We start from the raw sequence: 57,671 nt of genomic DNA, 5'->3' as shown, positions 1-57,671 counted from the left end.
AACGTCGAACATAAGGATGCCGGGGTCGTGATGTGCGCGAATGGCTTCGAAGTCCTGATCGCGAACGGCCTTTGCCCACCGCTGGATGATTTCGAGAAGCTCTGATTCCTCTGTCGCGGTGATGCTTTGATCCGCATTGGACATGAAGAAGATCCCTCACCTTGAAATGACCAACAGCTCGACTGTAGTTCGAAATGCTTTCATGGTGTGAAGGGCAAAGAAAAGAGGCAGCTGATTCGTGACCAACTGCCCTTAGACGCTAAAAGTGATAGGTGACATCGCCGGCGACGATGAATTGTGTCTTCTTCGTTCCAAGGTCGTAAGCGGCACGGTTGTAAGAGTGTTCCAGGCGGAGTTCTGGGCGAAAGAGGACTGTAGAACCGATCCAGTGGCCGTAGCCGATCAGGTGCTCGGTGTATTTCGTCGCATAGCCGGTGCGCTGGCCACGAATATCGTCCACGAATTCGTTGCGAATGGAGACGTAGTTATGGGAGTCAATCTTGTCTTCAACGTAATTTACGACTGCGTCAGCAGGTGCAAAGCAGGTGAGTCTTCCTGCAGAGCAATAGGCTCCATTCGCGCCAGTTTCCGTTGGCAAAGGGTTGGCGACATTTCCCGCTATGTTCGGAACGTCCCGCTCGTACATGTACCAGAACTCTGTGTCGGTGTGCCACTTTGAATTGATCTTGTGATACCAGGTCGTGTAGTAGGGCTGGACGTTGTTATAGGCATACTTTCCTTTGTTGAACGAGTTCGCGCAGACATACAACGCATCTCCGCCGGTTCTCCATGTGTAATTTACGCAGGCGGTTCCGGTAGGAGTTGCATCTTTCGTCCACGGAGCTACATCATTCCCGCTCGAGATGCCCGCCTGAAGCAGCCAGTGGCCGGAGAGTTTAATACTGGCGATAAGGCCGGTCTGCGTGTAGGGGTCGATGGCGTAGAGGATTGAGTGTGAGTAGGTGTAGTTGTTGGGCGCGAGCTGTGCTTCGATATCGGGAGGGGAGATATACCGTCCTATGCGGATGTTCATTCCTTTCGCAACGTTCGGCACGTAGATGTCCAGGTAGAACATTACAGGGTCAAAGCCGTATTCGTGATTACGCGCCAGAAGTTGTTGCGAGAAGACCCCTTTGCTTGTGGTGAATCGATAGTCCTGACCATAAATAGTAGCCAAGCGAAAACCATAGTCAATGTGCTCGCTCCCAACACTGTTGGGAAGACGTTCGATGTAGAGCACCTCCTGATCAGGAGTGACGCGGTCGGGGTTGTAGTAATACGCTGCGGGGGCGTTTGCACCATCTCCCTTATTTGAAGTGCTGACATTGAATCCCCCATTGAACCATCCGTAGACTTTTGTGCGGCTACGATTGCCGTTGATGGCTTGCATGAGCATGTAGGACTGTGTGTCTGGGGCGCCAATGATTGGCGTGCCGCCAACGGAATAGTCTGTGCTGGGAAAAGGAGGGGAGTCGAGTGGAGCCGGGAAGCCACGACGCTCTGGAGCCTCTGAAGAGGAAGCGGCTGATGGTGACCAATCTTCGCGATAGGCTGCCGCCAATCGACGGAAGAAAGATGGAGAGGTGGGGGAGGGCTGCACAACTTCAGGTGCGGCAGGCGATGGTGGATCCGGCAAATTCTGTGCGGATAGATGGGCGGCTAAGGAAAAAAAGATTAGAGCAGCAAATGGAAGACGGACCATCAATCCTCGCGTCAATTAGGTGTGCTTACCAGTTGAATCGCAAAGGGCGTTAAAAGTCCGTAAAAGAAGAATGGGCAGCTAGTTAAAACCAGCTGCCCATTCCCTTATTAGAGTAAGTTTACGCATTCATGCTGACGGATTCCTGCGCCTTGAGTGCGTTCTCTTCTTTCTTTGCGCGTGCAGCTTTGTTGCGCTGGGCACGCAGCTTCATGAAGGATTTTGCTTCGACGTAGAGACGGGGAACGTCGCGGTTGACTATCGCCTTCCAGACGACGCGGGCCGCAGCCTTGGGACGGAAATAATATTCGTCATAGAACTTGTGCACCATCTCCATCACGTACTCGGTGGGTAGGCCGGGGTACTCGATGTGCGCCATCTGATGACCGCCGCCGTCTTCCATGTTCTCGTTGGTGATGAAGTTGTTCTTCGCGGCGAAGTCATAAAACTCGGTGCCCGGGTAGGCATGGGCGACGGAGACCTGGATGGTCTCGCAGTCGAGCGTCTTGGCGAAGTTGATCGTGTTCCAGATCGACTCCTTGGTCTCGCCGGGAAGTCCAAGGATGAAGTCGGCATGGATGATGAGGCCAAGGTCGTGGCAGTCCTTGACGAAGTCACGGGCGCGCTCGACGGTTGCGCCCTTCTTGATGTTTTTGAGGATCTGCGGGTCGCCGGACTCAAAGCCGACGATCAGAAGGCGGCAGCCGGCTTCCTTCATGGCCTTGAGGGTGTCGCGGTCGGTGGTGACGCGCGAGGTGCAGGACCAGGTGATGCCGAGGGGCTTGAGCTTGGCGCAGAGCTCGATGGTGCGGGCCTTCTGGATGTTGAAGGTGTCGTCGTCGAAGAAGAACTCCTTGACGTGCGGGAAGTTCTCCTTGGCCCACTTCATCTCAGCGGCAACGTCGTCGCTGGAGCGTTTGCGCCACGCGTGACCTGAGAGTGTCTGCGGCCAGAGGCAGAAGGTGCACTGCGCTGGGCAGCCGCGGGTGGAGTAGAGCGCGATGTAGGGGTGCAGCAGGAACGGCACGTTGTAGCGGGTGACGTCCATGTCGCGCTTGTAGATCTTGGTGGCCCAGGGCATGGCGTCCAGATCCTCGACTTGTGGACGGTCGGGGTTGTGCTGGATGACGCCGGATGCGTCCTTGTAACTGATACCGAGGATCTCGTTCAGCGGCTTGCCGTTGGCGTACTCGACGACGGAGAAGTCGAACTCGCGGCGGCAGACGAAGTCGATGACATTGCACTCGTTGAGGGCGCGGTCGGGATCGGTCGTGACAGGCGGGCCTACGAAGGCGATCCGAATGGATGGATTGACCTTCTTGATGGCCTGAGCAAGGGCATGATCGCCGCTCCAGCCCACCGTCGAGGTGAAGAGTACGAGGAACTCATACCCCTTAGCGATCTCGATGGTCTCCTCGGCTGAAACATGATGCGGCGGAGCATCGAGCAGCTTTGAGCCCTCGAGCATGCCGGCGGGATAGGCGAGCCATACCGGGTACCAGTAGGATTCGATCTCGCGGGTCGCGGGCCAGCGTGAGCTGGCGCCGCCGTCAAAGTTCTCAAAGGAGGGCGGGTTTAGGAACAGTGTCTTGAGGGGCATGATCTTAGGTTCAATTTTACCATTCGGTAACCACCCTGGGGAACCTGTTTGCGGGGTTTCTCCCGTGGTTACTGCTGGCTCGATGTGGCTGTAACCTGATTGTTTTCATCGAAGAAGACGAGCCAGTATTTGTTGCGGAGAGGGTAGAAGATGGAGCGGTAGATAAAGACGTGGTTACAGTCCGGCGTGACAGCGGTCCCATAGGCATCGCAGGAATGTTGAATCTCCTTCGGATCCCCCATGATTCGGCGTACATCGGCTTCGGAAGATTTGGCGCGGATGGCCGGAAAGTCGGTCTCTACACGCGAGTCGCGCACGAATCCCGCAGCAGTGATCACGAGGAGAAGCATGATGACGACGACGGCGATCGCCTTCCAGTTCATTAGGGCTTAGATGCAGTCGGGGCCGTGGATTGTGATGCCGATTTCAACCAGTCTTCGAGCTGGCCATTTGTGCGCAAAAGGTTAATTTGCGTTTGACGGAGCTGGAGATCGGCGTCCAGATAATCAAGATAGCGGGCGCGCTCCTGGATGCGTGCGTTCTGCTCTTCTTTGGGGGTCGTCGGCGGGCCGCCAGAAGTTCCGTCTCGAAGCTGAATGCGAACTACGTCAATCTGGTTCTCCGCAAGTTCCCGCTGTAGAGAAGCGACCTCCGTGCGCGCCTGAAGCATTCGGATGGAATTGTTACTCCTGCGGCGGCCCTCGAGGAACTGATTGCGCGCCTGGTCTGCCTCATAGAGGCTACGACGCGCTTCGGCGAGGGATTCGCGAGCCTTAGCGCGCTTGGACTTGTCGAAGAGGGGAAGAGTGAACTGGAGACCAATCTGGAGATTGTTGTAGTTGTTGAAACTTCCTTCTCGATAGTAGTCCGCATAATTGTTGAAGCTGGCCAGGCGGCTGTACTGCACTCCGAGGCCAATCTGCGGGCGATACATCTTGCGCGAGTCGCCAAATGCCATCTGCAATTTAGATTGGGCGATCGAGTACGCACCCTGAATCGATTCAGGCAGAACGGTGTCCGGGGTGGATTTCCGATCGAACGATTGAAACGCCGGAATGCTGGCATGATCCGTTGTCAGACCATCGGCAGGGAGGCCGGTCAGGACGGCGAGGTGATCGCGCTGGTTGTTGAAATCATCTTCAAGTTGAATTCCGCGAAGTCGAAGGTTCGCGGCAGTGAGCTTCGCCCGTGTGAGTTCGATCTGGGTGTCTTGTCCTGCATCGAATCGCTGCTGAACGATCCTGATAAGTTCAGTAGCGAAGCTTGACTCCTCTCCACCAGCTCGCGTGCGCTCAAAGTCGGCGTCCAGAGAGATGTAGGTTGTCGCAGCATCTTCCATGATTTGCTGCCGTACATTCTGAAGATTGTGATTTGCGGCTTCAAGTCCTGCGCGCGCAGCGTGAATGTAATTCTTTTGAGACTGATCGTAGAGGAGTGACTGAATGGTGATGTTGAAGAGAGAGGGCGCTCCAAAGGGAAAGCCATAGGTGTAACCCAAACCGGAGCCTAAGCTTAGGGAGGGCACATAGACATCTTTTGTCTCAATAAGCACCTCGCGCGCCTTGTCGACCTCAGCCTGTGCCCCCAATACCCTTGGGCTGTTCTTGAGGGCAAGATCGATCGCGGTCGCGAACGAGATCTGGGCCGTCGCCGGTGAAGATACACCGAAGGTACAAAGCGCGGCGATCAGAAGGCTTCGTAGAAAGGTCATGCGTTGCGGGAGACTCCTGCCATATCGAATTATGGTAACGCGCCTCGCCTCATTCACCCTGGACCGCCTTGTGGGCGGGAGCAAAGTTAGATGCCAGGGCCAGGGCCGCAGCATACTCCTGCTGGGCTCCGGCGGTGTCGCCGCGTTTCTTCAGGATATCGCCAAGCTGCAGATGCACCTTAAAGGCCGGGGCATCGTCGGTCTTCGCAGGAGAAGCAAGATACTCGCGCAGAGCTTTTTCGGCCATATCGGGCCGGCGATGAATGTCCGTGAGGATGCTGGCGACATCGACGAGCGCGGAGTTCCTGGTTCGGTTGGCTTGCACACTGGATTCCAGCGCAGTAACGGCTTTGTCCGGCTGTGACTGCTCCTGGTAGAACTGGCCGAGATCGACCCATGCTTCGGCAGTCTTTCCAGCCGAGATTGCATTTTTGTACTCAGCCTCGGCGGTTGCCATATCGTTCTTCTTTTTTGCGATCAATGCCAGCAGGCGATGCGCTTTTTGGGCTGAGCGGGGCATGATCTGCGGAACCAGCGCCTCGGCCTTGTCTACTCCTCCACCGACGATGCCCGGAGCCGCGACATAGAACTGGCCCAGGTCGCTCATCGCCTGCACATTGGCCGGATTCAGCTGCACAGCGCGCTCGAACGCGGTGTGGACCTTCTTTGCAACCCGAAAGGCGCTCAGCATGTTGATCTGAGATGCCTTCAGGCCGTAGGCACGTCCCAGCCAAACCTGAGAGTCGCTGCTGGAAGGATCGTCATGGACCGCCTGCTCGCACTCGTGTATCGCCGAATCGGCCATATCCTGGGCGTAGAAGACCCGGCACAAAAGTTGATGCGCCCGGGCATCCTGAGCTTGGGCGGCAAGGACCTGGTCCAGCATGGTGGCGGCATCATCCACGCGTCCCTGCTTGAGCAGGGCATCGGCCTGCGCGTCGTCTGCCCGCATGGGGATTGCACAAAAGCACAACGTGACCAGCAGAACAGCGAGACGGGCATGGAGCGAGGGGAGGGGAAAGGCCATAGGCTATTCGACGATCTTTACACCCAGACCGTTCGAAAGATCGCGGTTGCTGGTCGCATTCAGAGCTACCGTATCCTTTTCGGTCAATCCGCTTACGATCTCCACGCGGTTCAAATTCTGCACGCCGACCTGCACGGGAGTGCGCACCAGTTTTCCCTGGATGATGCGATAGACATAGTCACTGGTTCCCTCGGTATGCAGGGATTCGCGTGGAACGCTCAGCACGTTGAAACGCTGCGAGATTGTTACCGTGACGATTACGTTAGTGTTGGGCAGCAGGTCACCTTGGGCGTCATCCACCGTAATAATGCACTCGCCGACATTTCTCGTTCCGTACACGATGACTGTCGAGGGCGCACGGCTGATGTGCCCGTGCCAGGTCTCATTGGGCTTGGCATCCCAGGTAATCTTTACTGCCTGCCCCACCGCAAGCTTGCCGATCTCCGGTTCATCGAAGTAGGCCCGAACCTGGATGCGATTCAGGTCCGCGACATCCATCAAGGGCTCGCCTGCATTGACAAAATCATAGGCCGTGACCGGGATGGAATAGACCGTTCCTGCCAGGGGGGAGCGGATGTTGACATTGCCGTAAGCGCTCTCCGCCGAAGCTACTGTGGCGCGAGCATCGTTCATCTGAGCCTGGACCTTGCTTCGATCGGTGGCGCTGTAGCGATCGGTCTGGCGTTGCTGAATGTTTTTGAGGCTTGCATCGGCGGTTTGCAGCCTTTGTTCCGCGGAGGCCACTTCGCTGACGGAGGCCGCGCCTTTCTGCTGGAGCTGGCGGAGCGCCGCCAGGCTCTTCGTTGCGTCTGCCTGCTGCCGCTGGGCACGGCTCAGATCGGCCGCCATGGAGAGCCGCTCCTCTTGTGTTCCACCCTGCTGGATGTCATGGAGAGTGGCCTGGGCACTGCTCAAGCTGGCATGAGCTGTCGCAAGCTTGGAGACTGCATCCGCATCCTCCATCTTGATCAAGGGGTCGCCTTTTTTGACCTTCTCCCCTACCTGGACGTAGATCTTAGAAACTACCCCGGGAGCCAGCGCGTGAGCCTGAAACGGGTCTATAGGCTCGACCCGACCATTGGTGGGCAGAGTGCTTAACAAATTTTGATGGGTTACCGCTGCCGCGCGCACGTCGACTACATCGCGCGTGAATATGCGGATTCCAAGAATCGCCATAGCAACGAGGGCAAGAATGATTCCCGCCACCGCGTAAGGGTTGAGCCGTCTTGTCTCTGTCGTTGGCATTACGAAGGGTCAGTATATAAGACGCTTTGCGCTCCTAAGGCGATGCAAAGGAATTACTTCTGTGCAATGAACCATGGCACATACCGTCGATTCCATCATTCTGATGGTTCTGCGCGACGAAGATCGACCAGCTCCAGCTCAAGACCGGTGTGCCAGGAATTGCTTTTGGACTTGAGCCTGTAGGCGATATCGATCCGTGACTCCGCGGCGAGTTCCATGCGCTGGCAGAGCTCTGTCCACAGCGTGCCCGACCGGCTCCAGCCCAGCACACTGAGCCGTACACTGCTAGAGATTACTTCCAGGCACACGTGTCGTTCTTTAATAACGCGAACGGCCGAAGCGAGCGTAACCGAACGAGTGACAAATGTTGGCTCACGGTTGCCCACACCAAAGGGACCGCATTTTTCCACCCATTCGTAGAAATGCGCATTCAGGTCTTCCAGCTCTATTTCGGCATCGAACTCAAGCGGAGGAATCAGCATCCCCTGCACGAGTGCGGAAGAGCTGTGTTGTTCCATCTTTTGCCGTAATAAAGGCACCCGGTCCGAAGGGAGCGAAAATCCCACAGCGTGGGCATGGCCGCCAAAGCGTTCAAACAGGTCACTCTCTTCGTGCACGAAGGTGAGCGCATCGAGCAGATGGTATCCCGCGATGGACCGACCTGAACCGTGAGCCTGCCCGTCGTTGTGCGTTAAAACCAGTGCGGGGCGGCCCGTACGATCGACGATCCGCGAGGCAAGAATCCCCAGGACGCCTCGATGCCACTCCGGATCGTCCATCACGAAGCACAGGGCGGGGAAGTGACCGTCCTGGTTTCGCATTGCAGCAAGTCTTTCGTCGATCGCTTCGAGAGCTTTGGCTTCTGTTGCCCTGCGATCGTCATTCAAACGGTTAAGTTTGGAGGCAAGGGCGCGTGCCTGTTCGCGATCGCGCGTCAGGAACAACTCGACGACATCGTCAGCGATATCCATCCTTCCAGCGGCGTTGATGCGAGGCGCGATGCGAAAACCGACCTCTGCAGCCGTGGGCGGCCGATCTGTGGGAATCTGCGCGACTTCCATCAGGGCACGAAGCCCCGCTTGTACCGGATTGCGAAGCTCTCGCAGGCCCAAAGCTGCGATCACCCGGTTTTCACCCTCCAGCGGGACGGAGTCGGCGATGGTCGCGATCGCCGCCAGCTTGAGGAACGACGGGATGAGGGTGCGTTCCAGGCGCTCCTGGTCGGCATCGTTGCCACAGGCCGCGCGCAGAATGGCGTGTGCCAGCTTGAACGCCACCGCGGCTCCACAGAGTGACTTGAATGGATACTCACAGCCGGGTTGCGCGGGATTAATGACAGCGAGTGCGTGGGGAATGCCTTGCGCGTCATCCGGCAGATGATGGTCGGTTACGATCAGGTCCAGGCCCAGTGCCTGGGCTTCCGTAGCGGCGGCAAAGGCGCGGATTCCTGTGTCCACGCTGATGACCAGGCGAATTCCTGCCGCAGCCGCATCGGCTAACACTGCTGTGCGCATCCCATATCCCTCTCGGATGCGATGGGGTACGTGATACCTGACAATGGCGGGGGTCTCTTTGGGGGCGCTGCGCTCAATCGCGGTCTTCAGCAGGACGGTCGCGGTGGTGCCGTCCACGTCATAGTCGCCATAGATCAGGATGGGTTCGGAATTCTGCACCGCACGCCGAATGCGTTCGATCGCCGGCTGCATGCCAAGCATCTTCATCGGATCGATCAGGTCGCTGAGGGAGGGCGCAAAAAACGTCTTGACCGATGCTTCATCCACGAGACCGCGTGTGACCAGTATCTTTGCGATGCCACGAGGACAGCCGGCCACCGACATCACGTGCCTGATATCGGCCTCATCGGCACCGCGCGCCACCCACTCCCGTTGTGCCTCAGCCTGGCTGATGACCACTCTTACGCCTGCCTCGTCCTACTCGTCGTTCTCGTGGTCGTCTACTACGATCCTGCCAAGGTCCGTTATTGTCTCCATCAGGTCCTGGAAGGTGTCGTACCAGTCCGTAGCCACCTCAAAGAGAAACATCACACCCTGGTGCGCAAAGCCCATTTGCAGGTAACCGATCTTGCCTACATGACGAACCAGCCGTTCGGCGTCTTCGATCTCCGCGGATTCATCGTCCGGATACATCTGGTCGCGAATCTGTTCGATCAGGGTGGCAATGTCCGATTTTTCGAGCACAACCTCGCTCATGGTCACAAACGGAGCTCCTGAGGCCTTGGCCAGCTCCACGAAATCCTTCCAGCCGTCGGGGTCCTCCTCCTCAAAGAGAACCGTCGGAACTTCGTCGGAGACGTAGCCGTTCATTCTTCGCATACCGTGTCCGGAGATAAAGGCCACCATGTCGTCTTTGAGCGAGATGAGATTGTCAGGATGCATCGAAAGGCTATTGTCTCAAAAACCATGCCGGGACGACACTCTTTCAAAAGGAGCCCTTGTGCATCCTTCGACACACCATGGAATCCAACCAGCATGCCTCTTTTTGAGCACCACTTGTTTATCTGCACCAACGAGCGAGACGATTCCGCTTCACGGCCAAGCTGTCTTCCACAGGGAAGCAAAAAGTTGAAGTCAGCGTTCAAAGACGCCATAAAAGATGCCGGACTCAAGCACAAAGTCCGGGCGAATGAGGCAGGCTGTCTGGATCAATGCGAGCATGGCCCGGTGGTCGTTGTTTATCCCCAAGCCGTCTGGTACGGCAACGTGCACCCCCGCGATGTTGAGGAGATCGTTCGAGAGCACCTCGTCGGGGGACGCCCAGTGGAACGGCTGCGACTGGCTGAATCCTGCGTCAACAGCGACCAGTGCCCCCATAGGAAGTAGGGAACCCCCGTCGCCTCATCGACATCCGCATGTTATATTCGACTTAAAGTCAAATGATTTTCTCTAAAGATTACGTAGGCTATCTGGCGCGCCAGACCATAAAGCATCTTATTGCGCAGAAGATGATTCAGACCGAGAAGCCGGCCATCCTGGACGAACGCGTCGCAGCCGCCATGGTCGATGAACTCTCGCTTGAGGATCGTATCAACGACGAAGTCCGGGTCATCCTCGAGGCTTTTCAGGAAGACATGCGCAAGTCCGGGGCGAGCTATCCGGAGATGTTCAAAAAGGTCAAAAACGAGTTGGCTCGCAAGTACAAGGCGGTGTTGTGAGAATCTCCCGCGATAAGGTCAACAAACTCGCCCATACCGTCGCCGATACTCTGGCGGAGATTAAGGAGTGCGACTTCCTCGAGGATCGCAACACGATCCGCCAGGAGGCGCGCAAGGCCCTCGAAAAGCTTCTTACGGAGGAGACGAAGATCGACGCTGCTGCCCGCCAAAAGATCGCCTCGCAGCGCAAGATCATCCTCGAAGGCTCCCAGGAGTGGGACATCCTCTACCGCAAGTACTACAACGATGAGGTCAAGAAGCTGGGCCTCTAACGCGTTAAGCTCATTGATTCAACAATATGCTGCGGTAAGTTAATAGCTTTCATGAGCTGCTGATCTCCAAAAAAGCGCTTCCCGCTTATCTAAAGAACTGCTGCTAAAAGAGAACACCCACAGAAATTCTGTGTGTTCTCTTTTAGTGGGGCAAAGATTCAGTGGCTTCCGCGGAACTGGCCTGGGGGAAGATTTATTCTCCGGGAGCGAGGCGTCCTGCGCCTACAGGAGGAGCGTCGCGTTCGACCGGATCGAGGACCTCGCCCGCCAACTGGGCGCGAAGAGTGGTGTCGTCGGTGCGGTCGAAGTAGGAGCGGAGATCTTCCCCTTTCGTACGGGCGTCGAGGTAGCCGGTGAGGAGGCGCTCGATGGCCGCTGGGACGTCGGTAGCGGCGGCGCGGTACCCGAGCTGGCGTGCGGGCCGGGCGTACTTGCCGATGGAGCCTCCGACGCAGAAGAAGAAGGCGTCGACCAGCTGGCCATCCTTCTTGATCTTCTTGCCTTCGAGGCCGATGTCGGCGATCCAGTGCTGGCCGCAGGAGTTAGTGCAGCCGGTGACGTGGAGGCGAATCTGTTGGTCAAAGCCGGGGAGCCGGTCTTCAAGGTCGGCAACGAGCCACTTGTTGAAGGCCTTGGTCTCGGCGATGGCGAGTTTGCAGAACTCGGTTCCAGTGCAGGCGATGGCTCCGCGCCAGAAGGGAGAGACGTCGACGTTGAGGCCAAGAGTATTGAGTTCGACGACGAGCGCGGCGGTCTCGCGGTTGGGAACGTTGACGATGAGGATATTCTGCCCGATGGTCGCACGGAGAGAGCCGTTGCCGTACTTGTCGGCCAGATCCGCAAGCGTTATGAGCTGCTGGCCAGTGAGGCGGCCGTTAAGCACCGAGGCTCCTACCGAGGAGAGGCCGGGCTGGCGCTGTGGGGTGATTCCGATGTGGTCGCGATAGATGTCGGCGGGAATGTCTTCGAGGGCGACGGGGTTGGGATCGAGCTTGTAGCCGAGCTTCTCCTCGATGGCAGCCAGCATCGATTCGGCGGTCCAACCGTGACGCATGAAGAGATACTTGATGCGGGCGCGGGTGCGGTTCTCGCGGAGATCCGTCTGCTCTTTGAAGATGCGCACGACGGCGGTGACGACGTCGAGGGCTTTGTCCTGCGGAATGAAGGCGGGGATGCGGGTGGCGATGTGGGGCTCGGTGGAGAGGCCGCCGCCAACGCGAAGGGTGTAGCCGATCTCTTCGACTCCACCGATCGTGCGCTTGATGGCAGTGAGGGCAACGTCGTTGATCTCGGGGAAGGTGCACCAGACGGGGCAGCCGGAGACGGTGATCTTGAATTTGCGGGGGAGGTTATAAAACTCGGGATTCGCAGTGAGGTGATGCGCGATCTCGACCGCGAGGGGCGAGGCGTCGAGCAGCTCGTGCGAATCGATGCCGGCGAGAGGGCATCCGGTTACGTTGCGGACGACGTCGCCGCAGGCTCCCTTGGGGGAGAGACCGACGGAGGTGAGGGAATCGACGACATCGACCAGTCCAGAGAGGGTGAGCCAGTGGAGCTGGATATTCTGGCGGGTGGTGATGTCGGCGAGATTGTTGGCGTATTTGATGGCAAGCTGGCCGATGACGCGGGTCTGCTGACTGGTGAGCAGGCCGTTGGGCAAGCCGACACGCATCATGAAGTACTCGGTGGCCTTGCCTTCACCGTTTGCACCGCCGGTGACTCCCTTACCGTCGCCCTGGGTGTAGACCCCCCACCACTTGAAGTAGAGCCCGGTCCACTCGGGTAGAACGGAGTCGCGACCCTGGCTGGCGAACTGGCGGACCTCATCCCACGCTTCCCACGGATTCTTGGCGAGCTTAAGTCGTTCAGATCGCTGGGCTTTGGTTTCTTTGACGGCGGCGGGGGCCGGGGTGGTGGACATGGTGAAAATCCTTTGGGCTGAATTTAGCTTGGATAATAAAAATCCCACTCGGAGGAGTGGGCGTCGGCAGCGGCTTTGCTTGGGGTTCGAGGACTCAGGAAAGGTCTACGAAACTGTGCAAAGGCGACAGCACACCCGGTCACAACAACACATACGACAGGTGCGGAGGACGAGGCTGCTGCCAAATACCATATTTATAAGGTTAATCCGCAATGAGTTAGGCGTCAAGGGAATGGGCGATTTCGTGTTCTTTGGTCTCGGTATTCCGGGATGAGCCCGGCGGCTAAAGCCGCCTTTTCTGAGTAACTTTCTACAGCCGTGCCCTCAACCAGATGATTCGCGCTTTCGCGTAAGTGTCCCATTTCTATGGGATCAGCAATGGGGTTCGGAAAGTTTATTCCGCCTGGGCGAGAGAGTATATGTGGCGAACGTCCGAGCCTCGGACCCAGAAGATGACGTCTTCAGCGATATTGGTGGCGTGGTCGGCAGAGCGCTCGAGGTTGCGGGAGACGATGATGGCGTTGAGCGCCTGCGCACTGATTTCGGGCTGACGCTGCATCAACTCGGTGAGGTCGGCCTGGACGAGATGGTTGATCTCGTCGACTTCATCGTCCATAGCTAGAACCTTTTCGGCGAGGCGAGCGTCGGCTTCAAGGAGCGATTGGAGGGCGCTGCGGATCATGACGCCTACCTTTTCGCCCATGTCGGGGATGTCGATAGGGAGCTCGATGTGGGGGCTGCCGACGAGGGTGGTGGTTCGTTGAGCGATGTTGGAGGCCTGGTCGCCGATGCGCTCTAGATCGCCATTGATTTTGATGACAGCGAGGATGAAGCGCAGGTCGATGGCCATGGGCTGTTCCTTGGCCAGAAGGTCGTAGGCCATCTCGTCGACGTCGCGCTCGGCGGCGTTGATGGCGGCTTCGATCTCCTTGACGTGCTCGCAAAGACTGAGATTGCCGGTCAGATAGGCCTCAAGGGCGAGCGAAAGCGCCTGCTGGGAGAGAGCAGCCATGGCGAGGAGCTTATCTTTGAGAGCGACAAGTTGCAGATGAAAATTAATGCGCGGCATAAGACATCTTCCCTCTTATTTTGAAGGTCTTTCTATTGTGATGCAGGAATGGCCGAGATGTGGTGAATTTGTGCGTCTTGAGTAGCGAACTGGATACATCTTTTGATGGATAGAAAGGTTGATCAGTAGAGAAGATATCGAGCGCGACGCTGACGGAAGGCGTCCAGATCGCGCTCCCATGACTTCGCGATGGTCCGAGGATCGTCGTTGTTTTTGAGCGAGAGGACGGTGTTGACGCTGACGAGGAGACGGTCGGCGCGGGTGAGATCGAATTGTTGCGGATAGAGTCGGCGAATGGCGGAAATCATCTCGATGCCAAGTTCGGGAGAATCAAGCAGGTTGCGGTCAGTGAGGGTGAGATGGACGGCGGGGAGAGTCTGGCCGTGGTAGGGGAAATGGTTTGCGTCCTCCGCAATGGTCACAGTAGAGGCTGTGAAGCTTACGCCGGGAATGTTGCGCGCGGTCAGGGCTGAGGCGAGCGTTTTGGCATCGAAGAAGGGCGCCGCGATGTTCTCAAACGGCATCGGCGTTCCGCGTCCGACGGAGACGTTGGTGAACTGCAGGAGTTCGGTTCCGGGATAGAGTGTGGCGGCGGTGACACTGCGAAGGTTGGGGCTGGGGTTGATCCAGGGGAGGCCGGTCTGGTCGTAATACTGGGGGCGTTGCCAGTTCTGGAGCGGGATGATTGTGAGCTGCGCGTTGAGGGGGACCTGGATGTTGGGTGAGGGGCCGGGCAGACGGCGTTCGCCGTTGATGTAGCGGGCCAGTTCTCCGAGGGTCATGCCGTGACGGATAGGCAGCGGCATGTAGTTGGTGTAGGACTCGTGACCTTCGTCGGAGACAGGGCCCTGCACTTTTTCCCCACCGATCAGGTTGGGGCGGTCGAGGACGATGATCTCGAGAGGGTGCCCAAGTTTTTTTTCTGCGGCAGCGGCCTCGAGGAAGTACCCGGTGACGGCCTCGTAAGTATAGAAGCGGACACCGGCGTCCTGGAGGTCGATGACGACGGCGTCGAGGTCTTTGAGCTGATCGTGGGTGGGACGGCGGGACTCGGGTTTGGCTCCGTAGAGCGAGGTGACGGCGATGTGGGTGGTGGGATCGACTTCGCCGGAGATGCCAGCCTCGTCTTTAGTGCCGAAGATGCCGTGCTCCGGTGAGAAGAGGGATTTGAGCGCCAGGCCGGGGGCGGATTTAGGGGCTTCGGTGGCGAGGAGATCGATGGTGCGGTGGCCGTGAGAGTCGAGGCCGGTTTGGTTGGTGAGGATGCCGAGGCGGAGGTGATTGTTGTGCCGGCGCGCGATTTCGGTTAGTGCGGCGTAGTGGGTGGATTCGAGGACATCGATGCCGGTGAGGGTCTTAACTGCGGGTTCGCTGCCGTAGAGGTGGAGGGCCTGGGCGGCGGCGGTGGCGACTTGCCCGCGAAGAGCGGAGATGGGGGGATTGCCGCGCGGATGGACGGCGTTGGAGAGAAGGACGACGTAAGTGTTGGACTGTGGGTCCATCCAGAGAGTGGTGCCGGTGAAACCGGTGTGTCCGAAGCTGCCGATGGGGAAGATGGAGCCGCGGGGGCGGGAGAAGGCGGTGTTGATGTCCCAGCCGAAGCCTCGGGTGGCGATGCCCTTGGTGGGCTGGCCATCAGGGGTGAAGATGGTGGCTCCGTCCTGTGCGGTGGCAGGCTGCTCGGGCTTGGTCATCAGTCGCAGAGTGGACTGTTTGAGCGGGAAGGGGCCGGTGTTGTGGAGGAGTTTGTCGAGGAGAGCCTGGGCGTAGAGGGAGACATCGTGCGCGGTGGAGAAGACACCGGCGTGCCCTGCAACTCCGCCCATGCGGCGGGTCGTGGGGTCGTGGACGGTGCCGCGAAGGAGATGGTCGAAATCAGGGTTGAGGGAGGGGTTGTCTTTGGATTCGTCGTCGTGGGCGGTGGGGGCTACGCGGTCTAGAAAGTCATCCGAGAGGAGATCGCAGACATTTCTTGTACAGAAAACACCGCCCCCGGCTTTGGCCGATTCGTTTACGGGATTGTTGTGGCCATATGCGGGCGGCTTTGGGCTGCTGCAGGAGCAGTAACGGGGATGGTAGGCCGTTTCTGTCATGTTTAGAGGTTTGAAGATATGCTCCGCGACGTAGTCATCTTCAGTCTGACCTGAAAGTTTTTCTACCAGGGCGCCGAGGGTGATGAAGTTGATGTCGGAGTAGACGAACTTCAGGCCGGGCGGATTGTCGGGCTTTGATTCGATCGCGCGCTTGATGCCTTCCGCTTTGTAGGGTGCGGAGAGGCCCCAGGGGTCTTTGAGAGATACGTCGGGCGCGAGTCCAGAGTAGTGGGTGAGGAGCTCGCGGACGGTGACTTTGTCCTTACCGTTTACTCCGAATTCTGGAAGATACTTTGCGACGGGGTCATCGAACTGATACTTGCCCTGTTCGTAGAGCTGCATCATCGCGGTGGCGGTGGCGAGGCATTTGGTGAGTGAGGCCATGTCGAAGATGGTGTCTTCGGTCATGGGTTCTGCAGCTGTGGAACCGTCGGGGCTTAGTTCACCCGCGATCTTGCGATTGCCGTAGGCCTGGTGGAAGACGATCTTGCCATCATGTCCAATGACGATGACGGCGCCGGGAAGCTTGTGGGCTGCTATAGCGTCGTTCATCAGAGTAGAGACGGGAGCGAAGTCCGGGGTGGCAGCCTGTGAATTTTGGGAGGAACGGGGAGCTCTGGAAGCGGCGATAGAGATAGGACGGGATACGTGCGAAGAAACAGGCTCTTCGGCTCTGCTTCGACACGGCAACAGCCAGAGCGATGCCAGAACAAGAGTTGCCGCGACGACAGGCTTTCCAGGGGTGGGAATGCGCGGCTTGGGCAGCAGCTTGCTGGCGAGGAGGCCTACGATGAAGGTTACGGCCGAGCCGATGAGGACATACCAGGTCCAGGCCACGCGGGGGAGAGTGGTATCCCCGAAGAGGGGAAGGCTGGAGAGATGAATCGGGCCGGGCTGGAGCCAGAGAGCCATGTTGAGGGCGAAGCCTACGATGAGACCGACGATGGCTCCGGCCTCGGTGGCCTTGCGAGTGAGGGTTCCGAGGAGGAAGACTCCGAGCAGAGCACCGTAGGCGACGGAGGCGATGGAGAGACCGATCTCGACAACGTGCCCCTTTCCTCCTACCTGAATACTGTAGACCGCGATGGCGAAGAGTACGAGCGCCCACACGACCGTGGAGGAGCGGGAGATCATCATGCGTTCGCGGTCGTCGGCTTCGGGTCTCCAGTGCATGTAGAAGTCCACCACCGTGGTGGAGGAGAGGGAGTTGAGTGCGGCGGAGAGATTAGACATCGCCGCCGCAAGGATGGCTGCGATGAGAAGGCCTGCGATGCCGATGGGCATCTCGCTGACGATAAAGGCAGGGAAGAGACGATCGGGAGTGAGATTCGCCGCGGAGACTCCGCCATAGAAGACCCAGAGACCTGCGCCGATGAGAAGGAAGAGAGTGAACTGCACGAAGATGACGACGCCGGAGGAGAGCAGTGCGAGGCGCGATTCGCCAAGGTTGCGAGCGGCAAGCATGCGCTGCACCATGAGTTGGTCGGTGCCGTGCGAGGCCATGGTGAGAAAGGTTCCGCCGAGGACGCCAGCCCAGAAGGTGTAGGTCTGGGTGAGATTGATCGCGAAGTTGAAGAGGTGGAACTTGCCGGCTGCCGAGGCTGCGGCGTGGATGTGTTGCCAGCCTCCGGGAACGTGGGTTCCGAGGGTGATGATGGCGACAATGGTCCCGGCAATGTAGAGGACCATTTGCACAACATCGGTCCAGATGACGGCGGTCATCCCTCCTTCGAAGGTGTAGAGCAGGGTAAGGGCGGAGATGATGGCAATGGAAAGTACGTCTCCCGTTCCGATGGCAATGGCCACTACGATGGAGACGGCGAAGACGCGGACGCCTTCTGCGGCAGCTCGCGTAATAAGGAAGAGGCCTGCAGTGGTCTTATGGAGCGTGCCGCCGAAGCGCTGGTCGATGAGCTGGTAGGCGGTGAGCATTTCCCCTTGAAAATACCGGGGAAGGAACAGCGCGGCGACGACGATGCGGCCGAGCATGTAGCCAATGACGACCTGAAGAAAGCCGAAGTCTCCGGTGAAGGCCACGCCGGGAATGCTGATGATGGTGAGAGTACTGGTTTCGGCGGAGACGATAGAGAGGGCGATGGCCCACCAGGGCACGCTGCGGTCGGCGAGGAAGTAGCTTTTGAGCGACTTTGACGGTGCACCCTTGCTGCCGCGAAAACGCAGACCGAAGAGAGTGATCCCGGCCAGGTAGACGACGATCAGGACAAGGTCCAAGAAGTGCAGGTGAGACGCGGGAGAAGCTAAAGGCATGACAGCGAGTTTATAGGGAAAAGTGCAACAAAGCGCCGGTGAAAGAATCCAAGATGTATCGGTGTGGCACAGATTTTTCTCCACCCCCAGCGTGCAAAGAAGAATTTTTCGCGGCTATAAGGCGGAGGGTTGCGTGGAGACTTCCGCCTGGAAGAGGAGACAGCGGAGATGGCCTTTCCTTGCGCACGGCGGAACGTCAGTTTCGCAGAAGTTATTCGACGATTTTTCCGTGGAACAGTGTGTGCTCCCGCTCGCCAGCCGGATTGAAGACATTCAGATTTGCGGGTTTTCCAGGAGCGATTTCATTGAAGGACGGATCGAGACCCAGCATCGTGGCGGGGTTGCTAGAGGCGAGCCGGATGGCGGTCTCCAGGGGAGCCCCGGTGAATTGCTGCAGGTTGAAGACGGCACGGTCAAGGGTTAGAACGCTTCCGGCGAGTGTGTGTTTGCCCTGAGCAAGATCGTCCGCTGCAAAGGCGCGGCCATCTGCAACTTTTACGGCGAAGGTTCCAAGCGTGTAGTCGCCCTCGGGCATGCCTGCAGCGGCCATGCTGTCTGTTACGAGGATGGCACGTTGGAGTCCCTTGGCTTTGAGCCAGAGACGTACCAGCTCGGGCGCAACGTGGACTCCGTCGCAGATCAGCTCGGCGTAGAGGTTGTCATCGTCGAGCACGACGCCGAGGACGCCGGGCTCGCGATGATCGAGGGGGCGCATGGCGTTGTAGGTGTGAGTGGCGCTCCGGCCCCCGGCCTGAATGCCCTCGCGCGCTTCTACCGCGGTGGCGTTGGTATGCCCGATGCTTACGCGAACGCCACGGTCGGCACAGTGACGGATCAGATCGAGTGCGCCCGGAATCTCGGGAGCGATGGTGATCAGGCGAATCCGCCCGGCCGCGGCCTGCTGGAAGCGGTCGAACAAAGAAATGTCCGGGGGGTGAATTTCAGACGGAGGATGGACGCCGCGTTTGGCGTGGGAGATGAAGGGTCCTTCCAGGTGGATGCCAATGGGGCGTGCAAAGCGGAAGTCCCACCCGGATTCCTGGGCGCGTTCAATAACATGAGCGATGCCTTCCAGCGAAGCGAGGGTTTTATCGATCGAGGCAGTGACCGTAGTGGGAAGAAAGTGTCCGACCCCATGGCCGGCCATGAACCGGCTGACATTGCACAGAGCTTCGGGAGTGGCTTCCATCACGTCGTGACCAGCGCCGCCATGAGTATGGATATCCAGGAAGGTTGGCGTTAACGTTGTATGTGCCGTCTGCGGAGCGGAGTCTGGCTCGATGCTCGCAATCACACCATCTTCGTCGATGGTCAGGGTAGGGCGTTCGATGATGCGTGAATCGGTGATAAGCCGGCGTGCTGAGAGTGTCTGGGACATCTCGGTCTAGTCTATTCTCGCCTGGATAGAAAACGGAAGTGTCGATGAAAGTGAAGAAGGTTTGGAGACGCTCATTAAAGAACCGATGAGCGTCTCACGGATCGATCGGGTTATTTAGCCACAACGACTGGCGCGGGAATGCCGATGTCGGAGGCCGGTGGCAGGGTTTGTGAATTGAGCCACTGACGCTGAGCTACGCGCATGCGGTCGATACGGCTGAGCCACATCTGGATGGTGAAGTCGTAACGCTCGAGGTTGTTGCGAAGGAAGTAGGGCCGGTTGCTCTTGAGCCATGCCTGCTCGTAGAGGTCGCGCAACAGAGAATAGTTGTTGCGCAGATCCTGCAGCTTGCCGTTTACGGCGTTGATGGAGTTCAGCTCACGCGAAAGTTCTTCGTGATCTTCCTTGACCTTCGAAGTCTGGAGGGCGAAGGCGTGAGCGTAGCTGTTGGCGATCTCTTCGGCGATCTGGAACTTCAGGCCGATGAGATCCATGCGGCGGGCGCCGAGCTCAAGTACGTCGAGGGCGTCGGTTTCGCGGAGGTTGGGATTGGCGTTGCGGGCCTCGGCGACGAGAACGAGGGCGCGCTCGGAGTGGAGGCGAAGTTCGGAGAGGATAGGACGAATCTGCCCGGCGATGCGCTGGCCGTCGGCGTTCCAGGGGTCCTGCCAGAAGAGGAGGTCCTGGCCGTCGACCTTATAGGGAGAATCCTTGAGGAGCTTGTGGGCCGCCATCAGCTCGCGCTGGGCCTCGTCGATCTTGCCGGTAGTGTCGCCGTGGAAGATTTCGCCGAAGCTGGACTGGAAGGCGGGAATGGAAGCTTCTCCCTTGTGCCAGGCAGCCTCGGCACCGAAGAGGATGCCGTACCAGTCGGCGTTCACGAGGGCCTCGCCGTCATCGTTCCAGATGGTGTTGAGCTGGCCGGTGGCTCCAAGCTTCTGTCCATCGAGAGTGAACCGCTGAATGTTGTCGAGGCCGTTGTTCCAGTTGGGATAGACGCGGGACCAGTTGTTGATGCCGGGCGCGACCCAGGTCTCGAAGCCAGCGTCGGTGAAGGGCTTGATGTAGCGGTCGAAGCCGTTGGGGTGGGGGTTGTACTCCCAGGGGACGGCGATGGTGGCTTTCTTAAAGGATTCGGGAAGCTGCTTGAGGAGGTCGGGCTCCTTATAGGCGATGTCGCCCCAGAAGAGGAGCTTGCGATTGAGCGGCTGGAGGTCGGCGACGATTCGTTGAAGGAAGCCGAGGTAGACGGTGCCGAGCCCTTTGGAGTCGACCTCGGATTTGGTCTGGCCTTTGCCGAGCTCGACGGTCTCGTCGGCTCCGAGATGGAGGAAAGGGCCAGGGTAGATCTGGGCGAGCTCACTGAACATGTCGTGGGTGAGTTTCTGGGCGTCGGCCTGTCCGGGAGCGAGGACCTGGCCGTGCGCGGTTTCGGCGATGGGAGAGTACTTCTCCCAGTTTAGGAGGTAGTGGAGGTGGCCGAAGGCTTCCTGCTCAGGAATGATGACGATGTGGAATTGCGAGGCGTAGGCGACCAGCTCGCGGGCCTGTGCCTGGGTAAGGGAACCTCCCGGAGGCGCCATGAGTGGGTGTCCGGAGTACTGCATGGTGTGCTCGAAGTAGGGCGAGTAGATGTTGATCTTGTAGGCGGCGAGGATGCGGATCTGCTTCTTCTGGAACTCGAAGGTGGGGAAGGGGCCTCGGGAGAGATCGTCGCTCAGGCCACGATAGCGCATGGCGGGCCAGTCGCGGATGGTGGCGGTGTGAAGGGTGGCGTTTGCGCCGTGACCGGTGACGAGCTGTTTAACGGTTTGGAGGGCGTAGAAGATTCCGGAGCCGCTATCGGCGGTGATGGCCAGACCCTTCCCGTCGGGAATGATGGCGTAGCCTTCGGGCTTCATCTCGGCAGGGAAGTCGGTCAGCGGCTTTTTATCCGGGGAGGCATCGGAGAGGATCGATTTCGAGATCGGCGAGCCGTAGCGGGTGACGAGGATACTGGCCGGGGCTGTGGCGTTGACGGTAATGCCTTGAGAGGCGAGGTAGCTTTTGAGGTCGTCAACGGCAAAGGTGTCTTCGGCTGCGCAGGGAGAGGCGCAGGTGATCTGGATGCCCTGGGAGAGGGGCTGGGTCGTGCCTTCCTTGAGCTCGCGCGGGATGGGGATCAACTTCAGCGGTGTTTGTGCAACAGCAGACGCAGCAAAGGCAGCGAGTAGAAGAGGGGCAACCTGGAAAAATCGCATGTCGACAACGGTAAATCATCGAACACACGAAGGAGCGACGGAAGTGCGAGGCGAGAAGCGGCTATCACGAGGAATCATCAATAAAGACGCGGCAAAGACGCAGGCCTGAATTGTTAATAGACCGTGAATTATTTTTCTGTTCACACGATTTTGGAAGGATGAGAGCAACGGCGACCGCGGAGAAGAGCAGCGGCCACGGACGGCACGACAGAACAGTCCTGGCCCCCTATCTCTGTTTGATCCACGGCACCTATATACACTTGCGAGGATCCATGACGAAACAACTACGAGCTGCCCTTGCGGTGGTGCTGGTCCTTAGTACGGCATCAATGCAAGCGCAAACGGGGACTTCTGCCCGAACGACAAAGAAGTCAGTTCGAAAGAAGGCTGAGAGTCCTCTTGAGCGTACGCTCCGCGAGTTGCGGGAGCAGATGCAAGCCCAGCAGGAGCAGATCGACGAGCTCAAGCACCAGTTAGCTGACCGGGATGCAAAGCTGAGCACGGCGTCGCAGGACGCTCAGGCAGCCAGCGCTTCGGCCAGTGCCGCAGCTACCCAGGCACAGAATGCGTTGACGGCGATTCAGTCCAACCACGAAGAGATGCAGACGCTTTCGAGTTCGGTTTCTGACCTGAAGGTCGCTAACACGGGTTTGGCGCAGACGATCAGCGATACCAAGAAGGACATCACGACAGCGATCGAGTCACCTACGACAATCCACTACAAGGGCGTGACGATCACCCCAGTCGCGTTCTTCGCACTTGAATCTGTATGGCGCTCCAGGGCTATGGCTTCTGATGTCAATACTCCGTTCAATTCGACTCCTTATATGGGATCCGGAATGGCGCATGTCAGTGAGTTGAACTTCTCCGGCCGCCAGAGCCGCGTGGGAGCGCTGTTCGAGGGCAACACAGGGCCGTTCAAACTGTCTGGTTATGTGGAAGCAGACTTTCTCTCAGCCGGCGCGACCTCGAATGACAATCAGAGCAACAGCTATACACTGCGTCAACGCCAGATCTGGGGACAGGCGGCGACAAAAAATGGTTTCGCTGTGACGGGTGGTCAGATGTGGTCACTGGTCACGGAGACGAAGAAATCGACAGACAACCGTACCGAAAATCTGCCGATGACGATCGACGCTCAGTACCATGTCGGTTTCAGCTGGGCACGCCAGCCGGCAATTCGCTTCCAGCAGACCTATGGCAAATTCACCGGAGCCGCTTCGCTGGAGCAGGCAGAATATATTTACTCCGCCTCGAATGCTCCGGCGAACTTCTTCATCGGGGCTGCGGGAACGGGCGGCGGTCTGTACAACCTGACGGCCAACTATTCCAACAACGTCGCACCTGACGTGGTTGTGAAGGGAACCTACGACGCGAAGTACGGACACTTCGAGGTCGGTGGTGTGGCACGTTGGTTCCGGGACCGTTACTATCCCGCCGGTACGACGAGCGCCGGTGCGACCAACGACACGAAGACTGGTGGCGGCTTTTTCGCCAACCTTCGCATGCCGGCGACGAAATATCTTGATGTGGGTGTTCATATGATGACGGGAACCGGCGTGGGCCGTTATGGCACCTCGACGCTGCCCGATATCACCGTTCACCCGGATGGAACTCTGGCTCCGATCAAATCCCAGCAGGGCCTGATCTCGTTGGAAGCCCATCCGCTCAAGAAGCTTGATGTTTTTGGCTACGCCGGCGGCGAGTATGCCCAGCGGACGACCTTTGTGAACGATAAAGGTGTGCTTGTTGGTTATGCCCCTGTTACCGGAAACAATGCGGGCTGCAATACCGAAGCGATTCCTTCCGGTACAGGCAATGGACTTGCTGGCGGAGCACCCTATAACCCGGGGCCCCCAGCTAACTGTCTCGGTGCAACTCGGGCAGTGATCCAAGGCACCGCAGGCTTTACCTACCGTGTCTACACCAATCCGAAGTTTGGCCGTCTGCAGTACCAAATGCAGTACAGCTATCTGACCCGTGAGGCGTGGACCGGTGTTGGCGGCGCTCCCAAAGCGACCAACAATATGGTCTTTACCGGAATGCGTTACTACATTCCATAAACCTGATTTGGTCCTTAACAAGGAGGCGTCCCTTCGGGGACGCCTCCTTCGTCTAGATCGAAAACTCTTCCGTGCGGCTCAGAATGACCCCATCGAGAGTTGCGGACTTAAATTGGTCAACCACTCATAGCTCAGTTTTGATAGGCTTCTGAGGTCGAGTTTGTTCGAACTCGCACTTAATTGAATTGTTCGCTCCTACGATCTCTTTTTTCTGTTCTTTACCCGTTGTCTTGAGGTGCTCTGAATGCTTGATCCCATGCGGTTATTCCCATCTGATCCCGCGACCTGTGTGGTCTCGGAGAAACTTTACGAAACGGTACGCGATCTCCCTATCCTCTCCCCACACGGACATACCGACCCGGCGTGGTTTGCGAAGGACGAGGCCTTCCCGGATCCCGCGGCACTCTTTATCCAGCCGGATCACTACATTTTTCGAATGCTTTACTCTCAGGGCATTTCTCTCGAGTCTCTCGGTATACCCCAGGTGGACGATAAACAGCAGGCGGACCCACGCGAGGTATGGCGCATCTTCGCCAAGCACTACTACCTCTTTCGTGGAACCCCGACGCGATTATGGCTGGATTATTCGTTAAACACGCTGTTCGGTTTTAGCGAGCGTCTGAGCCCGGAGAATGCCGATCAGTACTACGATACGATCTCACGCTCGCTTCAGACTCCTGAGTTTCGTCCCCGCGCACTTTTTGAAAAATTTCGGATCGAAGTACTTTCAACCACAGATTCGCCTCTCGACACTCTTGAATACCATAAGTCCATTCGGGAGTCTGGATGGAAGGGAAGGGTGCTTCCTACCTTCCGACCCGACTCGGTCATCGACGCGGAGTACATCGGATTTCAGGAGAACATTCAAAAACTGGGTGCGATTACGGGAGAGAACATCGGCACGTTCAAGGGTTACCTGAACGCCTTGCGCAATCGCCGTGAATTCTTCAAATCCCTGGGAGCTACGGCAACCGATCATGGGCACCTTACCGCGATGACTGCCGATCTAGATCCGGGGGCTGCAGAATCGCTCTATCAGCGTATCCTCTCCGGCGGTTCGGTTCCGGAAGAGCAACAGCTCTTTCAGGCACAGATGTTGACGGAGATGGCAGGAATGTCGGTGGAAGACGGCCTTACCATGCAGCTGCACCCTGGAAGTATTCGCAACCACAACCGCCAGGTGTACGAGAAATTTGGCCGCGACAAGGGAGCGGATATTCCTTCGCCTACGGAGTATGTCCGCAACCTGCGCCCGTTGCTCAGCAAATATGGCAACGATGCTCGGCTCACCTTTATCCTGTTTACGCTAGACGAGTCGACTTTTTCGCGCGAACTGGCTCCGCTGGCGGGTCATTATCCCGCGTTGAAGCTTGGTCCGCCGTGGTGGTTCCACGATTCGCCGGAGGGGATGATGCGTTTCCGTGAACTGGCTACGGAGACTGCGGGTTTCTACAATACAGTCGGTTTTAACGACGATACGCGTGCGTTTCTCTCGATTCCCTCGCGACACGATGTGGCCCGACGGATCGATTGCGCGTTTCTGGGACGGCTGGTGGCAGAGCATCGGCTGGACGAAGATGAAGCATTCGAAGTAGTGCAGGATCTTACGGTCAACCTTGTGAAAAAAGCTTACAAGCTTTGAAGAATTGGTAACTACACAAAGAAAGCTCGTGGATGTCTCGGGCTTTTTTGTGTGGTTCTGATTTTCATGGGCCCGCTCGAGCAAGATGCGATTATTGTTTCCAGTTCCCGCTGACGACGCATTGATACGGTTTGCCTTTGACCGTACTACCTGCCTTTTGCTATAACAATAAAAGCGCAGCGCGTTGCTTCAACGTGCTCCACACACTCCTGAGTAGCTCAATGGCAGAGCATTCGGCTGTTAACCGAAGGGTTGTAGGTTCGAGTCCTACCTCAGGAGCCATATCCTTTCAATCAGTTAGGCCGGTTGTCGACGAAAGCAACTTCCGTTACCGGGGAATTTACCGGGGACCCCGTATGAATTATGGTGCTGCTGATGCTTTCCATCGCTCCCCGCAGTTCGTTCAACGTGAAGTGTCCATAACGCGCTGCCATGCGGACCATCGTCGCCGTGCTCCACCCTACGATCTTCGCAACCTTGGCGATGGGAACCCCCGCATTCAGCATCCGCGATACAGCCGTGTGGCGGAGGTCATGGAATCGGCAGGGCAGAGGTGCAATCTTCTCTGTGGAATCCGGCTCTCCTTTTAATATCCGCGCTGCTCTTAACCTCGCAGCTTCCCAGGCTTCCTTGATGCTCCCGATTGGCTTGGTCGGGTCTGAGTTGTATGCCTTCGCACAGAACTTGTCTCCAGCGGCCCCGTAACGCTCCGAGGGGAAGACGTAGTGCTTTGCCTCGCGCTCCGGGAAGTGAGTCGCCCAGAAGCCGAGGGCGGCCATTGCGCGCTGGTTCAATGGGATGATTCGACCTGTGCCGGAAGCCGTCTTGTCCTTCCCCCAACGTAGACAGCGATTCTCGAAATCAACGCATCCCCATTGCAGCGTCCGAATCACGCCGAACCTTGCTCCCGTCTCGATTGCCAGCGTCACAAACGGAACAAGCGAACGAGAGCGGGACTTCCCGCAAGCCTGTAGAAGAGCCCCTTCCTCTTCCGGCGTAATCGCCCGTCCCACGTCGTCCCGCGTTGCTAGCATCTTCACATCGGGTTGCAACCGCGCCCATTGGCCGGAACGTTTCAGAATGGCCCGAAGGGTTCCAATCTCCAGGTTGACCGTCTTCGGGGAAGCTCCGCTATCAACGCGCATCCTCTGGTACTTCGACACGTCACGCGCATCTATGTCGCATACCAGCTTACGGCCCAACTCCGGGAGTAGATGCGCGAGATTCGCTCTTTCGATAATCACCGATCTAGGCGCAAGCGTAGCTCTCTTCAAGTCCAGCCACGCCTCAGACGCAACGGAGAGCAGACGGGGTTGCTGATGCTTCCTAATACCCGCTGTGCCCTCTTCCAGTTCGCGCCGCCGCTTGGTTTCGATCTTCTGCGCAAGCGTTTTTGAGGAAGTGCCCGTGCTCTCCCGGATGCGCTGTGCGTGAAAAATGAAGTCCATCGTCCATACCTTGCTCCCTTTGTAGCGAAATAATGACATAGTTATTTCCGCCCCTTCTTTTTGGCAACAGGCGCACGTTTTGCGCCTGCGCCATTCCTTTCTAAGTTGTTTCTGTATCGCTTCATCCCCTCGGCGACTTGGCATTTGTGCCCGCAATACACCTGCTTGGCTCGAGCTCGGAGGAATGGAAATCTGCACTTGCGACAGACCCCGATCCCTCCGGGTGTTCCGAAACCCGAGAGGACGGAAGCGAAGAGAGAAGTTGATGCATCAGGACAATAGAGGCCGATAACCAACTTCTTTGCAACGGTAGACCACCAAACTACGATCCTCGACCCGACAAAGCCCTTCGTGAATGCTTCCGAAATTGCGTACGCGGGTGTCATGGCGGTCACATCGAACGAGATGGCAAGATGCAAGCTTTTCCCTTTTCGCTGAGAGGACGCTTCCTGATTAGAGGTCTTGATAATCGGGCCCGTGCCACCAGCATTGACCCAATCAATCCGCTCTATCATCTCGATTAACTCTTTCCACGTCTCATCAGGCACTTTGCCATAATCGGTTTGAAATTGAGCACGACCCGAAGCATTGCGGATAGCCTCCAAAACAATGTTTGGAAGAACGCGCCTAACACCAATTGGTGATGCATTTCCCCATGCGGTCGCAGGAGCATACCCCTCAGCTTTGGCGCCGTTCGCACTCACCAGAATCGGCATCTGCCTTTCGGGCAAAGCGACGTGTGTTATGGGTTTGTGATTGTTATTGCTTTTCATGTATTGCCATAACCTCGCTCTGTTTATAACGTAGTGAGCAGATAGAAGCAAGAGAAAGTAGAGGAAGGGAATTCGACATATATGGCACCAACGAACCTGACCAAGCTGAGGACCTTGATGGATACTGCGAATCACTTAGGAGTGTCGGTGAAATGTTTACGTGGATGGATATGGATGCGCAAAATTCCGTACGTCAAAGTGGGACGTTCTGTGCGGATCACTGAAGAGACCATTCAGCGCCTCATTGAGGAGGGAACTGTGCCTGCGCGAGGACGGTAGAGAATGCCCTTTTTATGACGATTGATCGGCTCCCACCGAGCAATCGCGAATGAAACGAGGTGGTATCGCCGCGCGGGGCGTTTTTCTGCAAATAGGATATTCGCTGATGGAAACACGACCAGGTGCTCGATACGACGGCAGCAACATACTTAGGCCCTCTATCCAGCTTGAAAGAGTTTTGGAGCATATCGTCAGGGGTTTTCGAGTGTTTCCCGTCTATGAGCCCTTGTCGGATGGCCGGTGCTCATGCAAGAAAACCGATTGCAAGGACGGAGGGAAACATCCCCGCATCAAGACAGGATTGACGGGAGCCAGCTCAGACGAAATGACAGTTCGTAGTTGGTGGAAAAGGTGGCCGAATGCAAACATTGCCATCAGGACGGGTCTCGCGAGTGGTCTATGGGTGTTGGATGTTGACGGGGAGGAGGGCGCGGATTCGGTGCGTGAACTCTGCCGAGATCACGGCGAGGGATGGCTTGAGACGTTGGCTGCGAGGACGGGTAGAGGCAGGCATCTGTACTTCCGATACCCCGATAACCGGGAGATCCGCAACCGAACGGGGATTATACCCGGCCTAGACGTGCGAGGAGAGGGAGGGTACATCGTTGCTCCAGGATCAACTCACCGATCAGGCAGGCACTATGAGTGGGTTGCACCCAATGCACCTATTGTCATCGCTCCAGAGTGGCTGTTGGAGCGGGTTATTGCGAAGACGAGCAGACGCTCTCCCGGACAGACTATTCCCAAGGGAACTCGACACAATGAGTTTCTCCGTTCCGCCGGATATCTGCGAGGGTATCTAGGGATGGAGCCAGTGGTCATCGAGGCGACTCTACTGCGAGAGAAGGCTCCCTTGTGCGCCTCGCTTATGACTGCCGATAGGAGGATTGACACCAACAGGATTGCAAATGATATCGGCAAGCTTCCTACTAAGGTGGAGAGCCCCGATGCATTGCCACTCGGCGAGTTTGTAGCGGCGGCGATTGAGCGAAACAAGGAGGCTTACAAAAATCGGGATCGATTCCTCTCGCCTTTTTTCACTTTGGCGAAAAGACTGAAAACCAGAACGGAATTCGCCCCTTTAAACGCCCTATCTGCGGTCAAACTCCTGGACGATGTCTTGGCGAGAAGCGCAAGTGAGGGGTGCAATCCCTGGAAGCATCATTTTCGAGACTTGGAGTGCGACGATCCTCGCTCGGCGTTTATTGCTGTCTGGGATGTGCCTAAGCTATCGGAAGCCGATTCACCGCTCCATGATGCATACAACGAAGCCATAAACCGCCCCCTCTTCCCTTCGGAGTACATATCCGACCTGTATTCTCTGTTTATCTCTGTCGTCGGGCACAGGCAACGTTTCACGCCTGGAGTCCCCATACCTATTTCGGGTGCAGCTTTTGGGACGTTGCTTGGATGCCACCACACCACCATTTCTGATTACCTCGCCATCGCCCGAAAGTGCGATCTCCTTACCCTGGAAAAACGATCCTCTTATACGAAGGGCCACGCCGCCGAATACCTTTTCAGGCTTGACCAGTGGGACTGGGATACTGGTCACCAACTGGACCTACCCTCACCAGGGGCACCAGGGGCACCAGGGGCACCAGGGGCACCAGGGGCACCAGGGGCACCAGGGACACCAGGGTCTTCAGGGTCTTCAAAACGACTACTACACCCTACCTTGCCAGGAAAGGAAGAACTCTCACCCGATGCTGAAGTGAAAGAATATGACGTAAGGGGGCGTACATGAAACCGGTAGAGTTGGTAAGCGAGATAAAGCGGTCGGGCGGCATACTCACGCTCGACGGTGACGATATCGAATATCAACTACCCTCCTATTCAGCGCATCTGGTGAAATTTCTGCGCGAGCACAAACAAGAGATGATCCCGCTGTTGCAGGCTCATGGAGGCAGAATCGCGAGTCCGAGCCCGCATTGCCCATCCTGCACCAGTTACAATCTCCGTCTTACTCGCTTCGGCTACTACCGATGTGGCACCTGTGGCGTTCGGAAGATTGCTCGCGAGATTGCATTCCGGGTGAATTGATTCGGCACGAAACGAAACTGAACGATGGGGAACGCCCAGATAGAGACCCGAATCTGCGAAACAGGAGATCAAGACGATTGCTTCATTAGGCACACCAAGTGAGCGGGGACGAGTCGTTCTATGAATGATTGCTGCCTGTCCGTCACAGAGCTTCACCAAACCGCCCGCAAGGCTAATCGCCCGACATCCTGCGGAGCTTACCCACTTCGGTTTTATGATTTGGCGTCGATACAAGTCCAACGTTGGACTTTGGCCAGGATGTGCTGCGACATCCGCGACGAGATGAATTCAGTTTCAGTAGTTCCAGGACAACGCCAGCGGCCTGAAAACGCGATTAGTAGGTATTCAGATCATTGCGAGGAATGCTGCAACGGCTATGGTGAAGACTGTGTCGCGGTAAGGGACGATCCGCGATGAACGTATGTGGGACGGACCGTTTACCCGCTAGACCGATAGAAGGGCCAGAATAAGTTAGAGCGGATTCATGTTGACGCTGCTCTAAGTTTAGTAAAGAGCTTGTGGCGCGACGTCGGCGTTCGTCGCGTTAGCGTGGAAACCAGCACTCCGGAGGCGTACGGTGATGTTCCTGGACAGAGTTGACTCGATATTGGATCAGCCAAATATCCGGCGCCGCGAAGACGCCAAGTTGCGACGGGCAATCCTCATGGAGAAGATCGAGCACGTGTTGAGAGTTGCGGCGATAAGGCAATGCAGTGTCGAGTGGGATTTCTATGATGTGCACAGACAAGTTGACGTCGAGAGACGTGTGTCATGCTTGGAGCTAACAAATGCTACTAATGATTTACTGCGTTTAGGTGGAATCTAAGGGGACCATGGATACAACACCGGTTATCTCGAATCGCCGAGTACCTGAACACCTGCTACGACCCTGTCGTGGAGTACGCCGACGGCGCGGTGGTCGGGCATGGGCAAATGGGACACGCAAGGTTACAGGCGCTGCTGACGAGCTGGTTCGGACAGCATGAGCAGGATTGAATCATTCAGATCGCAGCGGGATCCGGACGCGGACTGCTCGGACCAGGGTACGGATTCCTGACGTTCTTCTCGACACCCTGGCCTGCAACCTGACGTGATCGAGGAAGCCCAGATCCTCACAGAGGGTGGGGGATTGGACCCAGGGACCGAATTTTGGACACAGCTACCGAAACTGCGGTCTCAGCGACCGGATTTGCATTCTGGAGTATCTGTCGCTGCGACGGTTATCTTGCGCCCCCTTTTGATGAGGACCCAGATTTTTGGAGTTTTGGAGCCAAACTGCTGGTGAAGCAAAGAAGAATTAAACGGTAAGCGTCGCCGTCCTCCATTACTTTGCGAATATCTTGCGCCAGCGCTCCTGCAACGCTCGCGTTCGGCTGGTTTATAACCGGCCATGAACATGAAGGCGGATGTGTCTCTGAGGATCGACCGAGAAAAGCTGGTCGCGCGGAATATTGAGAGAAGGCCCATGCTTCAGTCCAACGTTGGACTGCCAAGTCGCCCTCATACGCGTCATCGGTTCGTGAATAGGCTCAACGATTCACTCTGATGTTCGCAATCTCGCTCATCAACCTGCGGGCAATGGATGAGGCGCCTTTACAAGTGCAATGTTGCACTGCAAAGACGCCATTGTTAATGGCTCGACACTGCGGCAGGGGCGACCATTCTCGAGATCGACTCATCCCAGAACCGCCTTTAGGAGAAGGACAGCGGATTCTGAAACAGCAATCATTTACTCCATGCTACTTGCGCTCATCTTGCGCTTGAAAACTCGTATAGCTGGCATTCTAAAAGAATTTACAACCAGCTATAGTCGCGAGGATCCAGCTTCCGAGCAGAGCTATGGCAAGCAGTAGGCAAGCAGCTGCGGCGAGCGAAACCGGTCGGTGCGGCGGAGCCCGTAAAGCATCGATTAATCATGCGACCCAGAGCGAGAGCAACGATAAGCCCACTGGAGATGCCGAGGACGGTGAGCCAAACGCTTTCACGGATGACCATTGCATAGATCGCGAGTCAAAAATCCCCCAACGAATCTTTGGACTGTTTTCCGTTTTCAAGACGGTAGGTGTATCGAAAGCCACTGAGGGTGTCCCCAATCTGAACGCGCAGATTCGGGTAAATCTCATTGTGCAGGTTAAACCTTCGCTTGGTTTTCGTGCCGTCGGGGTTGGGCCAGAGGATGATCAGGCTGTGCTGGTCCGGAGACAGAAATACCTTTCGATCACCATAGACGGAGGGAACGCTCTCCTCGCTCGACCAGATGGGAATGGGAGGAGCGGAGCAGTTCTGGGCAAAAGGGGTTGCCGGGACGGCAAGCAGCATAGCGATCACGCACACAAAATCCACTTGTTGAGCAAGGGCGATCTCCAGCGCATTCGCTATCTCTGGCCGCACGCTTACGAGAATTGAGGCTATGGCTCTAGAGCCTGAGCTGCCCGTTTACGAACATCCTGCGGCTCCCTCGAATCTGACGATATCCGGATCAACTGCGAAGTAAATAGGGATCTCCTATCCCTATCAAGCCTAGATACGGCATCGACAGCCGAAGCACGAAGATATGGATCTTCCTTGTTGAGGTTAGCGGAGATGAAATCCATCGCTTCTGGAAGGCGGCTCTTGCTCAGGCCCAATTGACGTATCGTATTGTTTGTAAGGCTGGGGTCAGCGCGATTAGATACCACGGTCAGAATTTTGTGTAGGGTGGAAACGTCCGTAGGTGCTGCTGCTATTAAGCTCGCGGCAATGGTCGCGGTTTCTTGAGCGGAATTGCTTTTGTTCTCCAACTCGGACTTGAGGCTCAAAACAGCTTTGGCGGGAAGTTCCGGCTTCATGCTGCCCATCAGGTACAGGATAGTGCGCCGGGGGGCCGGATCGCTCTCATTTAATAGTTTGCGGAGGTCATCAATATAGGGCCCTAATAGTTTAGCGCTATCAGGTCGCATCACGGTGCTGATAAGAAAAGCATACCCATATTCGCGCTTTTCGATGTCAGTTGATTGAACACACTGCAGAGCCAACGGGATTATTTTTCGTGCCTCGTCCTCCGGTAAAGCACCCACCGTGATTTCATTAACTTTGCCGAAGAGCTCGTCACCTTTGGGAAGTCCTTCGCCCGACGGTTGCACAAGTACATTGTTATATAGTTCGCGAATCGGACTTTGCTGAGCCCAAAAAGGTACAACGGATAATATAATCCAGCTGACGATAACTATCGCTTTCATGCGATCCATCCTTCTCAAAACTGTTCGGATCTACTGCTTTGGCACTGTGATAGGATCTGTCGTTTTCTTAGTATTTGTCTTATGGGTTGGATCTAATAAGCAGAGTGTCATATATGCCAGGTTGCTATGTGCGGGCTGATCATCGAGAAGGGTCACACCATTTACTTTTACCGTATGTGCTGGGTAACATGTGTGGGTTATGGACACTTGAGCCGTTGGATTATTTGCATCTGTAGCATTCAAAGTGATGGTTGCAATCCAATCGACGCTACCAATTTTTGGTTCGAGAGGGTCTGAAGCCGAACCACTCAAAGTTACTACGGCTTGATTGCTGCTGGGGAAGGTAACGCCATGAGTTTGCATAGCGCTCAAGTCTGCCTTGCCCTTCTCGTTCCACAAAATACAATCATCTGGCGTATTATCTTCGTCAGCACCTATGTAAGGTCCATTGTATATATCGGAGGTCGCTGGAGTAGATGATAGATTTTGATCGTGCCCGTTTGCGGGGGAACCAACGCTATAGTTTCTCGAAGCTCCGGTTTCTGGAGCGAAATTATTAGAGAATTGTTTAGCTGGGACGACAAAAATTGATTGCGTAGTTCGGAAAGTACCCCGATACGCGTCGCCTTTATAAATTAGAGGATAGTCAACAGGATAACCCAAAAGCAGCTTTCTACATGGCGATGGACCAACTATGTGGTCGTTAGGTATATAGGAAGCGTACGACACATTAAATCTTGGGCTATAAGTCGTCCATGCGGATGTGCCACTGGTTGCCTCCGGATGCACAGCATTGCTGGTTGCCCCCGATTGTCCCGATGCAATAGAGATGGAAGTATTGCTGGTGACCGCTGATCGTGCCGTTGGATTCACGATTCTGCGAATAGTGGCGCGAGTCGGAGTTTGATTGGCCCGAAGTCCTGTACCACCTCCGCCATCTGAAATCGTGTATGCACCAGCGCCGCTGCCGCATGCCAGACCGGATAACGTGACGGTTTCAGTCTCCGAGGGATATAACGGAAGACCGCAACTGTCAATCGAAGGAACTGGATTTACCGCCGAAAGCGAGAAGGAGGTCCCATTGGAAACTCCGGAAGCGGAATAGCTGATGGTCCCGCAATAAGTCAAACCATATCCGAAGTCGCGATAGTCATCGTAGGAAAGAGTTCCAGTAATGGAATTACCGCTTTGGTTTAGATCCCATCCGATGGAATTGCCTACATTATCGGAATCTATCCACTGCCCTGAGATGTTGTCGCAGGTAGGAGCATGAGTCGGCGCCGTGTATGAAAATGGAATACTGGGAGGTCCATCACCTTCGGTGGGTGGCCACGGGGTTACGTTCGGGTCGATGACTGCAAAGAGGGTAGAAGGCGCACTGCCGGCTACCGCATGAAACCCAGGTTCAAGGCGGATGTAGCTGCCTGCCCTGAGAGTGACGCTTGCTGAGTCTTGCACCACAAAACTGGAGCTGTTTGTAATGGAATTTGACGCTTGAAATAGAAGAGTACCGGAGTCTAGCGTTTCAGAGGGCAGGTCTAAATCGGCGGGTAGCTGTCCAAAGCAGTAAGGGCGGAAGCCGGCGAAGACAAGAAGCAATAGGACAGGTCTTGCCCTTCTAAGCCACGCGAGTGAAGACGAAAAGACATTTTCGGCGACGGCAATCATTTCCACGATTCCTCTCAGATCTGGCGACCTAGCGTCCTTCGAGTTGCGCCACTCTTTTAGAGAGCGTCTTGTTTTTCTCATCGAGTTGAATCATCTGCAACGTCAACTCTTCAATCTTTGCCAAGAGCTTGGTCTGCATGTCAGCCAAGCCTATGCCCTTGTCCCTGACTTCAGTCTCCGATGGAATATCGGGCAGACGGTGATTCGCTTTGATAAACGTCGCGACTTCGGCCAATGGCCTAACCCGATAACCCGGCTGAAACACGTAATCAGCCCATCCGGTGTTCACGAGAACTTCTTTAGCTTGAATCGTGCCGTTGACGGATAACGGATATTGCGGAGTCGTCGTGCCGATGCCGACGTTGCCGATTGTATCGATCACAACACGGTTCAATTCTGACCCCGCAGTTCCATAGCCAAAATACAATTTTGAATCTGTCCCTTGTGCAACAGCCCATGGGTTCGATGAGCCACTATATTGAAGGCGCAAACCGGCGGAATAGGTTCCATTGCCCCACAGATGGAGCAACGCTGTCGGTGCGACCGTACCAATACCAACGTTGCCAAGACCATTGACAGTCAGTGCATTTGGGGAAACATTGGCTCCATTTGGTGCCCAAATCCCCAGAGCCAGATAATCATTTGTGTTACTCGTACTGCCAAGATGAGTAAACTGGTAAGCGTAAGCATTCGAACTAAAGATGGCTCCTGTGTTTGCCTCGCGATTGAAACCAAGTGCGCCAAAAATGACCGCCCCGTCTCCAGGCTCTATGCTTATTCCGGTACCGTTTCTGACGATATCTAATTCGCTGTTAGGAGCCGTCGTGCCGATCCCTACATTGCCAGTAGCAGGGAACGTGTTCTGGGCCACTGCCAGATTCGAAATAAGAAGCGGGAAAACTCCTAAGATGGCTATGCTGAAAAATGCTTGTCTACTTGATCGACCCACGTTCACTGCCCTTTCTAAACCGCCGGCTCATACACCTAGCGTTCTTCGAGTTGCGCCACTCTTTTCGTCAGCTTCCTGTTTTTGTCGTCGAGCTTCCTATTTTTCTCATCGAGTTGAATCATCTGCAACGTCAACTCTTCAATCTTTGCCAAGAGCTTGGTCTGCATGTCAGCCAAGCCTATGCCCTTGTCCCTGACTTCAGTCTCCGATGGAATATCGGGCAGACGGTGATTCGCTTTGATAAACGTCGCGACTTCGGCCAATGGCCTAACCCGATAACCCGGCTGAAACACGTAATCAGCCCATCCGGTGTTCACGAGAACTTCTTTAGCTTGAATCGTGCCGTTGACGGATAACGGATATTGCGGTGTCGTCGTGCCGATGCCGACATTGCCGATCTCCGTGATAGCCATAACAGTCCTATCGGTGGCGTTTGCTGGACGCGTCAAAAACTGGATGAGGGGGGCAGCAGGACTTCTGGCGTCAATGCGAATCGCTGCCCCGGGATAAGAAGCATCCATAGTGCTCTCACGGAAATTCATATCAAAATTGAGCAGCGGTGTTACCCCACCTAGTTCCGTTGTTATGCCCATTGGAATACTGGCGCCGCCTATTCCCAAAATACCGCCCGGCGATGTCGTCCCGATCCCGAGATTACCGCTCCCACTCAGAAACATCAGTGTCGTCTTCGCGCCACTATCGCCATTCATGAACGCGAATCCGCCCCCGCCTCCGCCCTTACTGTTGATGAAATCCGTTTCTCCGGTTCCACCGGTCAAGGCATTCCAGTCAAGATAGGTGCCTTGCGGTCCCGTTGAAGGAATAGCATTGCCAGACACATGCAAGTATCCGCTAACATCTAGCGGCACAGCCGGGTTCGTAGTCCCTATCCCTACATTGCCGCTCAATGGGAACGTATTCGTTTGCGCTGCACCATTTGTAACAATGAGCCCCATGAGGATCCATAGGCGGATTCGATAGACCATTTGTGCTCCTGACATTCGTTCCTTTGTAATGAATTGGTCTCTGGTTGTACGCGATCAAGACTATTGATGGCAGCACTCATATTCACCGTGAACAGACATGACCATGCGCTGTCTTAGCGCATATCATTCCATGCGATACCAAAAGGTTCGGATACTTCGGCAAGAGAATAGGTATGGAGTTAGTCCGCGAAACCCCGCTGACTCCAAGGCAACTGTAGAATGAGAACATTGATTCAAGGGAACAGCAGGAAGATTATGAGATAGGGCGGTCGAGATCGATTGGACGAAAGTTGTAGACCCATGGATTCGTTCCCTCCTGGAAGTACTGGTAATGCCACGAACCATCAGCCTGAAGGAATGGTTCAGCGTCGGCATAGGGTCCTTCCATCATTTGCCGAACACTTAAGGTGTACTTCCAGTCCGCAGGCTTATGAATTCCTTTGGGCCGATTGACGAGATAAGTGCCATCCGCCAAACGCGCTGGCCAACCAACCTCCTGCCCTCGATGTTCAATGAACCAAGTCAGAGCCGTTCTATGGGAGCCGGCCAAGGAGTGCATAACGTCGGTCAATCGTTGCATGGCTGAATGGTAGCTCATAAATACGATGAACTATCGCTCGTTTCCCGCTTACCAAAATTGGTGCTTGATCTCTTCCAATGCTGAAAAGTCCAGGAAAACGTCAAATCGTGAGCCAACGTTCCAGTATTCACCGCCGTCCACATCTCGGTCCTATAGCCGTCGCTAGCGACAAAGTTTGGTAGCGGGCCGCACAGGAATTGCCTGCATATCACCGCCGGGCTGTCTTGTGCTCGAAAGCTCGTATAGCTGGCATTCTATTAAATTTATCTTCAGGCTTTCCCTGACGTTCCCATCAACATCCATCAACACCACGAGGTCCGGGGGAGCGCTGTCAGCTATGCCGACAATTTTGTCCCTCGTGTAGTCTGGCGTGGCCTGAGGTTTGGAGATTTCATTGTGCCCGACGCATCAACTCGGCCGTATTTCAACGAAGGATCTTCCGGAGCTAGTCAACAAAAAAACGAGAGACTGTTCCTTGCCCACTTGGGACGGGATGGCAAGAACCAACTGCTGACGGATCATCTCCTCCAGGTCTCCAAGCTGAGTGCGCAACTGGGCGCAAAGATTGCGATGAGACAGGCAGGAGAGCTGATTGGTCTGCTGCACGACGTCGGTAAGTACTCTCAGGCGTTCCAGCAGTATCTGCGCGAGGCCTCTGACATCGCAGGCATGGAAATGGAACAGAATGAGGTTGTGAAAGGTCGTGTCGATCACTCAACGGCCGGTGCCCAGTGGATATGGAAGCACCTTTCCCCAGCCGCCACCCGACCGGTGAGGCAAGCCGGGGAACTACTCGCTGTATGCATCGCTTCGCATCACTCCGGGCTGATCGACTGCGTGAAACCAGATGGTATCGACGATCTGACAAGAAGGATGAAGAAGGCCGACGCCGACACGCACATGAAGGAAGCCATCGGCAAAATGGATCCGGGAATCCAGAAGCAGGCCGACGAGTTGCTCGCTCACCCGGCACTTTCCCAAGAGGTGGATGCGGCCTTTGAAAGTATTCGTTCGGCCGACCCTGACAAAATCATCCAGCCGTTCAAAATCGGTCTGCTAGTGCGAATGCTTTTTAGTTGTCTCATTGACGCCGACCGCACCGATACTGCTGATTTCGAGAAGCCTTCGAGTGCACGCCTTCGCCAACACGGTGAGTATGTGCCCTGGGCGACATTGGTTGGTCGTCTAGAGCAGCACCTGATCGGCTTTTCGTCGAACAGTCATGTCAATGCCTTGCGGCAGCAGATATCCGGCCACTGCCGTGAAGCGTCTGGGCGGCCTAAGGGCATATATACCTTGACTGTGCCCACCGGTGGCGGCAAGACACTCGCTAGTCTTCGGTTCGCGCTTCACCACGCAAAGCTGTGGGCGATGGATCGGGTCATCTATGTCAGCCCTTACATCTCTATTGTCGATCAAAATGCCAAGATCGTGTGCGACGTACTGGAGGTGGAAGGATGCCAGTTTGCATCTGTTGTGTTGGAACATCACTCGAACTTAACGCCGGACAAAGAGAGTTGGCGCGGCGGCGTGTTGGCAGAAAACTGGGACGCTCCGATCGTCTTCACTACGGCGGTGCAGGTCCTGGAGGCACTCTTTGGTGGAGGTACGCGGTCGGTGCGCAGAATGCACGCACTCGCCAACGCCATTATCATCTTTGACGAAGTTCAGACCCTGCCGGTGCGGACGATTCACCTCTTCAATAACGCAGTCAACTTTCTGGTCGAACAGTGCGGTGCGAGCGTTGTGCTTTGCACCGCTACGCAGCCGCTATTACATGAAGTAGACAAAGCAAAGGGCGCAATGCGTCTGTCAGCCGATTCCGAACTGATGCCCGATGCACCTCAGCTTTTCCGCGACCTCAAGCGGCACGAAACGCTAGACCAGACTCGCAAGCCGGGCGGCTGGCAGCCCTTGGAGGTCGCCAACCTCGCGGTCGAAGAGACCCTCCGACATGGAAGCTGTCTTGTGGTTGTGAATACCAAGCGCGATGCTCTCGCCATCTACACGGATTGCAAAGCACGGCTCCAATTGCATGGTTTTGACGATGGGTCTCTCGTCTACTTAAGTACTCACATGTGTCCGGCCCATCGGCTACAGGCGTTAGGAGCAATGAAGAAGGCTCTCTCAGAAAACCGGCAAGTGCTTTGCGTGAGTACACAGTTGATCGAAGCCGGGGTCGATATCGACTTCGCGACAGTCGTTCGCGATCTTGCAGGCCTGGACTCGATAGCTCAAGCAGCGGGACGCTGCAATCGCAACGGGAACCGTAGCTCGGGGTTGGTGTATATCGTAAAACTGGCGGCTCCTCTGCCAAAGGTCCTCGAAGAGATCAGGTCTGCCCAAAGCAATGCTTCCCGGGTACTGAATGATTGGAAGGATGCAAAGGACAGTATCCCCTTCGAGCTATCCGACCCAGAGCAGATGAATACCTTCTTTACTTATCACTTTTTTGCCCGCAGCAAACTTATGGCCTACCCTGTGAACATCGAACGAGACGATACCCTACTGAGCATGCTGGGAAGGAACAGTCTGGCCACAGCGGATACATGGCCACCAAGCGAGCGCGAGGGCGGAATGATGCAGTCCTTCCTGAGTGCAGCCCGCGAGTTCCAGGCCATTGAGATGATTAGCCAGGGCGTTGTTGTCCCATTTGGGACCAGTGGGAAAGAAATCATCGCCGCTCTATGTTCCGAACAGGATCTTCTGTCACAATTTCGTCTATTGAGACAAGCGCAACAGTACACGGTTAATCTGTTTCCGCATGAGCTTTTGAGCCTGGACCGGCAGGGTGTAATCCCAGAAGCTCAACCAGAGACCGGTGTGCGATGTCTCCGCGAAGGCTTCTACTCGAATGAGTTCGGTTTAGACCTCGACGGCACTGTAAGAATGGAGAGCATCATTGCATAGCACACCAAAGAATACGATCGAGTTCCGCGTCTGGGGACGGTATGCGATGTTTACTGACCCGCTGACTCGTGTGGGCGGAGAGAAGTGTTCCTACCATCTGCCGACCTATGAAGCACTGAAGGGGATTGTCAAGAGCATCTACTGGAAGCCAACGATTATCTGGACGATCGATCAGGTGCGTGTGATGAAACGCATTCGTACTCAAACCAAAGGCATGAAGCCGATGGATTATGTAAGTGGTGGGAACACGCTTGCGATCTACACCTACCTGACTGGCGACCCGGACGTGACCACGCAGCAGCCCGGAGTTGAGTATCAGGTAAGAGCGCACTTTGAGTGGAACAAACACCGCCCTGAACTCGCAAAAGACCGCAACGATGGCAAACACTTTGAGATTGCCAAACGTAGCCTCGAACGCGGCGGCAGGCAGGACATCTTTCTCGGGACCCGCGACTGCCAGGGTTACGTAGAACCTTGTGTCTTCGGGTCGGGAGACGGGGCCTATGACAGTTCAGGAGAGGTGCAGTACGGCCTCATGTTCCACAGCTTCGACTACCCGGATGAGACGGGCGAGAACAAGCTGGCAAGCAACTTCTGGGATCCAAAACTAGTCGATGGAGTAATCGACTTCCATCGCCCCGATGCTCGGCGGCTGAAAAAGGAGATTCGCGCTATGACGCCGAAGCACTTCGGCGCGGGAGAGAATCTCCAATATGTCGAGACCGAGGCGCAGGAGTACGCCACAAACATTGGTGGTATCGCGTGAGCTGGATACAAAAGCTCTACGAAACCTACGACCGTTGCACAGGACTGGAACAGTTCGCCAGTGCGCCTCTGATGCCTGTCAGTCATACCGAACAACAAACGCATCTGGAGATAACACTCAACGGTGAGGGGAAATTCCGTCGCGCCAGTGTAGTTGTCAAGGAGACGATCTTCATCCCGGCAACCGAGTCTTCGGCTGGCCGGACCTCCGGTCCGATCGCTCATCCGCTGGTCGATAAACTGCAATACGTCGCGGCCGACTACAAGGCCTTCGGCGGCGCTAAAGACTCGCAACACGCTCTCTACCTCAAAGAGTTGCGTGCATGGGCAGAGCAGGAAGCGAACCCAAAAGTAGTGGCTGTCTTGCGCTATGTCGAAAGCGGCACCGTCATAAGGGATCTTGTGAGGGAAGGTTTATTGCCCTGCGACGGTGCTGGCAAGTTGATGGAAGTATGGCCCATAGAGAATGGTACGCCTCCGATCTTGTTCAAGATTCTCACAGCTAAGGAAGGCAAACGCGATGCTGGTGATGCCTTTGTGCGCTGGCGGGTAGAGATGCCCGGCGATCCCAACTCGAACCTGTGGCAGGATCAAGAGGTTCAGAGGTCGTGGGCGCGTTATGTAGACAAAGGACCGAGCGCGAAGGCGCTGTGTATGGCGACTGGGGAGATAGTTACTTCCGCAGCCAGCCATCCCAAGCGATTGCGGCATGGAGCGGATGGGGCAAAGCTCATTTCGTCGAACGACTCAACTGGGTACACCTTTCGTGGTCGGTTCGAACTGCCAGAACAGGTGTACAGCTTAGGCAGCATAACATCCCAGAAGGCTCACAACGCGCTGCGCTGGCTTATCGCCCGACAGGGATACAAACAGGGCGATCAGGCCATCGTTGCATGGGCTGTAAAAGGACAGCCCGTGCCGCCAATCATTGCCGGTTCGAACGACCTTTTTGACATCGATGATCCGGAACCTTACCAGGGCGACGCGGGACAGCTATTTGCCCGGAAGCTGAATAAGCGCATCGCGGGTTACGCCGCTCAATTTACGGATCGCGACGACATCGTCGTGATGGGACTTGACTCCGCTACTCCCGGACGTATGGCAATCACCTACTATCGGGAGCTAAGCGGCTCGGAGTTCCTGGCACGCATTCATGACTGGCATGAGAACGCCGCGTGGTCCCAAAATATGGGCAAGGAACGCCGCTTCATTGGTGCGCCCGCCCCACGCGACATTGCCGAAGCCGCCTATGGCCGACGTGCGGATGAAAAGCTTCGGAAGTCCACTGTGGAACGGCTGCTGCCGTCGATCATCGACGGACAGCCGATTCCACGCGACATGGTTCGGGCCTGTGCACAACGCGCGTTCAATCGCGTGGGCCAGGAGCATTGGGAATGGGAGCGAACGCTGGGCATCGCCTGTGCATTGATTCGTGGGAGCAGAAGAAAGGAGCACTATTCGATGTCACTTGAAGAAACTCGCACCACGCGGGACTACCTGTTCGGTCGTCTGCTCGCCGTGGCCGAGAGGATTGAGAGTTATTCGCTCTACTTGCAGAAGGAATCCCGCGAAACAACTGCCGAGCGGCTGATGCAGCGCTTCGCAGATCATCCGGCGACTACGTGGCGCACCATCGAACTTGCGCTGCGCCCGTACATGGCGCGTCTCCAGAGCAGTCGCGGTGGAACCTTGCACAATTGGAGAAAGCTGCTCGACGACATTTCCATTAAATTCCAAGGTGACGACTTCATCCGTCCCGGTAGACTGGACGCCGAGTTCCTTCTTGGCTACCACTGCCAGCGTGCCGCTCTGCAACCAGAGAAAACCCCGACTACTCCACCTGTCGACACCCCTACCACGTCAGGAGAATGAAAGTGAACGCACTGCAGCACAAGATCGACTTTGCCGTTATCATCCGAGTCAGCCACGCAAACCCGAACGGCGATCCATTGAACGGCAATCGCCCGCGCACGGATTACAACGGCTATGGCGAGATCACCGATGTCTGCTTAAAGCGCAAAATGCGCGACCGCCTGCTGGACGCAGGTGAATCCGTGTTTGTGCAGTCCGACGACCGCAAGAACGACGATGCAGTGAGTCTCCGCGACCGCGCCGAAAAAAAGCTTGGCAAAAGATTCGGATCCTCCGAAACGGCAAAACTGGCCAACGAAACGTGGTTTGATGTGCGGGCATTCGGTCAACTCTTCGCACTACCAAAAAAGTCGAAGGCAAAAGGTTCCGATGAAGATGGTGATACGGGCGTCTCGATCCCAATTCGGGGTCCCGTCACGGTTCAATCCGCATTCAGTCTGCAACCCGTCGATGTAACTAGCACGCAGATTACAAAGAGCGTCTCGGGCGATGGCGACGGCACCAAGCGCGGCTCAGACACCATGGGCATGAAGCATCGCGTAGATGAGGCGATTTACGTCTTCTACGGCAGCATGAATCCACAACTCGCCGCACGCACCGGTTTCAGCGAGGCGGACTCACAGGTCATGAAGGGTGTCCTGCCAAAGCTCTTCGAGAACGACGCCTCGTCGGCTCGGCCCGAAGGCAGCATGGAGGTGCTCAAGGTGCTCTGGTGGAAACACAATTCCAAGGCCGGACAACTTTCGTCGGCCAAAGTGCACCGCTCGCTGCATGTGGCGAACGATGGCACCTACACGCTCGACGCGCTCGACGGCCTTACGCCTGAGGAGATCGACGGATTCTAACCGAGGTGCGACCGCGTGGTCGCCCCCCGAGAATTACCTGCCCATCAGGGGCTTCAGCATAGCCTACTATCCGGAAGGAGCTTTGATCGTCTAACTGAATGTAAAAGCGCGGATCTCAAGCGCACACGCAGGTATCGGAAGATTCGCTTAGCTCTAAATACCGCGTTCTGCCTGTATCTTCGAAGAAAAGTCGCGATAGCAAGAAATGCCACCTTCGGCGCTATGGTTAACGGTACGCAAAAGTGGCATGATAACTCTAGCAGTCTGTGCGATTTAGCAGGGCTGCCGTCGCCTCCCACATGGGGGCGTGGATTGAAACATCCCTGTCCCCCGATACGCTCTTGCTGCGCTTTGTCGCCTCCCACATGGGGGCGTGGATTGAAACTCCTGAATCACCATGATCGCCCCCACAAGTAAGCGTCACCCCCCACATAGGGGCGTGGATTGAAATCGCTTTATGCGCCCTGCTCTCCGCTGCTGCATAGTGTCGCCCTCCATGGGGGCGTGGATTGAAACGCCGCTTCCTGCTCACCTTTGGTTGCCATCTAGCCTTCTCCTCGTTTCGTCGCCCCCCTACATGGGGGGCGTGGATTGAAACACCGTTCCTGACGCGACGATCTTCACCGTTGGAAGTCGCCCCCACATGGGGGCGTGGATTGAAACCTGATCTACGTCAGCTCTGCTTTGGGGATTCTTAGTCGCCCCCCATGGGGGCGTGGATTGAAACCAGAACATTACAGGTGATGCCTTTTCACCTTTGCGAGTCGCCCCCCACACGGGGGGCGTGGATTGAAACATCTCCGAATGCTGCACTCATGCTGCCTCTCTTGTGTCGCCCCCAACATGGGGGCGTGGATTGAAACGGCGCGAACGGGTGGCTGGGTAAGACGCAGGAAAAGTCGCCCCCAACGGGGGCGTGGATTGAAACAATCACTGGCTGAGATTCTTTAGCCGCGTTCCATGTCGCCCCCCACGCGGGGGCGTGGATTGAAACCTATAGAAGCCGTTGAAGTGATCGTACGCCGTCGTCGCCCCCCCACCATGGGGGCGTGGATTGAAACGGCAGATAGCGGCTGTGTAGCCAAAGTGAGTCTCCGTCGCCCCCCACACGGGGAGCGTGGATTGAAACAACCTGAACCACTTTAAGCAAAACGCTTCTTCGTCGCTTCCCACACGGGAAGCGTGGATTGAAACGGCAAGTCCTGACCTGCATTAAAAACTGGAACTGGCCAAATATCTGCCATTGACTGAAAGCGTCGACCAAGAGTTGGAGTGCGCAAGGATTGGGTCTGGAAGCGCGAGACCGCGAATCGCAGTGGATTATGGTTTCTCGTTTCAGTGACTTCTTATCAAATTTCGTCGCGGCGCAGTCAAGGGCATCCTTCAGAGGACGGATCAGAACAGATATTGAAAGTATGTTCCCTTATCTGTGCGACATCTGCGTTTTAGACTGCCATCCGCCGTTGGACCGCTCGAGAACTGGAATGAGAGGTGGCGTGCGTAATTCAATCTCCGTGACGCGCGCCAACTTGCGCCTGATTTGATAGGAGGCCAAATTTAAGCTATGAAGTTTCGGAACCCATCATTGCTGCCGAAATAGGCGGCAGAAAACCCGCTGACGATAATGCGCCTTTCGAGTTTAGTGCCCCTGAGGCACCCTAATAGTCTTGCGCCTGATTCTGGCCCTTGTATTTTTTTGCTTTTCAAAGAGACATTTTCGCGTTGCTACCTTACCGCAAGGGGAGCAAGACAATAACTAGGGAGACTTAGCCTCCGATGGTCCGACCGCGCGGAGGATATCTACGCAGGTTTCTGAAAGCATTCAATCAGCAATGAGCGGTGACCTCGGGGCTCAGCGACTGGCACAGACCGAAGAGACACTAAACTTGCGCCTTTAATTTTTTTAAAGCTTTTCTATTTTTCAGAGAGCGGGGGCGTTTGCGGTCGATACGATTGAGGGGGGGTGGGGGCGGACAAATAAACTGACCTGTCTATGAGCTAGCTCCAAACAGGCAATCCAGAATCAATATGTTTCGGACAGAGCATTCCGTAGGAGGTTATGTATCTCGTGCCTGAAGCGTGGTGTGAAGGCCTCGATGGTTTTGACACCGGGGAAAATACCGGGGACCCTGAAAAGCAAATGGGAGAAATTGGCGGTAAACCAATTCTCCCAAAAACTACCAGAATCCCATGATCTAATGGCGCCTAGGCATACGAGGGTAATAGGGAGTAATGGCTCGCTCGCAACTGTTAACCGAAGGGTTGTAGGTTCGAGTCCTACCTCAGGAGCCATATCAATCACATACAGCAAACTCCTTTCTCTATTTCGCCGAACTTCGCCGAATTCTCAAGTTCCGCCCTGCTACACCCATGCTTTCCACCGGTGCCGTCCAGCCCTCGAGCACTGCAGCAGTGCGTGAGTTCACAGCTTGCAGAACACTCTGTTCAATCGTTTGGACATACACGTCGCCGGTTGTCGTGATGCTGGCATGCCGCAGTATGGTCTGAGTGTCTTTCAACGTTCCATGTTTCTGCATATCCGTACCCAACGTCCTTCGCATCACCTGAAAGGTGACGAGGTGGTCGGGGATTCCCAACTTACGGGCGATCGGACGCACGTTCCATGTCAGGAAGTTCTTTCCCCAGCGGGGTACGGCCTGCCCTTTCCGTTTTCCACGTCCGAACGTGGGGAACATCAGGGCATCAGGGGAGGAGTCAGCGCAAAGCCGTCGCCAGTTCTCGATGACCGGACGAACCAACTCCGGTATCGGGATGGGCGCTTTACTCTGCTTTGTTTTGAATCTGCCTACGTAGAGCGTGCCTTCGTAGGCGGTAGCATGTGGCGTCAGCGATTCGCCATTCCATGATTTCCATTGCATTCCCATCACTTCGCTGGCGCGCGGCCCGCAGAATATACCGACGCAAAGCAGGCAGAGATCATGCACATCATTGATCGCTCCAAGCAGCGAGAGAATCTGCTCTCTCGTCATGACTGGCCTCTCAACCGACTTGGTCTGTGGTTTAGTCACGTCTTCTCCGGGATCTTCGCTAAGGTATTTCTGTTTCTTGGCAAGACGAGTGATTGCGCGGATGTTAGTGAAGCAATGACTAACCACGGCCTCTGAATAGTCCTTCGCTGCCAATTGGTTTAGCCAAATCTGGATCCCGAAGGTGTCCAGCTTTCGAAGGGGCAGGTCTCCAAAATGCGAGATGAGGTAGTGTCCAAGCTCATATGTGTTCGACTTCTTGTAAGCAGAACTCCATGCACCTTCTCGCATCGGGATGTATCGCTGATTTACAAACCAGCGAAAAGTCACTGAGTCGTCGGGCGGAAGCGTAGGCACCCTGCCAGGTCCCCCGCTCTCCTTGATGATCATTTCTTGCAACATCTGCTGGGCCTTCCATTTGGGTGTATGGCCTTTGGGCAGATCGAAACGTTGCGGTGACTACGAACCTCCTTTCCGTCCTGATTCTTTTGGTACACCATGTACTTGCCGTACCACATCTTCACCTTCTGCCCCGAAAGGTAGACGGTGCCCTTCTGATACTTCATTGCCATGCTTGTTCTCCGTTCTAACTCTGTTCCTGGTCGTGGAGAATTTCTTTTGATACCCCTATCGAGGTGGATACGAGGACGGGTCTGTAGAACGACCCGCCATGAAGGCCCTTAAATCGCCCCATCTGTAACGTACGAGCGGATCCAGTTTAATTCCATGCAAGATCACCATCATCGGTAGGGTTCACCCTGGCCGTGGGACACTTTGAACCGCAAGGGCTTCAGCTACGAGAAGCGGTTGAAGGACGGCAAACGGACCTGGGGATGTCACGGTTCGATTCGACCGCCGCTTCCTATGGTTCCAGCCTCGTGATGATTGTGAGCCGTGCGAATCCCCAAGTGATGCTGCTCAGTGGTGATATGGCATTTATTTTTGCCCTCGAAGAAACTGCCAGTTTTAGGTTAGTATGTTGCTGCCTGACATGAGCCCCTTAAGCGTCTGTTTGTTCATTTCAAGCTCATCTCTGTCGCATATGCTTCCCAATTCGGAGTTAATGATGAACAAACACATAAGAGACAGTACTCACTTGACCCGACGCCAGGCCCTACTTCTGTCCGTTTCAGCAGGTGCAGGAGCGACGCTGAGTAGCCCACTACTCGCTCTCGACAGCACCAAAACGGCTGCGCATCAGGAGGCGGGGAATTGCAGCACTCCACAGAGCGCAGTTGCGAAGACTCAGTACGGTAAAGCGCGGGGTTATGTTAGTGGAGGGGTATACACCTTCAAAGGTGTCCCCTATGGTCAGGACACATCAGGAGAAAATCGCTGGCTACCGGCGAAGCCACCAACTAGCTGGAAGGACGAGTATCCGGCACTGGTCTATGGAGCGAACTGCCCGCAGACGCTGCACAATTACAAATCGATCGAGATGTCGTTTCTCTACGATTGGGATGACGGCTACATGAGCGAAGACATGCTCAAGCTGAATATCTGGACGCCCGGTCTTACCGGGAATCGTCCCGTAATGGTGTACTTCCACGGCGGCGGATTTAGCTTCGGTTCCGCGTACGAACTGCCCTCGCATGAGGGCGCTCAGATGGCCCGCAATCATGACGTCGTACAGGTGTCTGTGAACCACAGACTCAATATCCTGGGTTTTTTCGATCTTTCCGAGATTGGAGGTTCGTCTTACGAAGATTCGGTGAACGTCGGTATGACGGACCTTGTAGCGTCGCTCCGCTGGATCCGCGAGAACATTGCCAACTTCGGCGGCGATCCCGACAAGGTCATGATCTATGGCCAGTCTGGCGGCGGATCCAAGGTTACCTGCCTTATGGGCATGCCTTCGGCCGCGGGGCTCATCCATCGGGCTGGAGTGCAGTCGGGCGGAGGGGGAAATATCCCAAGCGCGGAGCAGTCGAAGGAACTGGCGCGTCAGGTGATGAAAGAACTAGGGCTCGCGCAGAACGATATCGAATCATTGAAGAAGATGGAGTGGTCGCGACTCTTCGCCGCGGGCAATGCTGCTATTGCCAAGATCAATCCCGCGACAATAGGTCTTGTTGGGCCGGGCTCAATTCCGCCTACGGTCCCAAGGGTCGGTTGGTCGCCGACGGTGGATGGTCGCTCCGTAACGGTTCGATCTTTTTACGACACGGCTCCTGAAGTCTCGAAGAATGTCCCAATGCTTATCGGGTCAGTGAGTGAAGAAGGCATGCAGTACAAGTTGAATCCCACAGAAGTAGAGTGGCAAGAGACGCTGACCAAAGCTTATAGCAAAGATAAGGCCGTTGCTCTCATTGCAGCGATGAAGAAGGCCCATCCTGAAAAGAGTATTCGGACCTTGTCGTATGGCGTTCAGGGGTTGAATGCACGCAACAATGTGCAACGTATGGTGAGGCTGAAGCACGGGCAGGGAGGTGCACCCGTCTATCAATACTGGTTTACTTGGCAGTCGCCTATGCTCGGCGGCGAATGTGGCGCATGGCATACAGCTGAACTGGCATTCTGCTTCGACAATACGAAACGATGTGAGCAGGGCACTGGGAATACAACAGAGGCTCAGGCACTTGCGAAGAAGATGAGCACGGCGTGGGCCAATTTTGCCCACAGCGGAGATCCGAGCCAACCTGAACTTGCATGGACACCAAGTGATGCATCGAGATGCCAGACGATGGTCTTCGACAAGACGTGCCACATGGTGGACGATCCTGACGGAAGCGTCCGCAAGATATTGCTGAGCTAACGAACCTAACTGGAGAACCGATGCGGAAAGAAAGATTCGCGCTGCAATCACTGATGCAACTCGGGCTTCTATTCGCCACAGGCATGCAGGCTCAGGTTCAAACTCTGGTACCGGCTGTCGTGCCTGGAGCAAAGCCAGCGAAGGTGGAGCAGATCACCGTCCACGGCGCCTCGCTCGAAGGAAACCTGGAAGGCGACGCTGTCGATCGACCGGTGATTGTTTACCTGCCTCCAAGCTATGCGACTGACAAGAAGCGCCGCTACCCCGTGGTGTATGCCTTGCACGGTTACTCCATCGGAGCCGAGCAGTGGAGCAAGGAGATTCACGTACCGCAGACCATCGAAGGGGCATTTGCCCAGGGTGCGCAGGAAATGATTGTCGTTCTGCCAGACTCAAAGACTGTTCACAACGGCTCTATGTACTCCAGTTCGATTACGACTGGCGATTTCGAACAGTTCATCGCGAAAGATGTAGTCGCCTACGTCGATGCACACTACAGAACAATGCCGAATCGTGCGAGCCGTGGACTTGTCGGACATTCCATGGGCGGCTACGGTGCAACTCGTATTGGCATGAAGCACGCCAATGTCTTTGGCAGCCTCTACATCATGAGTCCGTGTTGCCTGTCGGCACGCAAGATCGGCCCTGCGGCGTCCGAGCTCGAAAAAGCAGTACAGAGCATGAAGACACCGTCGGATTCTGCATCGCTTCCATTTGGCACAAGAGCGCAGCTGGCATCGGCGGCGGCGTGGTCCCCCGATCCGAAGAATCCACCTCTCTATCTTGATCTTCCTGTCAAAAATGGTGAGCTGGAGCCAGACATTCTTGCGAAGTGGGCCGCGAACGCTCCCCTGGCCTTTGGCGATCAATACATCGGCAATCTACGTCGATATAAGGGCATCTCAATGGACGTTGGCGACAAGGATGGTCTCAAGGTTGATGCCATGAAGCTTCACGAAATATTCGATCTATATGGTTTGCAAAACAGCTTCGAGATCTACCAGGGAACCCATACAAGTGCCGTTGCTGATCGCTTCCAGAATCACGTGATGCCATTTTTTAGCAAGAACCTCTGCTTTAAGGCGACTTGCAGTGACCATTGATGTGACGCCGTTCGACGGCTTCGACGAAGACTTCTTATCGTCAGCCAAAGCCATTAGATAATTCGGATGGGAGCCTATCGCACATGAACCGACGAAGTTTCCTCGTGAGTTCGTTAGCAGCTACCGCTGTTGGCCCGCTGTCCTCCATGTCGAGCCCATTGCTTTCGAGCGCTGACCCGGCCACAGGCGAGGCCAGGGTTGCAGTCCTGCTCGTCGATACGGACAGGGTGACGATTCCCATCGATGAGCGAATCTACGGGCAGTTTCTCGAACACATCAACCACTCAGTGGAGGATGGGCTCTTCGCCGAACAGATTCGCGGTGCGGGTTTCGAGGGTGAAGACTTCAAGACATACTGGCAGATGTTCTCGGACCGCGGCCGTGTTGAGGTTGCAGACCTCGATTTCCAGAACGGCAGGAAGAGCGTGCGCCTACATGTTGATGGCGGTTACGCTGGCGTTCGGCAAGGGCGTCTCTTTCTCGATACGGGGACCAAGTATGACGGCTCTCTCTGGATCAAACGCGAAAAGGGATCTCCTCAGCTGACGCTTCGGGTTGCAAGTTCCAAAGGCTTACCAATCGCATCAATACCCCTAGCATTTGCTGGGTCGGATTGGCAGGAGATTCCCTATTCCTTCACTAGCTCGGTGCGAGATGCCCAGGCCTCGATCGACATTAGCGCGACGGGCCACGGCACGCTGTTGCTGGATTTCATCTCAATGATGCGCGCCGATGTCCGTCGTGACGGCATGTTGCGCCCCGACCTGCTGAAGGCTCTCCAGGATCTCCGTCCATCCTTCATCCGTTGGCCTGGTGGCTCCTTTGCTTCGACATACAAGTGGAAAGAAGGTATCGGCCGATACGCCTCGCGCGGATACCATCCCAATATTTACTGGGGCGGTTATTCGGATTATTTTGGGTTCGGGACAGAAGAGTTCCTTGGCCTTTGCCGGAAGCTCAACGCCGAGCCGCTGATCACACTCGCTTGCCCGGGTACGGAGCCTAAGCAGGTCCAGTACGCCATCGATTGGGTCCATTACCTCAATGATCCACCGACGACCGAATGGGGACGGCTGCGAGCGTCCAACGGTCATCCCGATCCATACGGTGTGAAATTCTTCCAGATCGACAACGAGCCCATGAATAACGGCTTCACGCCAGAGCGGTATGCGGAAATCGTTAACGTCTATGGCAGTCGGCTGCGTGCAATTGCTCCCAAGGCTCGAATCGTGGCGTGTGGACAGAAGCGGTCCAATGATATGGATTGGAGCGAAAAGGTGATCGATCTTGCCGGAGACAACTTCGACGTCATAGGCTGTCACAACTACGAGTACGAACCAGAGAACTTTGAGACTGGTCTGAGACGAATCCGCGACTACCTTACGAAGCTGCGGGACTACGTTCGCGCTTCGAAGCGCCCGAACATTGAAATCGGCGTCCTCGAATGGAGCCTCCAGCATACATACGATTGGCGGGCTGGACTGCATGCGGCCGGCAGCCTGATGCTCTATGAGCAACTCAGCCCCGGCCTCACAATGACGTGCCCCGCGCTGCTCATGCGGAACACGACCGACGATCCCAAGTGGACCTCCTCCATCTATCACGATCACGTCTCATGGTTTCCAGGGGGAAGCTATGTTGTAGAGAAGCTCTTACGCGAGCACTACGCCGAGCGATATCTTGCATCTGCAACCGGGGCTTTCCACGACGTCCCAGATCGCAAGATACTGTTCGACAAGATATCGACGATGATCCCGTCGGAGTGGCTGGGTGGTTCCGTCGAAGCTGTGGCTACGGCGAGCGCCGATGGCCGTCGTATCGTGATCAAAGCGGTCAACTATCGAGCAGAACGGTCCACACTACTCGTGCGACTCCAAGGCACATCCGTACCTGATAAGGCCGTCGCGAAGTTGCACACCGTTGCAGCAGATCTGAAGGATTCCGCCTCAACCGAGCATCCGAATGCGATCGCGCCGGTGAGCCGGCCAATGAATTATGCAAAGGATTTCTCCGTAGATCTTGAGCCCTACGCGGTAGCGGTGGTAGAGATTCGCGCGGAATGACGTTCGAAATATCAACCCCTTCGTCGTCTTTCTCTGTTCGTACAAAGCTTGGGGCAGTCTAGGAAATGCGTGGGCAAGCTCAAGTCGTTTCCTCGTGCGATATTACGCCGCTGTAGCGCGTTTCAGGCTGACGAAGGGGATAGCGTCTATGCGCCTGAACACGCTAAAGGGTGAGGAATCGACTTAACTCGGTCATTCAGTCGGTTTACCCGTCTTAGTAGATGTTGCGCGTTATCTTCGACTAACTCATTTAGAATGAATATTTATCCCGCGACAATGTCAATTGTCAGGGATAATATCGTTTCATGACCAACGAGCTCATTTTGGCCGCTTCAGCACCCGAAAGCAGAGAAGGGGAGCCTCTCGCCATGACTCCGGCCCAGACTTTGCTCCGAAAGATGGTCCTCGACTCGGTCTCCTCCCCTCATAGCCGACGCAACTGCGCCAAGACTTTGGATGACCTCTTCCGATTCTGTGCCAGCCGACCTCTCTCCTGGGAGCTGCTCATGGAGTGGCGAACGACGCTCGAATCTTTGTCTCCCTCTACTGTTAATGTCGGCTCTCGGCCGTGCGGAAGATGGTCGGCGAAGCTCGCCGGGCCGGGATGATCGGCCAGGAGGAGGCGGCAAGCCTTACCGACATCCCCAACATCCGCCAGAGGGGAACTCGCCTTGGAAACTGGCTGACCCGCGAGCAGGCCAAGGACCTCCTGACCGTTCCTGACCGTTCGACCCTAAAAGGGAAGCGAGATTACGTCATTCTGGCTCTTTTGGTCGGCTGCGCCCTCCGGCGGAACGAACTGGCCGAGCTCGATGTCGAGACCATTCAGCAAAGAGAAGGCCGGTGGGTCTTGGCGGACCTCGAGGGCAAAGGCCGGCGGATCCGGACGGTGGCTATCCCGATCTGGGTCAAGAAGGGAATCGATCTCTGGATGACCGCGGCTGACATTAACGATGGCCGCCTGCTCCGTTCAGTCTCCAAGAGCGGCAAGGTCAATCGCGACACTTTGAGCGACTGGGCGGTCTGGTCAATAGTTGAACGCTCATCGAAGCAAATCGGGATCGAACATCTCGGCGCCCACGACCTTCGGCGAACCTGCGCCAAGCTGTGCCGGAAGAACAGAGGGGATCTCGAACAGATCAAATTCCTTCTGGGGCATTCTTCGATCCAGACTACGGAACGATCTCTGGGATCAGATCAGGAGATCGCAGTGGCGGTGAATGATAATTTGGGACTGTGAGAGTTGCGCTGACGCGATACTCCTATTTACTGAAAAAGCGTAGGAAGATCACGTCCTCCGAAGATCACTCGCTCTATCCTGACCACCTCACCGACGATATGGAACAAGATCACGTAACGACCGACGACGGCCAGGCGTGCGTCTTCACCTATCTCTGGCCGAAGTTGATAGAGCAAAGGATCCTGGCGACAAGACGGAGTTCCTCACGGATCTCACGAATGAAACTGACGGCGCGCATCGGATTATCCTGCGCAATATAGTCGGCAATGGCCTCGAGATCGCTCTCGATGAAACTTGAAAGCTCAACGCGCATTATCTGACCGCATTCGCTCCGTCTACCATTGCCTGGTATTTTTGCTCGAGCCGATCAAGAACATCTTCAACAGGAACACCCGGCTTTCTGTTCTCGATTGCCTGCTGCCACACCTGGCGCAGCTCCTCGACTCCCTGTTGCCGCAAGTTTCTTTTTTGCGTCCAGTCCCTGAGAGCGTCCCGCACGACTTCGCTGCTCGACGCATATTCTCCGGTGTCGACAGCCTGACGCAGTACGGCCACCATCTCCGGAGGAAGGGCGATGCTAATCTTCTCGACGGATGCCATAAAGATGGATCTCCCTTGGTAGGAATTATTCCTACCATTTTAGCGTAATCCAAAGGGGACACTTCAAGAAACGGAATGCCACGTGTGCTAGGGCGAGGTTAGCTCAATAAGCTGTAGCTTGGATCGCAATTTGGCGTAAATGTTTGAGCGATATTGGGGCTTATCGGTACCAAGCGGCACCTAGAAAGCTGGAGTTTCCATCGCGTCTTCCGATTTGGTAGAGACCAATTCCCGGTAACCGGGTCATTCGTTAAGAGAACCTGCGCCCGAGCCTCTTGGCGGTGAAAGTTCAGCCCGCAGCGGTGAAACGCTGCTTATGCCATTTATCTTATCGCTCAAAGATTTACGCCAGATAATTCTCAAAACAACGGCCACTCCTCAATCCAGACCACCGAACGCTATCTGGGGTCGGAGCAAGACATCGAGATCGCGGTGAACGATAGCCTGGGGCTCTAGGATTCGCTAAGATATAGAATGTAAAAGCCCCCCAAAATGCGGCTGCCCTCCATCTACCAACAAGCCGACACCCTCGTTGGAGAAGATGAGCCGAGCAATTCGACCCCTCAATCGATCACAACACCGACGAGTTGCCGTTCTCTTCTTTGGGAGGGCGGCGGTTCGAGATTCTTGCCTACCTGCTAGAGCTCGACGGAGCGGACGAAGTCTATACGGTCACACTCGTCCAGGCGTCGGGGGATAAAGGCCGCGACCTGCTCGTGCACAAAGACGGCTTGTTGATCCGTGTCATTCAATGCAAGAACCTGTTGAAGAAGGTTGGGAGGCCAGACTTTTTCAGGAACTTGTAAAGCTGGTGCTCTTCGATGAGATTGAGGCTTTTCTTCTGAAGACTTCAATTACCTATGAGCTTTGGGCACCGCGGGGCTTCACGGAAAAGGCGGACACGCTGATCGCGGAGTGGCCCAATAAGATCGACGCCGGCGAGGTCTTGAGCGCCTTTCAGAAAGTGACCTCCACCTATAAGACACTCGAGCATTTCCGTTGGGATTCGATCGGACCGAAGCTGGTTGAGAGGCTCACAACCCAGTTCGGTTTGAAACGTCAGGACGGGATTACGCTTAGCCAGCGGGTTCGGGGGGAATACCTCTGTTTACCAGCGCTTCTTTCAAGCTATTGTCGTCATGCCGCAAGCGGATATCGACCTTTATCTAGACAAGAAATTGGTTCCGAGGCTGGTCCAGGTTGTCCGGATGGCAGCTCAGGAGGACAAGATCGACTCCGGCAGCGTCATCGACGCGGAGATTGACGAGGCAGCTGGCTACATCAACAGTAATCGCTTCCAAGCGGCAGAATCCCTTCTGAAACGACTTCAAGAGCGGCACGGTGCTGAGTTCAATCATCGGTAGCAATACCGGGTGAAAGCAAACTTGGGAGCGGCCATCTTCAAGTTGGGTCGAGGGGATGAGGCTGCTAACTTCTTTCTCGAAGCTGGTACTCTTGAGCCGGATGATGAACGTGCGAGCACAAAACGAAGTTTTCGCACATTTCCTGCTGGGTGAAGACAAGAAGGCGTTCGATTTGGCCGCCGAACGGCGTGTGAGATTCCCCGACTCCGGCCGTTTGCTATCGATCTGGATCACTACGGCACCGGCTGACGTGCCCATCGAAGAAATAGAACTTGCGGTTCACGAACGTCTTCGAAGTGATCCCGAGGTGAACGCTGCTCTGTGCCAAGCTGTTGAATGCTGGACGGCTCGAAGCGGCGCGGCTCTGTGCTCTACAAGCGCAAGAGAGCGGAACAGACTGGCCACAGGGCTACGTTCTCGGAGCTCACTGCGGAATCGGTTTCACTCTTCAACCTCCTGCTCTTCAGCACGCCAGTACGCTGAAGCGCTCGCAGGTAATAGACGAAGGCATCATTGCGGCTACCAAGGCTCGTGCGCTTGCTGAAGCACAATCTGACCTTCACGTTCAGGCTCAAGCCCTCGCCGCGCGATGCGAGCTCTACCTTTTTGCTGGTGACAATAAAGCCGCTGGCGCCGACGCGAAGCAGGCGTACCGGTTAAACCCGAAAGATGTGAGTAATCTGCTAGTGCTCGCTCAATAGAAAACAAGATAGAGGTCGACATTACCAGTTTGGAGCAGGCGCTCGATATTCAAGATCGGGCTGATGTTTGTATGATGTTGAGTCGCGCTCTGAGAGTGCGTGGCGGCGCGGGCGACAGCGAGAGCTCTGTTGAGCTGCTCGAAAAGCAAGTCCTCTCATCTCTGCCGGAGATGATGCGTCCGCCCATCGTAATTAGCGTGGTCCAAGTGCTCGCGAGCGATGGTGCATGGGGCCGCGCTTCCACTTATTTGCAGGCGTCCAGGGAAGACCTCGATGTAGTCACTTGGCAAGCATTGAGTGCATATGTCTTGAGAGGTGACGGACATTCGCATGATGCAGAAGGTAGGGTCAGTGAGGCACTTGCCAACTTGGCACCAGGGACTCACCTCAGCACACGCGAATTCCTGGCGCGAGTATTGATGAACATGGGCCGGCTAAACGAGGCGCTGCCTCTTTTCGAAGACCTCTTTTCATATGAAACGCCGGTTTTCGACCCCATGCAGTTGATCGAATGTGCAGGACGCTTGAATCGCGATCAGATAGTTCTAGACACCTTTGATGAGCTGCATCGCCGCACCGCTGTGGATTGGCCGCTCCTCGAGATCGAGGTTCATTACTTGCAGAAGTATCACACTGCCAAGGCGCTCGATCGTCTCACCGCCTTCCTTGAAAAGCACCCCGGGCACAAGTTGTCCCGTCTAGCCCGCTCGGCCATAGCCTGGCAGATGGGCCGAATGGATTTGGTCGCTAGCCGCTTGCAAGACCTCGCCGAGGCGACTACCTGTAAAGGAGCTTGCATTCCTCGATTTGTTTTGTTTCGCGCTCTCTAAGATGCTCTGAACTCGCACATCAACGACATACTAAAAATAGATTTGGTTGCTTTTCCTCGGCAAGTTTAACTCTCGATTCAAGGGTCGCCTTCAAGAACTGTCTCATCCAGGCGAACGAAGATTTTCTCGCGGCAGTGAGAAACAACGGAACCTCTTGCTGAGTCGCCGCTTCGGCATTCGCCGCCTGCATCTTCGTGATGACGAAATCTCCAACTGCGTCTGGTTCATCCAGTGAGAGAACCTCACCGACCGCAGGGCCGCCGGGATCATGGATCGAATACGTGACACCATT

46 protein-coding genes, 1 tRNA gene and 1 pseudogene (1 of these 48 running past the window's edge) are annotated in these 57,671 nt (G+C 55.7%); 21 read left to right on the top strand and 27 right to left on the bottom strand.

The genetic code is table 11. The features are described from left to right. The 10 genes from AC5S26_RS24870 to AC5S26_RS24825 all read right to left on the bottom strand — a co-directional run. Window positions 1-144 carry the start of a YybH family protein gene (locus AC5S26_RS24870; protein ID WP_494187654.1) on the bottom strand. The gene continues 273 nt to the left of window position 1, outside the view, so only the first 144 of its 417 coding nucleotides appear in the window; its start codon is at window positions 142-144; the stop codon falls past the left edge of the window. A gap of 115 nt (window positions 145-259) precedes the next feature. Next, on the bottom strand, window positions 260-1,702 hold the full coding sequence (locus AC5S26_RS24865; RefSeq protein WP_494187653.1) for an outer membrane beta-barrel protein: 1,443 nt from the start codon (window positions 1,700-1,702) through the stop codon (window positions 260-262). Between the two features lie 118 nt (window positions 1,703-1,820). Then, window positions 1,821-3,299, bottom strand: coding sequence for a hopanoid biosynthesis associated radical SAM protein HpnJ (gene hpnJ, locus AC5S26_RS24860; RefSeq protein WP_494187652.1), 1,479 nt, complete (start codon window positions 3,297-3,299; stop codon window positions 1,821-1,823). 68 nt (window positions 3,300-3,367) lie between these two features. Then, window positions 3,368-3,682, bottom strand: coding sequence for a hypothetical protein (locus AC5S26_RS24855; protein ID WP_494187651.1), 315 nt, complete (start codon window positions 3,680-3,682; stop codon window positions 3,368-3,370). After that, entirely contained in the window at window positions 3,682-5,010 is a 1,329-nt protein-coding gene (locus tag AC5S26_RS24850; protein WP_494187650.1) for a TolC family protein, read from the bottom strand. The genes AC5S26_RS24855 and AC5S26_RS24850 overlap by 1 nt, the downstream gene beginning before the upstream one ends. Before the next feature lie 49 nt (window positions 5,011-5,059). Then, window positions 5,060-6,037 (bottom strand): tetratricopeptide repeat protein, encoded by a 978-nt coding sequence (locus AC5S26_RS24845; RefSeq protein WP_494187649.1) that lies wholly within the window; start codon window positions 6,035-6,037, stop codon window positions 5,060-5,062. Between the two features lie 3 nt (window positions 6,038-6,040). Further along, entirely contained in the window at window positions 6,041-7,282 is a 1,242-nt protein-coding gene (locus AC5S26_RS24840) for an efflux RND transporter periplasmic adaptor subunit (RefSeq protein WP_494187648.1), read from the bottom strand. A gap of 95 nt (window positions 7,283-7,377) precedes the next feature. Further along, window positions 7,378-9,195 (bottom strand): single-stranded-DNA-specific exonuclease RecJ, encoded by a 1,818-nt coding sequence (recJ, locus tag AC5S26_RS24835; RefSeq protein ID WP_494187647.1) that lies wholly within the window; start codon window positions 9,193-9,195, stop codon window positions 7,378-7,380. 18 nt (window positions 9,196-9,213) lie between these two features. After that, on the bottom strand, window positions 9,214-9,678 hold the full coding sequence (locus tag AC5S26_RS24830; protein ID WP_494187646.1) for a hypothetical protein: 465 nt from the start codon (window positions 9,676-9,678) through the stop codon (window positions 9,214-9,216). Between the two features lie 192 nt (window positions 9,679-9,870). Next, window positions 9,871-10,113, bottom strand: coding sequence for a hypothetical protein (locus tag AC5S26_RS24825; protein WP_494187645.1), 243 nt, complete (start codon window positions 10,111-10,113; stop codon window positions 9,871-9,873). A gap of 62 nt (window positions 10,114-10,175) precedes the next feature. Here AC5S26_RS24825 and AC5S26_RS24820 point away from each other — a divergent pair, with 62 nt between their 5' ends. Together AC5S26_RS24820 and AC5S26_RS24815 are read left to right on the top strand one after the other, a co-directional pair. After that, window positions 10,176-10,454: a DUF507 family protein gene (locus AC5S26_RS24820; protein ID WP_494187644.1), complete on the top strand. Its 279-nt coding sequence runs from the start codon at window positions 10,176-10,178 to the stop codon at window positions 10,452-10,454. Next, window positions 10,451-10,726 (top strand): DUF507 family protein, encoded by a 276-nt coding sequence (locus tag AC5S26_RS24815; protein WP_494187643.1) that lies wholly within the window; start codon window positions 10,451-10,453, stop codon window positions 10,724-10,726. Before AC5S26_RS24820 ends, AC5S26_RS24815 begins: the two co-directional genes overlap by 4 nt. A 193-nt stretch (window positions 10,727-10,919) precedes the next feature. On the opposite strand, the gene cobG is transcribed toward AC5S26_RS24815, so the two are convergent. From cobG to AC5S26_RS24790, 5 genes are all read right to left on the bottom strand, one after another. Next, window positions 10,920-12,647, bottom strand: a complete 1,728-nt coding sequence (cobG, locus tag AC5S26_RS24810) for a precorrin-3B synthase (RefSeq protein ID WP_494187642.1) — start codon at window positions 12,645-12,647, stop codon at window positions 10,920-10,922. 394 nt (window positions 12,648-13,041) lie between these two features. Next, window positions 13,042-13,716: a phosphate signaling complex protein PhoU gene (phoU, locus tag AC5S26_RS24805; RefSeq protein WP_494187641.1), complete on the bottom strand. Its 675-nt coding sequence runs from the start codon at window positions 13,714-13,716 to the stop codon at window positions 13,042-13,044. Between the two features lie 122 nt (window positions 13,717-13,838). Continuing rightward, window positions 13,839-18,077 carry a sodium:solute symporter family transporter gene (locus AC5S26_RS24800; RefSeq protein WP_494187640.1) on the bottom strand — a complete coding sequence of 1,413 codons (4,239 nt, stop codon included), beginning with the start codon at window positions 18,075-18,077 and terminating at the stop codon, window positions 13,839-13,841. Between the two features lie 211 nt (window positions 18,078-18,288). After that, complete coding sequence (gene nagA, locus AC5S26_RS24795) at window positions 18,289-19,455, bottom strand: N-acetylglucosamine-6-phosphate deacetylase (protein ID WP_494187639.1); 1,167 nt, start codon at window positions 19,453-19,455, stop codon at window positions 18,289-18,291. A 110-nt stretch (window positions 19,456-19,565) separates the two neighbouring features. After that, window positions 19,566-21,695 carry a glycoside hydrolase family 20 zincin-like fold domain-containing protein gene (locus AC5S26_RS24790; protein WP_494187638.1) on the bottom strand — a complete coding sequence of 710 codons (2,130 nt, stop codon included), beginning with the start codon at window positions 21,693-21,695 and terminating at the stop codon, window positions 19,566-19,568. Between the two features lie 272 nt (window positions 21,696-21,967). On the opposite strand from AC5S26_RS24790, the gene AC5S26_RS24785 reads away from it, so the two are divergent. The 3 genes from AC5S26_RS24785 (at window position 21,968) to AC5S26_RS24775 (ending at window position 25,682) form a co-directional block, all read left to right on the top strand. Continuing rightward, complete coding sequence (locus AC5S26_RS24785) at window positions 21,968-23,758, top strand: hypothetical protein (RefSeq protein ID WP_494187637.1); 1,791 nt, start codon at window positions 21,968-21,970, stop codon at window positions 23,756-23,758. 244 nt (window positions 23,759-24,002) lie between these two features. Then, on the top strand, window positions 24,003-25,400 hold the full coding sequence (uxaC, locus tag AC5S26_RS24780) for a glucuronate isomerase (RefSeq protein ID WP_494187636.1): 1,398 nt from the start codon (window positions 24,003-24,005) through the stop codon (window positions 25,398-25,400). A gap of 207 nt (window positions 25,401-25,607) precedes the next feature. Further along, window positions 25,608-25,682 (top strand) — tRNA-Asn (locus AC5S26_RS24775). Between the two features lie 11 nt (window positions 25,683-25,693). Here the strand turns inward: AC5S26_RS24775 and AC5S26_RS24770 are convergent. Next, window positions 25,694-26,887: a tyrosine-type recombinase/integrase gene (locus AC5S26_RS24770; RefSeq protein ID WP_494187635.1), complete on the bottom strand. Its 1,194-nt coding sequence runs from the start codon at window positions 26,885-26,887 to the stop codon at window positions 25,694-25,696. A 2-nt stretch (window positions 26,888-26,889) separates the two neighbouring features. Continuing rightward, window positions 26,890-27,564 (bottom strand): hypothetical protein, encoded by a 675-nt coding sequence (locus AC5S26_RS24765; RefSeq protein WP_494187634.1) that lies wholly within the window; start codon window positions 27,562-27,564, stop codon window positions 26,890-26,892. A 138-nt stretch (window positions 27,565-27,702) separates the two neighbouring features. Between AC5S26_RS24765 and AC5S26_RS24760 the strand changes: the two genes are divergently transcribed. The 4 genes and pseudogenes from AC5S26_RS24760 to AC5S26_RS24745 all read left to right on the top strand — a co-directional run bounded on the left by AC5S26_RS24760 (window position 27,703) and on the right by AC5S26_RS24745 (window position 29,943). After that, window positions 27,703-27,900 carry a helix-turn-helix domain-containing protein gene (locus AC5S26_RS24760; protein WP_494187633.1) on the top strand — a complete coding sequence of 66 codons (198 nt, stop codon included), beginning with the start codon at window positions 27,703-27,705 and terminating at the stop codon, window positions 27,898-27,900. Between the two features lie 49 nt (window positions 27,901-27,949). Further along, window positions 27,950-28,576: pseudogene (locus tag AC5S26_RS24755) on the top strand (bifunctional DNA primase/polymerase); the annotation flags it as partial. Between the two features lie 129 nt (window positions 28,577-28,705). Beyond that, window positions 28,706-29,647 (top strand): hypothetical protein, encoded by a 942-nt coding sequence (locus AC5S26_RS24750; protein WP_494187749.1) that lies wholly within the window; start codon window positions 28,706-28,708, stop codon window positions 29,645-29,647. Continuing rightward, complete coding sequence (locus AC5S26_RS24745; protein ID WP_494187632.1) at window positions 29,644-29,943, top strand: hypothetical protein; 300 nt, start codon at window positions 29,644-29,646, stop codon at window positions 29,941-29,943. The genes AC5S26_RS24750 and AC5S26_RS24745 overlap by 4 nt, the downstream gene beginning before the upstream one ends. A 2,010-nt stretch (window positions 29,944-31,953) precedes the next feature. Here the strand turns inward: AC5S26_RS24745 and AC5S26_RS24740 are convergent. The 6 genes from AC5S26_RS24740 to AC5S26_RS24715 all read right to left on the bottom strand — a co-directional run bounded on the left by AC5S26_RS24740 (window position 31,954) and on the right by AC5S26_RS24715 (window position 37,344). Beyond that, window positions 31,954-32,334 carry a hypothetical protein gene (locus tag AC5S26_RS24740; RefSeq protein ID WP_494187631.1) on the bottom strand — a complete coding sequence of 127 codons (381 nt, stop codon included), beginning with the start codon at window positions 32,332-32,334 and terminating at the stop codon, window positions 31,954-31,956. A gap of 17 nt (window positions 32,335-32,351) precedes the next feature. Then, a complete protein-coding gene (locus AC5S26_RS24735) occupies window positions 32,352-33,161 on the bottom strand; it encodes a HEAT repeat domain-containing protein (RefSeq protein WP_494187630.1) in 810 nt (269 codons plus the stop codon). Window positions 33,162-33,191: 30 nt separating this feature from the next. Beyond that, window positions 33,192-34,829 carry a 3-coathanger stack domain-containing protein gene (locus tag AC5S26_RS24730; protein ID WP_494187747.1) on the bottom strand — a complete coding sequence of 546 codons (1,638 nt, stop codon included), beginning with the start codon at window positions 34,827-34,829 and terminating at the stop codon, window positions 33,192-33,194. Window positions 34,830-34,857: 28 nt separating this feature from the next. Further along, window positions 34,858-35,784, bottom strand: a complete 927-nt coding sequence (locus tag AC5S26_RS24725; protein ID WP_494187629.1) for a hypothetical protein — start codon at window positions 35,782-35,784, stop codon at window positions 34,858-34,860. Between the two features lie 29 nt (window positions 35,785-35,813). Next, on the bottom strand, window positions 35,814-36,764 hold the full coding sequence (locus AC5S26_RS24720) for a hypothetical protein (RefSeq protein ID WP_494187628.1): 951 nt from the start codon (window positions 36,762-36,764) through the stop codon (window positions 35,814-35,816). A 253-nt stretch (window positions 36,765-37,017) separates the two neighbouring features. Then, window positions 37,018-37,344, bottom strand: coding sequence for a hypothetical protein (locus AC5S26_RS24715; protein ID WP_494187627.1), 327 nt, complete (start codon window positions 37,342-37,344; stop codon window positions 37,018-37,020). Between the two features lie 396 nt (window positions 37,345-37,740). On the opposite strand from AC5S26_RS24715, the gene AC5S26_RS24710 reads away from it, so the two are divergent. From AC5S26_RS24710 to cas7c, 4 genes are read left to right on the top strand one after another with little or no spacing between them, the layout of a single operon-like run. Continuing rightward, the gene (locus AC5S26_RS24710; RefSeq protein WP_494187626.1) at window positions 37,741-40,254 is read left to right on the top strand and encodes a CRISPR-associated endonuclease Cas3''; all 2,514 of its coding nucleotides are present in this window, start codon (window positions 37,741-37,743) and stop codon (window positions 40,252-40,254) included. Then, window positions 40,247-41,020 carry a type I-C CRISPR-associated protein Cas5c gene (gene cas5c, locus AC5S26_RS24705; RefSeq protein ID WP_494187625.1) on the top strand — a complete coding sequence of 258 codons (774 nt, stop codon included), beginning with the start codon at window positions 40,247-40,249 and terminating at the stop codon, window positions 41,018-41,020. The genes AC5S26_RS24710 and cas5c overlap by 8 nt, the downstream gene beginning before the upstream one ends. Beyond that, window positions 41,017-42,891, top strand: coding sequence for a type I-C CRISPR-associated protein Cas8c/Csd1 (gene cas8c / locus AC5S26_RS24700; protein ID WP_494187624.1), 1,875 nt, complete (start codon window positions 41,017-41,019; stop codon window positions 42,889-42,891). The genes cas5c and cas8c overlap by 4 nt, the downstream gene beginning before the upstream one ends. Before the next feature lie 2 nt (window positions 42,892-42,893). Next, window positions 42,894-43,736, top strand: a complete 843-nt coding sequence (gene cas7c / locus AC5S26_RS24695; protein ID WP_494187623.1) for a type I-C CRISPR-associated protein Cas7/Csd2 — start codon at window positions 42,894-42,896, stop codon at window positions 43,734-43,736. Window positions 43,737-46,057: 2,321 nt separating this feature from the next. On the opposite strand, the gene AC5S26_RS24690 is transcribed toward cas7c, so the two are convergent. After that, entirely contained in the window at window positions 46,058-47,125 is a 1,068-nt protein-coding gene (locus AC5S26_RS24690) for a tyrosine-type recombinase/integrase (RefSeq protein WP_494187622.1), read from the bottom strand. A 694-nt stretch (window positions 47,126-47,819) separates the two neighbouring features. Here AC5S26_RS24690 and AC5S26_RS24685 point away from each other — a divergent pair. The 4 genes from AC5S26_RS24685 (at window position 47,820) to AC5S26_RS24670 (ending at window position 53,884) form a co-directional block, all read left to right on the top strand. Continuing rightward, a complete protein-coding gene (locus AC5S26_RS24685; RefSeq protein ID WP_494187621.1) occupies window positions 47,820-49,478 on the top strand; it encodes a carboxylesterase/lipase family protein in 1,659 nt (552 codons plus the stop codon). Window positions 49,479-49,498: 20 nt separating this feature from the next. After that, window positions 49,499-50,581: an alpha/beta hydrolase gene (locus AC5S26_RS24680; RefSeq protein ID WP_494187620.1), complete on the top strand. Its 1,083-nt coding sequence runs from the start codon at window positions 49,499-49,501 to the stop codon at window positions 50,579-50,581. Window positions 50,582-50,664: 83 nt separating this feature from the next. Continuing rightward, window positions 50,665-52,644, top strand: coding sequence for an alpha-L-arabinofuranosidase family protein (locus AC5S26_RS24675; protein ID WP_494187619.1), 1,980 nt, complete (start codon window positions 50,665-50,667; stop codon window positions 52,642-52,644). Between the two features lie 577 nt (window positions 52,645-53,221). After that, window positions 53,222-53,884: a tyrosine-type recombinase/integrase gene (locus AC5S26_RS24670; RefSeq protein WP_494187746.1), complete on the top strand. Its 663-nt coding sequence runs from the start codon at window positions 53,222-53,224 to the stop codon at window positions 53,882-53,884. A gap of 148 nt (window positions 53,885-54,032) precedes the next feature. Here AC5S26_RS24670 and AC5S26_RS24665 read toward each other — a convergent pair whose 3' ends face one another. Both AC5S26_RS24665 and AC5S26_RS24660 read right to left on the bottom strand, forming a co-directional pair. Then, a complete protein-coding gene (locus AC5S26_RS24665; RefSeq protein WP_494187618.1) occupies window positions 54,033-54,197 on the bottom strand; it encodes a type II toxin-antitoxin system RelE/ParE family toxin in 165 nt (54 codons plus the stop codon). Continuing rightward, on the bottom strand, window positions 54,197-54,484 hold the full coding sequence (locus tag AC5S26_RS24660; protein ID WP_494187617.1) for a ribbon-helix-helix domain-containing protein: 288 nt from the start codon (window positions 54,482-54,484) through the stop codon (window positions 54,197-54,199). Before AC5S26_RS24660 ends, AC5S26_RS24665 begins: the two co-directional genes overlap by 1 nt. 587 nt (window positions 54,485-55,071) lie before the next feature. Between AC5S26_RS24660 and AC5S26_RS24655 the strand changes: the two genes are divergently transcribed. The 4 genes from AC5S26_RS24655 (at window position 55,072) to AC5S26_RS24640 (ending at window position 57,379) form a co-directional block, all read left to right on the top strand. Further along, the gene (locus AC5S26_RS24655) at window positions 55,072-55,290 is read left to right on the top strand and encodes a restriction endonuclease (protein WP_494187616.1); all 219 of its coding nucleotides are present in this window, start codon (window positions 55,072-55,074) and stop codon (window positions 55,288-55,290) included. Between the two features lie 333 nt (window positions 55,291-55,623). Beyond that, window positions 55,624-55,848 carry a hypothetical protein gene (locus AC5S26_RS24650; RefSeq protein ID WP_494187615.1) on the top strand — a complete coding sequence of 75 codons (225 nt, stop codon included), beginning with the start codon at window positions 55,624-55,626 and terminating at the stop codon, window positions 55,846-55,848. A 332-nt stretch (window positions 55,849-56,180) separates the two neighbouring features. Beyond that, window positions 56,181-56,549 (top strand): hypothetical protein, encoded by a 369-nt coding sequence (locus tag AC5S26_RS24645; protein ID WP_494187614.1) that lies wholly within the window; start codon window positions 56,181-56,183, stop codon window positions 56,547-56,549. A gap of 29 nt (window positions 56,550-56,578) precedes the next feature. Continuing rightward, on the top strand, window positions 56,579-57,379 hold the full coding sequence (locus AC5S26_RS24640; protein ID WP_494187613.1) for a tetratricopeptide repeat protein: 801 nt from the start codon (window positions 56,579-56,581) through the stop codon (window positions 57,377-57,379). Window positions 57,380-57,398: 19 nt separating this feature from the next. Here the strand turns inward: AC5S26_RS24640 and AC5S26_RS24635 are convergent. Further along, the coding region (locus AC5S26_RS24635; RefSeq protein ID WP_494187612.1) for a hypothetical protein at window positions 57,399-57,671 on the bottom strand (273 nt) is incomplete at its 5' end.

It is taken from the genome of Edaphobacter sp. FHG110511_03 (genome assembly GCF_059115365.1).
The sequence above is the reverse complement of the archived record's forward strand: the minus strand, read 5'-3'. Positions and strand labels throughout refer to the sequence as shown.

Excerpts from the sequence above, each read along its gene's own strand:
- AC5S26_RS24855 (WP_494187651.1), bottom strand. The coding sequence starts at position 3,682 with ATGAACTGGAAGGCGATCGCCGTCGTCGTCATCATGCTTCTCCTCGTG.
- AC5S26_RS24785 (WP_494187637.1), top strand. The coding sequence starts at position 21,968 with ATGACGAAACAACTACGAGCTGCCCTTGCGGTGGTGCTGGTCCTTAGT.
- AC5S26_RS24730 (WP_494187747.1), bottom strand. The coding sequence starts at position 34,829 with ATGATTGCCGTCGCCGAAAATGTCTTTTCGTCTTCACTCGCGTGGCTT.
- AC5S26_RS24770 (WP_494187635.1), bottom strand. The coding sequence starts at position 26,887 with ATGTCATTATTTCGCTACAAAGGGAGCAAGGTATGGACGATGGACTTC.
- AC5S26_RS24745 (WP_494187632.1), top strand. The coding sequence starts at position 29,644 with ATGAAACCGGTAGAGTTGGTAAGCGAGATAAAGCGGTCGGGCGGCATA.
- AC5S26_RS24760 (WP_494187633.1), top strand. The coding sequence starts at position 27,703 with ATGGCACCAACGAACCTGACCAAGCTGAGGACCTTGATGGATACTGCG.
- cobG (WP_494187642.1), bottom strand. The coding sequence starts at position 12,647 with ATGTCCACCACCCCGGCCCCCGCCGCCGTCAAAGAAACCAAAGCCCAG.
- AC5S26_RS24715 (WP_494187627.1), bottom strand. The coding sequence starts at position 37,344 with ATGCAACGATTGACCGACGTTATGCACTCCTTGGCCGGCTCCCATAGA.
- phoU (WP_494187641.1), bottom strand. The coding sequence starts at position 13,716 with ATGCCGCGCATTAATTTTCATCTGCAACTTGTCGCTCTCAAAGATAAG.
- AC5S26_RS24750 (WP_494187749.1), top strand. The coding sequence starts at position 28,706 with ATGGAGCCAGTGGTCATCGAGGCGACTCTACTGCGAGAGAAGGCTCCC.
- AC5S26_RS24820 (WP_494187644.1), top strand. The coding sequence starts at position 10,176 with ATGATTTTCTCTAAAGATTACGTAGGCTATCTGGCGCGCCAGACCATA.
- AC5S26_RS24680 (WP_494187620.1), top strand. The coding sequence starts at position 49,499 with ATGCGGAAAGAAAGATTCGCGCTGCAATCACTGATGCAACTCGGGCTT.
- AC5S26_RS24665 (WP_494187618.1), bottom strand. The coding sequence starts at position 54,197 with ATGCGCGTTGAGCTTTCAAGTTTCATCGAGAGCGATCTCGAGGCCATT.
- AC5S26_RS24735 (WP_494187630.1), bottom strand. The coding sequence starts at position 33,161 with ATGAAAGCGATAGTTATCGTCAGCTGGATTATATTATCCGTTGTACCT.
- AC5S26_RS24850 (WP_494187650.1), bottom strand. The coding sequence starts at position 5,010 with ATGACCTTTCTACGAAGCCTTCTGATCGCCGCGCTTTGTACCTTCGGT.
- AC5S26_RS24690 (WP_494187622.1), bottom strand. The coding sequence starts at position 47,125 with ATGTTGCAAGAAATGATCATCAAGGAGAGCGGGGGACCTGGCAGGGTG.
- AC5S26_RS24650 (WP_494187615.1), top strand. The coding sequence starts at position 55,624 with ATGCCGCAAGCGGATATCGACCTTTATCTAGACAAGAAATTGGTTCCG.
- AC5S26_RS24825 (WP_494187645.1), bottom strand. The coding sequence starts at position 10,113 with ATGGGGGCACTGGTCGCTGTTGACGCAGGATTCAGCCAGTCGCAGCCG.
- AC5S26_RS24660 (WP_494187617.1), bottom strand. The coding sequence starts at position 54,484 with ATGGCATCCGTCGAGAAGATTAGCATCGCCCTTCCTCCGGAGATGGTG.
- AC5S26_RS24830 (WP_494187646.1), bottom strand. The coding sequence starts at position 9,678 with ATGCATCCTGACAATCTCATCTCGCTCAAAGACGACATGGTGGCCTTT.
- uxaC (WP_494187636.1), top strand. The coding sequence starts at position 24,003 with ATGCTTGATCCCATGCGGTTATTCCCATCTGATCCCGCGACCTGTGTG.
- hpnJ (WP_494187652.1), bottom strand. The coding sequence starts at position 3,299 with ATGCCCCTCAAGACACTGTTCCTAAACCCGCCCTCCTTTGAGAACTTT.
- AC5S26_RS24840 (WP_494187648.1), bottom strand. The coding sequence starts at position 7,282 with ATGCCAACGACAGAGACAAGACGGCTCAACCCTTACGCGGTGGCGGGA.
- AC5S26_RS24670 (WP_494187746.1), top strand. The coding sequence starts at position 53,222 with ATGGTCGGCGAAGCTCGCCGGGCCGGGATGATCGGCCAGGAGGAGGCG.
- AC5S26_RS24675 (WP_494187619.1), top strand. The coding sequence starts at position 50,665 with ATGAACCGACGAAGTTTCCTCGTGAGTTCGTTAGCAGCTACCGCTGTT.
- AC5S26_RS24720 (WP_494187628.1), bottom strand. The coding sequence starts at position 36,764 with ATGGTCTATCGAATCCGCCTATGGATCCTCATGGGGCTCATTGTTACA.
- nagA (WP_494187639.1), bottom strand. The coding sequence starts at position 19,455 with ATGTCCCAGACACTCTCAGCACGCCGGCTTATCACCGATTCACGCATC.
- AC5S26_RS24800 (WP_494187640.1), bottom strand. The coding sequence starts at position 18,077 with ATGCCTTTAGCTTCTCCCGCGTCTCACCTGCACTTCTTGGACCTTGTC.
- AC5S26_RS24765 (WP_494187634.1), bottom strand. The coding sequence starts at position 27,564 with ATGCCGATTCTGGTGAGTGCGAACGGCGCCAAAGCTGAGGGGTATGCT.
- AC5S26_RS24845 (WP_494187649.1), bottom strand. The coding sequence starts at position 6,037 with ATGGCCTTTCCCCTCCCCTCGCTCCATGCCCGTCTCGCTGTTCTGCTG.
- AC5S26_RS24865 (WP_494187653.1), bottom strand. The coding sequence starts at position 1,702 with ATGGTCCGTCTTCCATTTGCTGCTCTAATCTTTTTTTCCTTAGCCGCC.
- AC5S26_RS24790 (WP_494187638.1), bottom strand. The coding sequence starts at position 21,695 with ATGCGATTTTTCCAGGTTGCCCCTCTTCTACTCGCTGCCTTTGCTGCG.